This is a genomic window from Microbacterium sp. KSW4-4, from assembly GCF_023091185.1.
GTDB classification, from domain to species: Bacteria; Actinomycetota; Actinomycetes; order Actinomycetales; family Microbacteriaceae; genus Microbacterium; species Microbacterium paraoxydans.
In genome coordinates this window covers 1,230,001-1,287,671 of sequence record NZ_JAHWXJ010000002.1, presented here as the reverse complement: position 1 = coordinate 1,287,671, position 57,671 = coordinate 1,230,001, and the positions used below count along the sequence as shown (strand labels likewise).

The following is a 57,671-nucleotide window of genomic DNA, read 5'->3' as shown; positions in this document are numbered from 1 at the left end:
GCGGTCACCGGTGGCGCCGCGCTCTCCGTCGTCCCGGTCGGAGCCGGGTCGTGAGCGTCGTCCTCCTCGCCGTGACCCAGCCTCGAGCCGACGAGCTGGTCGCCGAACTCGAATGGGAGGGCGTCTCCGCCCTCAGCCTCCCATCCGCGTCCGCTTCCGCGATCATCGCCCGTCTGCAACCGGACGTGGAGGCTGTCGTCGCCCCCGCGACCAGGGCTGTGCTGACCCCCGAACTCCTTTCGGCGTGCGATCGCGCCGGCGTCCGCATCGTCACCCTCGGAGGCACGGACAGCCGGGCGGTCATGCGGAAGGGCCTGGCCCCGCCCCTGCGCACGGATGCTCCGGGATGGGAGATCGCTGCAGCGCTCTCCACCGACGTGCGGCACCCTGTCACGGGCCCGCCGAGGGCGGCGTCCCGCCTCACGGCCATCTGGGGCTCGCACGGAGCGCCAGGACGCTCCACGATCGCCGTTCAGCTCGCCGTGGAACTCGCGCGGCGCGGGCGCCGGACGGCGCTGATCGACGCCGACACAGTGGCGCCCTCTCTGGCTCTGCTCCTCGGGATGGACGACGACGCCCCAGGGCTCGCGGCAGCCTGCCGTCGCGCCGAGGCCGGTGCGCTCGATCCGGCCGAACTGACCCGCCTGTCCGCCCGGCTCGCCGCAGGCGGCGCCGAGGTCGACGTGCTGGCGGGCCTCAACCGTCCGAGCCGCTGGCCCGAGCTCTCCGACGCGCGGATGCGGGCGACGCTGTCGGTCTGCCGGAGGTGGGCGGAAGAGACCGTGGTGGACGTCTCAGCCGCCGTCGACACGGACGAGGAGGCGATGTACGACGTGGTCGGCCCGCGGCGACACGCCGCGACCGTCGCGACGTTGAGCGAGGCGGACCGGGTCGTGGCTTTGGCCCTGGCGGACCCGCTGGGGGTCAGCCGCTTCCTGCGGGACCATGCAGAGCTGCGGCGTCTGGTCGGCCAGACGCCGGTGACGGTCGTCGTGAACCAGGTCCGTCCCGGGCCGCTCGGCCTCGACGCCCGAAGTCAGATCCGACGCACGCTGGAGCGGTTCGCCGGGCTCACCGATATCGCCTTCCTCCCGCTGGACCGCCGTGCCGTCGATGCGGCTCTCCTGCATGCCCGGCCGATCTCCGATGTCGCGCCGCGGTCGGCGCTGGTCGCCGCCGTGCGCCGGCTCGCGGCCGACCTCGACCGCTCCGTCTCCGGGGAGACTACTGCCGGTAGCTCGACAGGAAGTTCCCGAGGCGCTCGACGGCTTCGCTCAGCACTCGCGGCTCTGGCAGGGTCACGAGGCGCAGGTGATCCGGCGTCGGCCAGTTGAAGCCCGTCCCCTGCACGAGCAGGATGTGTTCGGACACCAGCAGATCGTAGACGAGCTTGGCGTCGTCGCGGATCTCGTGCACGTTCGGGTCCAGTCGGGGGAACGCGTAGAGGGCGCCCTGAGGCTTCACGCAGGACACACCGGGGATGGCCTCCAGCCCCTCCCAGGCGATGTCGCGCTGCTCGTGCAGCCGCCCGGTCGGGGCGATCAGGGCGTCGATCGACTGCACGCCGGACAGCGCCGCCTGGACGGCGTGCTGCGCCGGGACGTTCGGGCAGAGCCGGGTCGAGGCCAGCAGCGTGATGCCCTCGATGAAGCCCTTGGCGTGGTCCTGCGGACCCGTGACGACCATCCAACCGGACCGGTAGCCGGCCACGCGGTAGGTCTTGGAGAGCCCGTTGAACGTGAGGCAGAGCAGGTCGGGGGCCAGGGTCGCCGTCGGGATGTGCACCGCGTCGTCGAACAGGATGCGGTCGTAGATCTCGTCGGAGAGGATGAGGAGCTGGTGCTCGCGCGCGATCTGCACGAGGCCCTCCAGCACCTGCCGGGAGTAGACCACGCCGGTGGGGTTGTTCGGGTTGATGATCACGAGCGCCTTGGTCCGCGGCGTGATCTTCGACCGGATGTCCTCGAGGTCGGGCTGCCAGCCCGCGTCCTCGTCGCAGAGGTAATGGACGGGCGTGCCACCCGCGAGGCTGGTCATGGCCGTCCACAGCGGGTAGTCGGGCGCGGGGATGAGGACCTCGTCCCCCTCGTCCAGCAGCGCCTGCATGGTCATGGTGATGAGCTCGGAGACCCCGTTGCCGAGGTACACGTCATCGGGATCGAAACGGGGGAACCCGTCGATCTCCTCGTACCTGCTCACCACGGCACGCCGGGCGGAGATGATGCCCTTGCTGTCGCTGTACCCGTGGGCCGTGGGGAGCGCGGCGAGCATGTCGTGCACGATCTGATGCGGGGCGTCGAAGCCGAAGATCGCGGGATTGCCGGTGTTGAGCTTGAGGATCCGGTGGCCCTCTGCTTCCAATCGCGCCGCCTCGACGAGGGCGTTTCCGCGGATCTCGTACAGGACGTTCTTGAGCTTCGACGACTGGTCGAAGGTGCGCGATGGTGTCATCGATCAAGCCTACAGGGACGACAGGAGGGCCAATCCGCACGGACTGGCCCTCCTCGTCACCCGAAGGCCTACTTCTTCTTCTTGCTCTGCGCGCGCCGCTGCTCGCGGTTGCCCGCCGCCGGGGCGGCCGCCTCCGTGCGCTGCCCGAAGGCGCCGCGCGGGGCCTCCTCCGGTTCGGCCTGCTGCGGAGCCTGCGCCCGAGCCGCAGCCTGGCGCATCCGCTCGGTCGCGGCCTGCTGCACCTGCCCGCGGTCGTTGCGGACCTCGACCTCGCCGGCGTCGTTCGCCGCCGAGTACTCCAGGCGCTGCTCTCCCCCGTCGGTGGCGAGCCCCTTGGCCTCGACCTCCGCCGTCTCGGCGTCGCCGGCGCGACGGACCTCGACCTCGAGGTTGTAGAGGTAGCCGACCGACTCCTCCTTGATCTGGCCCATCATCGACTGGAACATCGCGTAGCCCTCGCGCTGGTACTCGATGAGCGGATCGCGCTGCGCCATCGCCCGGAGGCCGATGCCGTCCTTGAGGTAGTCCATCTCGTACAGGTGGTCGCGCCAGCGGCGGTCGAGCACCTGCAGGACGACGCGACGCTCGAGCTCGCGGGTCGCGGCCTCGCCCAGCGACTCCTCGCGCTTCTCGTAGGCGATCTTCGCATCCGAGAGCAGCTCGCGCGTCAGGCCCTCGGCGGTGATGCCGCCCTTGCGTCCTGCAGCCTCCGACACGACCTCGTCGATCGTGACGCTCACCGGGTACAGGGTCTTCAGCTCGGTCCAGAGGGCGTCGAAGTCCCAGCTCTCGTTGTGGCCCTCGCCGGTGTGGTCCTTCACGACGCCGCTGATCGCGTCCTCGATGAAGTGCTGCACCCGATCGGCGATGTCGTCGCCCTGGAGGATGTGGCGGCGGTCGGCATAGATCGCCTCGCGCTGACGGTTGAGGACGTCGTCGTACTTGAGGACGTTCTTGCGCATCTCGGCGTTGCGGGCCTCGACCTGCGACTGCGCGCTGCGGATCGCCCGGGACACGAGACCCGACTCGATCGGCACGTCGTCAGGGAAGTTCGTGCGGGCGAGGATCGCCTCGGCGGCGCCGGACTGGAACAGCCGCATGAGGTCGTCGGTGAGGCTCAGGTAGAAGCGGCTCTCGCCGGGGTCGCCCTGGCGACCGGACCGACCGCGCAGCTGGTTGTCGATGCGGCGCGACTCGTGGCGCTCGGTGCCGAGCACGTAGAGGCCACCGGCTTCGATGACCTTCTCGGCCTCCTCCTCGACCACCTTCTTCATGGTCTCGTAGGTCTCGTCCCACGCGACCTCGTACTCCTCCGGCGTCTCCACCGGGTCGAGTCCCTTCGCCTTGAGCTCCTGCACCGCGAGGAACTCGGCGTTTCCGCCGAGCATGATGTCGGTGCCTCGTCCGGCCATGTTCGTCGCGACCGTCACGGCGCCGAGGCGGCCGGCGCGGGCGACGATCTCCGCCTCACGGGCGTGGTTCTTCGCGTTCAGGACCTCGTGCTTGACGCCCTTCTTGGCGAGCAGGCGCGACAGGTACTCGCTCTTCTCGACGCTGGTGGTGCCGACGAGCACCGGCTGCCCGCTCGCGTGGCGCTCCGCGATGTCCTCGACGACCTGCGCGAACTTCGCGGCTTCGTTCTTGTACACCAGGTCCGGCTGGTCCTTGCGGATCATCGGCTTGTTGGTCGGGATCGGGATGACGCCGAGCTTGTACGTCGACATGAACTCGGCGGCCTCGGTCTCGGCGGTACCGGTCATGCCGGCGAGCTTGTCGTAGAGGCGGAAGTAGTTCTGCAGCGTGACGGTGGCGAGGGTCTGGTTCTCGGCCTTGACCGGCACCCCCTCCTTCGCCTCGATCGCCTGGTGGATGCCCTCGTTGTAGCGGCGTCCCACGAGGATGCGCCCGGTGTGCTCGTCGACGATCATGACCTCGTCGTTCATCACGACGTAGTCGGTGTCCTTCTTGAACAGCGCGAGCGCCTTGATCGAGTTGTTCAGGAACGAGATGAGCGGCGTGTTGGCGGACTCGTAGAGGTTGTCGATGCCGAGGTAGTCCTCGACCTTCTCGATGCCCGGCTCCAGGACGCCGACGGTGCGCTTCTTCTCGTCGACCTCGTAGTCCTCGCCGGCGACGAGCGTGCGAGCGATCTTGGCGAACTCCGCGAACCAGCGGTTCGCCTCGCCGGAGGACGGCCCGGAGATGATGAGCGGCGTGCGCGCCTCGTCGATGAGGATGGAGTCCACCTCGTCGACGATCGCGAAGAAGTGCTCGCGCTGGACGAGGTCCTCCTTGCGCCAGGCCATGTTGTCGCGGAGGTAGTCGAAGCCGAACTCGTTGTTCGTGCCGTAGGTGATGTCGGCCGCGTACTGCTCGCGGCGCACGGCGGGCGTCTGACCGGACACGATGATGCCCGTCGTCATGCCGAGGGCGCGGTAGACGCGGCCCATGAGCTCTGCCTGGTAGCTCGCGAGGAAGTCGTTCACGGTGATGACGTGCACGCCCTCGCCGGCGATCGCGTTCAGGTACGCGGGGAAGGTGGCGACGAGGGTCTTGCCCTCACCGGTCTTCATCTCGGCGATGTTCCCGAGGTGCAGGGCCGCGCCACCCATGATCTGCACGTCGTACGCGCGCATGCCGAGCGTCCGCTTGGCGGCCTCGCGCACCGCGGCGAAGGCCTCTGGCATGAGCTGGTCGAGCGTCTCGCCCTTCTCGTAGCGGGCACGCAGCTCGGCGGTCTCGTTGCGCAGCTCGTCGTCCGTGAGCTGGGAGATGTCCTCCTCGAGGGCGTTCACCGCCTTCACCACCTGGTTCAGACGGCGGATGATCCGCCCCTCACCTGCGCGCAGCAGCTTCTCAAGAGGATTCGCCACGGATGTCATCTCCCTGTCATTGGGTCATTCGCCGGCCGCCGTGAGGCGAGCGCCAGGCATACTTTGCCATGTTACCGGCCTGTGACCTCCACGTCGCCTGCATGGGTCCGCCGCGCCGCGTCCGGGAAGTTGCCCGGTATGCATATACTCGGCACTGCTTTCCATCCGCCAGCTTTCAGGAGACCGGTCATGTCCGTACGCCAGAGCCTGCTCGCCATCCTCGATCAGGGCCCCTGCTACGGCTACCAGCTGCGCCACGAGTTCGACCGCCGGACCGGATCGACCTGGCCGCTCAACGTCGGCCAGATCTACAACACCCTGGAGCGGCTCGAGCGCGACGGGCTGGTCCAGCGCGGGGAGGCCGACGAGCACGGCCACGTCTACTGGCGCATCACCGCAGCGGGCTCGGCCGAAGCGGCGCGCTGGCTCGCCGCTCCGGTGCTCCGCGCTCCGGCGACGCGCGAGGAGCTCGCCGTGAAGCTCGCGGTCGCCGCGACGTTGCCCGGAGTGGACGCCGCGACCATCCTCCGCCGCCAGCGGGACGCCTCGCAGCAGCGGCTGGAGGAGCTGCGCCGCACGCCCTCCCCCGGGCTCGCGGCGGGCAGCCCCGAGGATCTCGCGTGGTCGCTCGTCCTCGACTCGCTCGTCTGCGCCGCGGAGGCCGAACTCCGGTGGCTCGACCAGGCGGAGGCCCGACTCGCGCAACACCCCCATCCCGAGATGGCCCTGGAGCTGACCACCGAACGCCCCAAGCGAGGACGCCCCGCGAAGGCGGCGCCCTCGCCCGTCGCCGGCGGCGATCCCGTCGCCCTCCCCGCCTGAAGCACCAGCCCGCGGTGCCGGCCGTTCGCCTGGAGCGGATGCTCAGCCCGCGCACGCGCCCGGGAAACTAGGATCGGCACATGGCTGGATTTTGGGGCAGACGCAAACGCGAACAGGAAGAACTCGCCGCACAGGACGCGGACCTCGCCCGGCGTGCGGAACAGGCACTCGTCGCCGCCGACGAGCGCATCCGTACCACCTCCGACGAGCTCGTCTTCGCGGAGGCCGAGCTCGGGGAGTCCCTGACCGCCGACCTCAAGGCCGCGCTGCTGTCGGTGCGCACGCACCTGCGCGAGGCCTTCCAGCTCCACCAGCTCAACCACGACGAGATCCCGGACACCGACGAGGAGCTGCGCACGCGGAACGCGCGCATCCTGCAGCTCTGCGACTGGGCCCAGGACCTCCTCGACGAGAAGACCACCGTGCTCGCGGAGTCCGTCGCGAAGGTGCGGCGCGCGCCCGAGATCATCGCCCAGGTCCGCGCGGACGCCGAGGCGCTGAGCGCCCGCATCCCGCAGACGGACGAGACGGTGTCCCGGCTGTCCGCGCGCTACTCCGACTCCGCCATGCATCAGATCACCGCCAGTGCGGCCGAGGCGGAGCAGCTGATCCGTTTCGCCACCCACAGCGCCGACATCTCGGAGCGCCGCCGCGCCGCGAAGCAGAACGAGGAGGCGAACCTCGCGCTGGAGACGGCCACCGAGGCGACGCGTCGCGCCGCTGCCCTGCTCGACGCGGTGGAGGACTTCGAGATCGAGGCCCTGCGCGCCGAGTCGACCCTGGCCGAGGTCATCGCCGACTCCCGCAACGACCTCATCGCCGCCCGGACCGCTCCCTCCACGCCCGCCGTGGCGGAGGCCGTCGCCCGACTGCAGGCGGCCCTGGCCGCGCTCACCCCCTCGGGCCAGCCCAACGACCCGTTCGCCGAGCTCTCGCGTCTGCGCGAGGCCAACGCCGGTCTCGACGAGGCGATCGCCACGGCCCGGCATCGTGCCGAGAATCCGCTGCCGAGCATCGCGCAGGTCCAGCACGCGATCGACGACGCCGACCGCCAGCTGGGCGTCGCCCGCGGGCTCATCGCCGGGCATCGCGGATGGATCGGCGCCGATGCGCGTACCCGTCTCGCCGAGGCGGAACGACTCCGCGTCGATCTCCCGGCCCTGCTTCCGGCCGAAGAGACCCGCGAGGCGGCGCTCGCCCAGGCCCGCCGGGTCGCGCACCTCGCCGCGGAGGCCCTCCAGCTCGCGCAGCGGGACATCGACTCGTCCCGCCCGCAGGACCAGGACTGGGGCGGCGGCTGGGGCGGCGGTCCGCGCCGCGGCGGCGGGATGGGTGGCGGCGATCTCGCCTCCGGCATCCTCGGCGGGCTCGTCATCGGCAGCATCCTCGACGGCATCTTCGACTGACGCCGTCCGGTCCCCGCACGAGAACGGCCCGACCCCCGCGGGGGTCGGGCCGTTCTCGGTCGTATCAGGAGGCGAGCGCCTCGGCGGGCGGAGCCTGCGTGCTCAGAGCGATGACTCCGTAGTCCCAGCCCTTGCGGCGGTAGACCACGCTCGGGTGGTCGGTGCGCGCATCGACGAAGAGGAAGAAGTCGTGCCCGACGAGCTCCATCCGGTCGACGGCCTCCTCCACCGTCATCCACTCCGCCTCGAAGCTCTTCGTGCGGATGACGACAGGCGAGTAGTCCTCCTCCTCCTCGCTCTGCACCGGGATGCTGCCGGTCGCGACCGCGTGCAGCACCTCAGCGGAGGCGGGCTGCACGTCGATGCCCTCGAGCGAACCGCTGCCCTTCTCGAAGTGCGGGCCGCGCGGATGCTGTCGTCCGTCGACGCGCTTCTCCTTCGCGCGGCGCAGCTGCTCCGTCATCTTGTCGATCGCGAGGTCGAGCGCCACGAACTTGTCGCCGTCGACGGCCTCGGCACGGACCACCGGGCCCTTGCCGACCAGCGTCAGCTCGACCGTCTCGTCCGGGATGCGCCCGTTGCGGTAGACCCGGTGCGTGACCTTCACGTCCAGTCGTTGCGCCTTGGCGGCGAGTGTCTGGATCTTGGCGATCTTCTCTTCGACGACGGTGCGGAAGCGATCGGTGATGCCCACTCCGACGCCCACGATGCTCGTTTCCATTGCTGCCTCCTTGTCCCGGTCCACCCGGCCAAGGGCGGACCGTGGTCGCCTTGTGACACCCCACCGTAGTCCGACCCGCGCCGGATGTCACGGCCTGAGACCCTGTGTCTCCGGTGAGTCTCCGATGAACCTCATCCGGATTCGGTCGGCGACGGCGTGGCGGCGAGCGCGACGGCCCCGACGACGACGAATCCGACGGCGGTGAGGGCTCGCGTGGACTCGTCGAGCGTGGCCCCCGTCGTCACCACGTCGTCCACCAGGACCGCAGGCGCACCGTGCCCCTGTCGGCGCGCGCGCATCGCCCCGCGGACGTTGTCGGACCTCGCCGCAGCAGGCAGCTCCCGCTGATCCCGCACGCGACGGGTGACGGCGAGGACGCGTTGCGGCTCCACGCCCGCGCGCCGCACCAGGAGCTCAGGCACGCGGTAGCCGCGCCGGCGGAACGCGGCCCGCGAAGTGGGGACGGGGATCACCCACGCCCCCGGCACGAGGGCGGGCAGGAGCACAGCGGCGAGTGCGGCGCCCAGCGGCCGGGCCAGCACGGTCTGCCCCGCTCCCTTCAGCCGCCGGATGCAGGAAGCGGCCGGGCCGTCCAAGACGAGGGCGGCTCGGACCCGCAGCCCGTCCGGGGTACGCACCTCCCGCGGCACGGGAGCGAGCGCGCCCAGGCAGGAGTCGCACAGCACGATACCGGGATGCTCGCACCCCGCGCAGCTCGCCGCGAGCAGCAACGCCCCGGTCTCCGCGGCGAGCGCGCCGATCCGTGTCGTGATCCCCATGCGGAGATCCTGCCGCCGGAAACGTGCTCGCGTGTCATCCCGTGGCAGCGGTGAGATCGATCGAGAGGGATCCCGTTCCGTGCAGGAAGGGTCATTCGCCGGCGCGTGTGGCGAGGACGGATACCTCTTCGGCGATCTCCCGCCACGCCGAACCGGCGTGCGCGAACAACTGCCCCGTGGTGTCCAGGATGCGCACGCCCGCAGGAGTCCTGGCACCGGCGATGGACGCGGCATCGCTGGGCGCGCTCTCCGCCGATGCCGGTCCGCCGACCGGCTGCACGATCAACCGGGGCGTCGTGGAGTCCGTGAGCACGGCAAGCCGATCGGGTCCCAGCCAGACGAGCCCGGTCGACGGCTCGGTGAGCTGGATGAGCTGTCGTACCTCACCGAGCTCTGTGGGCACCCCGGCGCCGTCCCGGACGATCGCCGCGACGACGACCCAGAGCTGGCCGCCGACGCGCACCACCGCCGCGACCCTGGCGCCGTCCGCGGCGACCCGGATGTCGGAGATGGCCGACGCGTTCGGCCACGCGCCGGCGACCTCGTGCCCGACGACGTCCGGGCCGACCGCGAGCAGTGCCTGTGGCGCTCCCGCGGGCACCGACCACACGTAGCCATAGGGATCGAGGGACGGCTGCACGAGACCCGGGCGCGCGTCCAGCTCGTTGCGGGCATCCTCGGTCGCCAGGTACACGTGGCCGTCGTTCAGCTGCAACGCGGCGGTCGCATCGTCCGCGGCCACGTCGATCGCCGAGATCGGCTGCGGAACGGCCTGGATCTGCGCACTGATCCCGGGGATCGACGCGATCTCGTCGCCGACGATGCGACCGAACCTGCCGTCCTTCAGCACGAGCGTCCCCGGCTCCGGCGTGGTGCCCACGACGTCGACGACCCCCGCATCGAGCGCTCGGCCGTCGACGCTGAAACGCACCTGGGTGACGTTCACCCCCGCGGCCTTCAGAGTGGCTTGCAGCTGTGTGCGCATCCGGGCCAGGGTGGTGTCGTCCAGGCTCGCCGCGGGGCGCGTCAACGCCACCTCCGCCGCCTGCCCCGTGATCAGCACCGCGTCCTGGGCCAGCTGGACGTCTGCGGGGAAAGCCGTCTGCACAGCCGGATCGAGCCACTCCGCCGGCGTCCCGCTGACGAGTGCCTGCGTGACGGTCGTCGCCGGACTCTGGCGCCGCGGGAACCATCGCATGTCCGGGACCAGCCGCGACCAGCGCGCATCGAACCATTGCAGCGAGTATCCCTCGAACACGTTCGGGAACCTGCTCTGGTCGATCACCACGCCGTCCGGTGCCTCGGTGATCCGCCACTCGCCGTCCTCGCCACGGGCGAGAGCGAACGGCACGCTCGAATCGCCGGGGGCGCCGCTGTACGCCCCGGAGTCGTCGACGCTCGCGACCAGCTCGAGCAGGACCTGGACCTCGGCCTCCTCGGCGTCTTCGACCTGGTCGTCGGCGAGGTCGGAGGTGAACGTGCGGGCTTCCGGCCCGGCGTCGATGGAAACCCCCGCCGAAGGCCGCCAGCTGCGCTGCAGCGGCGGGGCCAGGAACTCTCGGGCCGTCGCCCAGTTGTCTGAGGTGGTGATGCCGGCTTCGAGGAACCCCTCCACGATCTCTTCCGGCCCCGCCCCCGCCACGGGACCGGAGGCCACCGGGAGCACATCGACGTCGTCAGGCGACTCCCCCAGCTCCAGTCCGACGGCGACGTCTCCGCTCGTCGGCAGCCCGGCGCACGCGGGAAGCAGGAGCGCGACCAACGCCAGTGCGGCGCCACGGACGAATCGACTCCTCGTGCGCGTGCTCATGACTGATCCTTCCCGTCGAGCAGATCGGAGTACGCCTCGGCGATGGAGATCGGCTGCGTGGCATCGCCGAGTTCGGCGAGCGGCTCCTGCGGCTCCACCGGGATCGGGCTCGGACCGTCCAGCACTCCGTCGTGGCGCGGGATGGTGAGCACGAAGTGCGAGCCGACGCCGAGCTCCGACCAGACCGCCAGGGTCCCGCCGTGCAGCGTGGCGTCGCCGAGGGCGATCGACAGACCGAGCCCCGTGCCGCCGATGGTGCGCTGACGCGACGGATCGGCCCGCCAGAAACGATCGAACACCCGTTCCGCGTCCCCGGGGTCCATGCCGAGCCCGAAGTCGCGGACACCCGCCGCCACCGCGTGCTGGTTGCTGTCCACCGTGACGACGACCGGGCGTCCCTCTCCATGCTCGATCGCGTTGCCGATGAGATTGCGCAGCACCCGCCGCACGCGGCGCGGGTCCATGTCCACCGGCGAGTAACCCCCCGGCGCCACCAGACGGACCTCCGTGCCGTGTCCTTCCGCGAGCGGCCGCATCTGCTCGATGACGTCCTCGGCGAGCTGCGCGAGACTCGTCGCCTCCAGCTCGAGCTGCACGGACCCCGCGTCGTAGCGGCTGATCTCCAGCAGGTCGGCCAGAAGCGTGTCGAACCGCTGCACCTGCGCGTGCAGGAGCTCGGCGGTGCGTGCGGTCGTGGGGTCGAACTCGTCGCGCTGGTCGTTGAGCATGTCTGCGGCGAGGCGGATCGTCGTCAGCGGGGTCCTCAGCTCGTGCGACACGTCGGACACGAAGCGCTGCTGGACCATGGACAGCTCGCCGAGCTCCTTGATCTGCGCCTCGATGCTGTCGGCCATCGCATTGAAGGAGCGGCCGAGGGTCGCGAGCTCGTCCTCGCCGTGCACCTCCAGCCGCACCCCGAGATCGCCCGCCGCGAGCCGTGCGCTCGTCTCCGCTGCCTGGACGATCGGAGTGGACACCGTCCGCAGCACGATCCAGGAGATGGCCGCGACGATGGCCACCAGCCCGATCCCGGCGATCCACAGGGTGCGCTGCACGAAGACGAGGGTCTGGTCGGCATCGGCGAGGTCGTAGGCGAAGTAGATCTCGAAGGATCCGGCCTGCGGCACCTGGAGCTGCTGCCCCACGACGATGCCCGGCACCACGCCGCCGTCCTCCGTGGGCAGGGCGACGGACTGCCAGGCCTGCCGGTCGTCGAACTCGCGGACCCTGGCCTGCAGCTCGGGGCTCAGCAGATCCGGCGTGAGTCCGGCGGTGAACCCGTTGAGCCGGACCGCCCCCGAGCCGTCCTGGATCTTGAAGCCGGCGAGCAGGTCGGCACTCGACGTACGGGAGAGGGTGTCGGGGATGCCGTTCCACAGATCGGTCAGAGCGGCGGGATCGTCGCCCACCTCCGCCACGTCCAGGAGCGACTGTGCCTGGTCCACTGCTCGCCGTGCGTCCTCCAGCGCGACGTTCTTCCGGGACACGAAGAGGTCGTTCTGGATGACGAGCGCCATCGTGACGCACGTGATGAAGATCGCCAGCGACGTGGCGACCAGGGTGATCGCGAGCGTGCGGAACCGGAGCGAGCGTCGCCACAGCGCCGCCAGCACGTCCGGCCAACCGCGCCAGTCGCGGAGGACGGCGACGGCCGTGGTCGCTGTCGTCGCGGCCATGGGGTCCCTAGGTGACGCTGCCGGCGCGGTAGCCCACGCCGCGGACCGTCATGACGATCTTGGGGTTGTCCGGGTCGAGCTCCACCTTCGCCCGCAGGCGCTGCACGTGCACGTTCACGAGCCGGGTGTCGGCCTTGTAGTGGTAGCCCCAGACCTGCTCGAGGAGCATCTCCCGGGAGAACACCTGCTGCGGTTTGGAGGCGAGGGCCACGAGGAGCTGGAACTCCAGAGGAGTGAGGGCGATCGGGGTCGTCCCGCGGCGCACCTCGTGCGCGTCCACGTCGACGGTGAGGTCGCCGATCCGCAGCTGCTCGCTGGAGGCCTGCGGCGTCGGCCGCAGCCGGGTGCGGATGCGGGCCACGAGCTCCTTGGGATTGAACGGCTTGACCATGTAGTCGTCGGCGCCGACCTCGAGACCGCGCACCACGTCTGCCGTGTCGCTGCGTGCCGTCAGCATGATGATCGGCACCCCCGACTCGGCGCGGATCCGCGTGCAGATCTCGATGCCGTCCATACCGGGGAGCATCAGGTCGAGGAGCACCAGGTCGGGACGCTGCGCGCGCCACTCGTCGACGGCGCGCGCGCCGTCCGCGCAGAACACCGGCTCGAATCCCTCCGTGCGCAGCACGATGCCGATCATCTCGGCGAGCGCGGTGTCGTCGTCGACCACAAGGATGCGTGAGGTCATAACTGTTACCTTATGGCACCGAGTCCCGCCCTCCGCAGGTCTGCGCCTCAGCGCGAGGATATGACACGATGGGAGCGCACGACGGAGGGAGGCCCGTGAGCGGCCAGACGTGGACCCCAGCTCCCCGGAAGGGCATCATCCCCCTTCACCCGCTGACCTTCGGCATGCTGCTGGGCAAGGCCTTCGCGGCGCTGCGGCACAACCCGAAGGTCCTGTTCGGGTTCGCCGTCGTCATCCAGCTCATCGTGGTCATCGCCACGGCCGGGGTGATGGGCGTCGTCCTGTTCACGACGTTCTCCCGGTTGGAGACGGTCTCCCCCTCCTCCCCCGACTTCGAGGCCGTGTTCGCCGGCACGATCGCCATCAACCTCCTCGCCGGACTCCTCGTCGGGCTCGCGTCCATCGCGTTCACCGCGATCATGCAGGGCGTCGTGGCCGCCGAGATCGGCTACGCCACGGTCGGCGTCAAGGCCACGCTGCGCATGCTGTGGCGCCGGATGGCCCCGGCGTTCTGGCGGCTCGCGGGTTTCGCGTCCCTCTCGGTGGTCGCCCTCTTCGGCGGCCTCGCGATCGTCGCGGGCGTCATCGGCGCGCTCATCGCCGGCGGCCTCGGCGGCACCCCGGAGATGATCGGCATCGTCGTGCTCGTCGTGGTCCTCCTGGGCCTGGCCGCGATCCCGCTCACCGTGTGGCTGTCGACCAAGCTGCTGCTCGTCCCCTCGATCCTCGTGCTGGAGCGCGCCCGCTTCCGCGAGGCGTTCGTGCGTTCCTGGCGCCTGACCCGCGGCCGCTTCTGGGTCGCATTCGGCGTGACGTTCCTCATCAGCCTGATCATGGGCCTGGCGATGCAGGTGGTCAGCTTCCCGACCGCCATGCTCTCCTCGTTCCTCGGCACCGTCATCGCGCCGACCGGCGCCAGTGAGCCGAGCGCGGTGGTCGGGTACGTCTTCGCCCTCCTCGCCCCGCAGGTTCTCCTGCTGATCCTGCAGGCGATCGCCATCGTCGTGCAGAGCACCGGCGGCGTGCTCGTCTACCTCGACTGCCGGATGCGCTACGAGGGTCTGGACCAGGCCCTCCTCTCCCATGTCGAGCGCCGCGACCTCGGCGTCCCCGAGGAGCAGCTCGGCGATCCGTTCGCGGTCGATCCCTCGCGAGCAGTCACCAGTGCTCCCCCGCCGCGCCAGGTGCCGGAGCACGTCATGATGACGCAGGCGTACGGTGCCCCCGGATACGGCACCCCCGGGTACGGTCCCGCGGCTTACGGTCCCCCCGGGTACGCGCCGCCGCCCGCGCCCGGCGCGCAGACGGCGCCGGCCGCTCCCCCCGCTTTCGCTCCGCCGCCCCCGCCCGCACCGGCGCCTCCGGCCTCACCCCCCGCCGAGGCGGGAGGCGGATGGACGGCTCCGGGCAGCCCCCCGCAGCCATGATGCGGCGCTTCGACGACGTCTTCGTCCCGGACGGGGACGAGGCACGACGCTGGGCCGAGGAGGAGCTGTCCAACCCGCGGTACGCGGACGCCAAGCCGACCTGGTTCGATCTGCTCGCCCGCGATGTGATGCGATTCCTCACCGACCTCTTCAGCGGGGACAACGGGGCGAACGTCGGCCCGACCGCACTCATCGTCGTCACGGTCCTCATCGCCGCGGCCCTGGTCACCGCGCTGATCGTCTGGGGACGACCCCGACGGTCGCGAGCGGTCCGCCGCCCCCAGGGAGACCTGCTCGGCGCCGCCGACGATCGCAGCGCCGCGCAGCTCCGCGCCGATGCCGAGCGCAGCGCACGCCAGCAGGACTGGGACACCGCCGTCGTGCTCCGGTATCGCGCGATCGCCCGCAACCTGCTCGAGCGCGACCTCATCGATCCGGCGCCCGGCGCGACCGCACAATCGCTCGCCCGCTCCGCGAGCGCGGTGTTCGCCGATGAGGCGGACGCCCTCCGGCACGCCGCCGCATGCTTCGACGATGTGCGCTATCTCCGGCACCCGGCCACCGAGGACGACTACCGGCACCTCGCTGCGACCGACGAGCGCCTCCGTGCCCGCCGCCCCGAGGAGGTGCCCGCATGACGACGACCGCACCCGACCTCGCCGCCGGCGGCACCGCCGAGCGTCCGCGGCGTCGCACCGCCTCCGTCCTCGGATGGCTCCTCGTCGCGGCACTCGTGATCACGGTCGCCCTCGCGGCCTCCCAGCTCGCGGCGAGCGGACCCGGCGCGCGCGGCACCCTCGATCCGGAGAGCCGCTCGGAAACCGGCGCTCTCGCGCTGGCCGAGATCCTGCGGGATCAGGGGGTCGAGGTGGAGGTCGTCCGCTCCCGGGCCGCAGCCGTCGCCGCTCTCGACGCGGACAGCACCCTTGTCCTGACCAACCCCTACACCCTCTCGGACGACGCGCTGGCCGATCTCCTCGCCCCGGCCGACCGTGTCGTCTTCCTCTCCACCGGGACGCACCTGCTGAGCGAGCTCGCCATCGGTGAGAACGCCTCCGGCCCGGCGTCGCCGCGATCAGCCGGGTGCGCCATGCCCGCCTTCGCCGAGGTCGGCGACATCCGCCCCGATCGGCTCTTCACCCCCGCCGACGGCGTCACCGGCTGCTTCGGCGAAGACGGCGCCGCGGCCGTCCTCGTCGACGAGAGGAACGGATACCGCGCGGTCGTCGAGGGAGTGAAGCTGTTCAGCAACGCGGCTCTCGCCGAAGACGGCAACGCCGCGCTCGCCCTCGCCCTGCTCGGGCAGACCGACCGGGTCGTCTGGTACGTGCCTTCCTTCGAAGACACCGATATCGAGACCTCCTCCCCCGACACCCTCGGCACGCTCACCCCCGAATGGGTCACGCCGGCGATCCTGCTGCTGCTCACCGCCGGCCTCGCCGTCGCAGTCGCCCGAGGCCGGCGATTCGGTCCGCTCGTCGCCGAGACGCTCCCCGTCACCGTGCGTGCGTCGGAGACCATGCACGGACGCGCCCGCCTCACCGCCAGGGCCGCCGACGCCCCGCACGCCGCCGAAGCGCTCCGAGAAGGCACCCGAAGACGACTCGCGCGACGTCTCGGGCTGGCCGTGCATGCGGACGCCGACGAGATCGCCGACGCCGCCGCCGATCGCCTCCGGATCCCCCGCGGCACACTGCAGAGTCTTCTGGCGGGGCCGCCGCCCGGCGATGACGCTGCGCTCGTCGCCCTCGCCCGACGCCTGGACGAGCTGGAGACAGCCGTGGAGACGAGCACACAGTCCCCGGGAAGCCGCTCATGAGCATCCGTCCACCCCGCATCCCTTTCACGACCGAAGCCGAGGAGACCCCGTGACCGACGAGAACAGTCCCGCCGACGACGCCGCGCTGCGGCAGGCCATGCACCGCGTCCGCACCGAGGTCGACAAAGCGGTGGTGGGCCAGGCCGGCACGGTCACCGGCCTGCTGGTGTCGCTCCTGGCCCGCGGCCACGTGCTGCTGGAAGGGGTGCCGGGGGTGGCGAAGACCCTCGTCGTGCGCTCGTTCGCACGCGCATTGGGCCTCGACACCAAGCGGGTGCAGTTCACGCCCGACCTGATGCCGGGTGACGTCACGGGGTCTCTCGTCTATGACGCCCGGACCGGGGAGTTCGACTTCCGCGCGGGACCGGTCTTCACCCACATCCTGCTGGCGGACGAGATCAACCGCACTCCGCCGAAGACCCAGGCGGCGCTCCTGGAGGCGATGGAGGAACGCCAGGTCTCGGCGGACGGCGTGAGCCGCGCGCTGCCCGATCCCTTCCTCGTCGCCGCGACGCAGAACCCGATCGAGCACGAGGGGACGTATTCGCTGCCGGAGGCCCAGCTCGACCGCTTCCTGATGAAGCTCGTGGTCGGCATGCCGGAACGCGATGCCGAGGTGGCCGTGCTCCGGCGCCATGCGCAAGGCTTCTCCCCGCGCGAACTCACGGGAGTGGAGGCGGTGATCGGCGCCGACGAGATCCGCGCCGCCCAGCGCGCCGCAGCCCGGGTGGACGTGACCGACGACGTCCTCGGCTATGTGGTCGATCTGGCCCGGGCGACCCGGCAGTCGCCATCCGTGGAGCTCGGCGCCAGCCCGCGCGCCTCGACAGGCCTCCTCGCCGCGGCGAAGGCCTGGGCGTGGCTGAACGCCTCCACCGCTGTGACCCCGGACCACGTCCAGACGATGCTCGTCCCGGTGTGGCGGCATCGCCTGCAGCTCCGCCCCGACGCCCAGATGGAGGGCGTGTCCGCGGACGCCGTGCTGACGTCGGTGGTCCAGCAGACCCGGGTGCCGATCTAGGTGTTCGTCACGGGCCGTCTCGCCGTCGCCCTCGCCGTCGGCATCGTGCCGCTGGTCCTCGCCGGACTGGCGGGCTTCCCACCCTACGCCGTCCTGGGCGGGTGGATCGGTCTCTGCGTCCTCCTCGTCGCCGTCGATCTCGTCTTCGCAGGCGACCCGCGCGCGGCGACCGTCACCCGTCGTGTCCCGTCGCGCGCGCGCCTCGGCGAGTTGATCCCGGTCAGCGTGGCGGTGCAGAACCGGGGGACGCGGATGCTCGACGTCCTCCTCCGCGACGCCTGGCAGCCCACCGCGGGAGCGCCATCCGAGCGGCAGCACCTGCGCATCCCGCCCGGCGAACGACGGCGGGTGGACATCCCCCTGCGTCCGCGGCGCCGGGGCGAACTCGTCAGTGCCTTCGTCGCGCTCCGTTCCCGAGGGCCCCTGGGGCTCGCCGGCCGACAGGCGCAGCACCCCGTCCGCGGCGCGATCCGCGTGCTCCCCGCCTTCACCTCGCGCAAGCATCTGCCCTCCCGGTTGGCGCGCCTGCGCGAGCTCGACGGCAACACGAGCATCCAGGTCCGCGGCCAGGGCACCGAGTTCGACTCGCTGCGCGAGTACGTCCGCGGGGACGACGTGCGCTCCATCGACTGGCGGGCGACGGCGCGGGCGGGCTCGACGATGCTCCGCACGTGGCGTCCCGAGCGGGACCGGCATGTGGTCCTCATCGTCGACACCGGGCGCACGGCCGCCGCCAGGGTCGGTGACGGCACGCGGCTCGATGCGGCGTTGGAGGCGGCGCTCCTGCTGTCGGCGCTCGCCGCACGGGCGGGGGATCACGTCCACCTCCTCATGCACGACAGGGTCACCCGGGCACGGGTGACCGGAGTGGACGGCGCCGCGCTCCTGCCCGCGCTCACCGATGCGATGGCTCCGGTGCACGCCCGCCTCGTCGACACGGACTGGCATGCGGCCTTCGCGGCGGTGCGCACGCTGACGACGCGGCCGTCCCTCGTCGTCGTGCTCACCGCTCAGGACGCGGCCGAGTCCGCCCGGGGCTTCCTCGGGGCCTTCCCGGACGCCTCGCGCGCGACGACGGTGCTCGTCGGGTCGGTGACCGATGACGGCATCGCCGCGCTGGCCCGCGCCCGAGGATCACGCGAGGACGTCTATCTCGCCGCCGCCGCCGAGCGCACGCTCCGGGACGCCGAGAACGTCGCGGACGCGATCCGTCGGGCCGGCGGCGAGGCCATCGCCGCGGACCCCGAAGACCTCCCGCCGCGGATCGCCGACCGCTACCTCGAGCTCAAGGCGGCGGGGCGGCTCTGACCGCGGACGCCGACCCTCACCCGGCGACGAGCCGCGGCGTGCCGGACTCGTACTCCACGAGATCACCGGTCTCGCCGCGACGAGAAGCGCGTCGGCCGATCACGAGCATGTAGATGAGGAAGACCGCGAGGGCCGCGGCACCGATGCCGATCTTGACCGGCCAGGGCAGGGCCCATCCGGTGACGAAACCCTCGACGAGTCCGGAGAGGAAGAGCGCGAACACGAGACCGAGGGCGACGGTGGCCAGCGCCCTGCCCTCCTCCGCGAGCGCCTCGCCGCGCGTGCGGTGGCCCGGGGCGACCCAGGCCCAGAACATGTGCAGACCGGCGGCCGCAGCGACGAAGATGCACGTCATCTCGAGCATGCCGTGCGGAAGGATGTACAGGACCATGAGGTCGGCCTTGTCGTGGACCGCCATGACCGCACCGGACGTGCCCAGCCCCATGGCGTTCTGCACGAGCATGTAGACGGGCCAGATGCCGGTCACCCCGAACAGCACGCACTGCATCGCGATCCAGGCGTTGTTCGTCCAGACCATGCCCATGAACACTGCTGCCGGGTTCTCGGTGTAGTACCCCGTGAAGCTCTCGTCGGCGTACTGCTGAAGGGCGTCGGGCGGCCCGAGAGTGGCGACGAGGGCGGGGTCGCTCGCGATCCAGGCCGCGGTGCCGACGGCGACGGCCACGAAGGCGAGAGCGATGACGAGGGTCGTCCACCGCAGCCGGTAGAGGGCTGCGGGCAGTTGGAGACGGAAGAACCGCGACGTCTGCGTGAGGATGCTGTCGGCAGCACCCGTGAGCCGGAGCCGCGCGCGCACGAGGATCGTGGAGAGGTAGGCGCCTTGCGGCGACTCCCCGACCGACGTCTTGAGCTCCGCGAGATCGGCCGAGGCGGCGCGGTACCGCACGATGAGCTCATCGACACCGGCGCCGTCCAGACGGGCGCGACTGAGGGTGTCCAACCGTTCCCATTCGGACCGGCGCGCATCGGTGAGGGCATCGGCATCCACCTGATTTACTGTACTCATGTCCGCGCAGATCGACGTCTCCGATGAGGTGCTCTCCGGGGAGGCGGTCGCGATCGACGTCCAGCCCGTGGGGTTCCTCCTTCGGGCGGCCGGGGCCGTCATCGACATGTTGCTCGGCTATGCCGTCTTCGTCGGGTCGATCCTCCTGCGCATCTGGCTCCTCGACATCGGCGTGCTCGACCCGGCGACCGACCGCATCGCCCTCGTGGCTTCCCTCGTCATCAGCTTCGTGATCCTGCCGATCACGATGGAGGTGGCGCTGAAGGGACGGAGCCTCGGAAAACTCGCCGTCGGCGGCAGGATCGTGCGGATGGACGGCGGAGCCGCCGGATTCCGCCACGCGTTCATCCGCGCGCTGCTCGGCGTCCTCGAGATCTACCTCACCTTCGGCGGCCTCGCCGTGCTCGTCGGCGCCTTCACGGCTCGATCCCAGCGGCTGGGCGACCTCGTCGCCGGCACGTACAGCCAGCGGGTGCGCACTCCGAAGCTGGTCACGCTCGCACCGGTGCTGCCTCCGCAGCTGACGGCGTGGGCACAGGTGGCCGATGTGGCGCGCCTTCCGGACCGACTCGCCCGGCGCATCTCGCAGTTCCTCGTGAGCGCTCCCCGCATGCTCCCGGCTGCGCGGGAGCGGGTAGCCCGCGATCTGCTCACCGAGGCCGCGCCCTTCATCTCCCCCCTACCGGCTGCGCCACCCGAGCTCGTCCTGATCGGTGTCACCGTTCTCCGGCGCGAGCGCGAACGCCGCGCGCTCGCCAACGCGGACCGGCGCGCGGAGCGCCTGACCGGTCGCCGTCTCAGCGTCTGACGGCCTCGCCGGTCAGGGGCGGTCCGCGCTCATGCGCGCAGCGCCTCGTGGCGGACGACGAGCCATCCCGCGGGGACCGAGAGCCGGTCGGCGTGCGGCGCGCAGAGGTCGTGCGCCTGCGGATCGTTCGCCGCGCCGAGCGGGCCGAGTGCGGCCATCTGGTCGCCGTAGTCATACGTGAGGGTGGCCACGGCCTCGCGCGCGCAGCCGACCTTCGAGCACAGTCGTCCGTCCATCCCCGTCAGCGTACGACTCCATCCGACCGCGGCGGCGGTGCCGCGCCGGAAGCGGCCGCTGCGCCTAGACTTTTCGACATGCCCCGTCGCCGTTCCGTCCCCGCCTCCGCCGCTCGCCGCGGTGCCAGGCACGGCCGACACGGCCGCCTCGGGCGCAGCGAGGTCGTCAAGCCTCCGCTCGCCCCTTTGGATGGGCGCATCGATCGCTTCGATCTCACCGTCGGCACCGCGGTCGAGTTCCTCCGCGGGACGTGGCCGGAGCTCCAGGACGTCCGGTTCGAGATCGGTGCGCTGCCGTCGTACGACGCCGACGGCGAGGTGCCGCGCTGGCATCTCGACCGTGAGCAGCGGAGGATCGTCCTCTTCCGCATCCCCATCGAACGCCTTCTTCCGCCCGGTCACGACGACGCCGCGCATCGACGGATGGCGATCGAGAGCGCTGTCTTCCGCGCGGCGGCCGAGTACGTGGGCCGGGAGCCGTGGGATCTCGGCCACGACCACTGATCCGGCTCGTCAGGGGTAGACGGTGATGGACGTCTCGACGCCAGGGGACGGCGGGACCGGGAGCACGGCAACGGCGCCCGGCGCGGTCATCGCGACGGCGGCATGCACCTCACCCGAAGGACGGAGCAGGTAGGTCGTCTCCGCCGCGACATCGAGCCCTCGGGTCTCCCCCGCCGGGATGACGATCTCCTGCGGCGACCCCCCGTCGACGGACGAGAGCGCGACGGTGGTGTCCTCGTCGGACGTGTTGGCCAGCTGGAGTCGCGGAGACGGACCGGACGGCACCGCGAACGCGACCTCCGCATCGATCTCGGGGGCGGGGGTGACCCACGCGAAGTCGGAATCCGCTCCGAAGCCGTCCTGCTGACGGACTCCCGCGATGACCGGGGCGTCGGCCTCGATCTCCACGGTGTACGTCCCGGGCTCGAGGCCGCTGAGCGAGACCTGGGCCGGCTCGTCCGCGGTCAGCGGCACCGTGAACTCGTCCAGACCGGCACCGCCGCCCTCGGCGGTCACGCGGACCTGGGCGACCGCGTCCGCGCCGGGAGCAAGCAGTCGCAGCACCGTCATGTCTCCCTGGTCCCCCGTCGCGGCGAACGCCTGCACGCCCGGGAGCACGACGCGCTGCTGGGGCCCGGGCACCGCTTCCTGCTGGTCGGCCCCCACCGGGTCGAGCACCTGCATCAGCGCGGACTGCAGGACGGCGCGGACCGGGGCCCCGACCGCGCTCACCTTGACGACGGGGATGTCGTTGCCTGCGGCGATGGAGGTCAGCGGCAGCGCCGTCTGCGTACGCGGAGGGACGATGACCGTACGACCGCCACGCGCCGATCCGTAGACCGCGAGGGTCACGGTCGCGGGGACGTCGGACGCGTTGGCGAGGAGAACTACATCCTCTGCTCCGGTGCCCACCGACCCTCCGACGAGCCACGACTCCAGCCGCGGGATCCCGCAGGGCGATGCTGCGAAGCCGGCGAGGTCGTCCGCGGCGAGGGTGGACGACTCGGCTCCCGCGATGAGCGGCGCCGTGCGTCCCTCCACGGCGCCGGTGAGCACGGGCACCTCCTGTCCGTCCACCAGATCCGGGACGGCGAGCCCCGCCTGCGACGGGACACCGCTCGTGCCCCCTGCCGTGAGTTCAGGAGTCGCCGCCCGGCGCATCTCCGACGGGGCGGCCGTGTTGCGACCGAGAGCGCGGAAATCGCCCGCGCACACCAGGACGCTGTCCCCCGGGAGCGGAGTCACCTGCTGCTGTGCCGGCTCGTGCGTCACTGTCGGCCAGGGGGCGTGCACGGCGGTCGCTACGCCCAGCACACAGGCCGCGGCGACCACGACTCCGGTGACGACGCGCGCACTGGTCGCGGCGACGCGGAACGCACGGTTGCCGGTCATCGGTGGTCCTCCTCGGTGCCGGTGCTTCCTCGGCTCTCGGCGGACGCACGGTCCTCGGTCGGAGCGCCGTCCGGCACGTCGTCATGGTCTTCGTCGGTCGGGTGCGCGTCGGCGATCGGGGCGAGCGCCTCGTCCGCCAGCGCGGGCTCGTCCTGCGGATCCTCGACGGTGCCGACCGGCGGCACGTCAGCCGCGTCTGGCACGGTGTCCTCCGCATGCCGCGGGAGCACCAGCGGCTCCTCCGGCGCCCTGCCGACGATCCGCGACTGCGCCCTCGCCGCCCGACGCGACGCGCGCGTCGGGATGGACAGGAGCAGCGCGGCGAGCAGGACCAGGAGCTGCACCGTCACGACGAGCCGGGCGGTGCCCTCCTGGGTCGCGCTCAGCGATGCCGACGCCGCCGGCTCGCCCTCGAGGCGCCAGAGGACTCCTCGATCCGTCGACCCGGCCTGCACAAGGCCGGCCCGTTGGTCGATCGCGGCTACGGACGCCGTGCGCAGTGTGCGTGCGCGATCCCCCTCGCCCGGCGCCTCCGCGAGGAGGACGTAGCTGATCCCCTGCGCGAGCAGTTCCGCCGGCGCGTCGAAGTCGCGGGCGGAGATGAGGTCGACGGCGAGAGTCGCGATGTCGGTCCCCTGCGGTTCGACCGCCGTCGAGAGCATCGTGGTCTGCGAGCCGAGGGTCTCGCTGGGACCGCGCACCACGACGACAGCGAGACCGCCGTCGTTCTGGGGCGTGAGGATGAGAGTGGAGATCGGCCGGTCCCCTGCCGCCTGGGCTCGCACATAGGCGGGAAGGGTGGACTCGGGGCCATTCGTCAGTGCGGAGCGGTCGGTGTGGAAGGCGGTGAGAGCAGGGACAGCGCACGCCACGAGGGCGAGGGCGGCCACCCCTGTGGCGGCGACGCGCAGGCGCGGCAGCGTGATCGCCGTGTCGAGCGTGATCGTCGCGGCACCCACGACGCCGATCCAGGCGAGGCTCAGACCGGTGCCGGGCCAGATCGGCACCGGGGTGCCCCCCGCGGCGGCGACGCTGATCCCGACGGCGAGAAAGGCGGTTGCCAGTCCGCTGAGCGCGACGACCAGCAGGGTGATGCCCGCCCGCCATCGAGGGGAGACGGCGGATCCCAGCGCGAGCAGCGCGAGCGGTGCGCAGAGCAGCGCCGCCCAGGTTCCGGGGACGACGCTCGCCCAGCCCGCCAGATCGTTCGTCGGGAAGCCCCCGGCGATCGCCAGGCGTCCGGCGGCGTCGGCCGACGCCTGCGGCCCCAGCCACGTCAGGCCGGGATCGGCGAGCAGACCGAGCGCGCTGCCGTGGGCGAGCTGCCAGAAGATCAGGGGAGCGAACAGCACCGCGGTGGGCAGGGGAAGCCAGAGCAGGCGGCCCGCACCTCGGAACTGCGCCGTGCCGAGCACGATCCCCAGAGCCACGACCCACAGCAGCGCGAGGGCCGGAGCCAGGACCGGTGCACAGGCGACGACCGCCGCCAGGAGCAGGGACGCACTGCCGGCCGCGCCCCAGGATCGGTGGGCGACCACCGCCGAGTGGAACAGCCACGGGAGCAGCAGGTGGACGAGCACGGCAGAAGGCCGCCCGTCCACGAGCGCGGTGAGGAAAGTCGGCGCGAGCGCCCACGCGATGCCGGCGAAGATACGCAGTCCGGCCCGATCGGTGACCCGGGTCGCGGCGAACCATCCGCCGAGGACGGCGAGCGGCAGCGCGAGGATCCACAGCAGCACCATCGCGAAGGACGGCGCGCCCGGCCACAGCGACCCCAGGACGGCGATGATCGCAGCGAACGGGTCCGCCGGTCCGACGAGATCGACGCCGATCCCGCGCAGACCCCATGCCGCGTCCTGCCACAACGCGCCGACGGTCTCACGCAAGGGAAGGAGGCCACCGCCTCCCAGCGCCGGCCAGGCCAGGAGACTCGTGAAGGAGGCGATGCTCACCACCAGCGCGGCCAGCACCGCCCAGGCTCCGCCCCCGGAGAAGAAGCGGAGTTCGCTGACGGCACCATGCTCGCTGCCGTGCCCGTCGTCGAGCCGGCGACGCAGTTGTGCGGGGGTGACGCGCAGCGGGGCGATGCTCGCCCAGGTGGAGGATCGGAACGAACGGATCCGGGCGCGCGATCGGGCGACGGCGCCGAAACGGACCATCGCGAGGAGAGCAGCCCCCCACTCCGGGAACACGGCCTCCGGCCGCTTGCCGATGAGATGGGTGAGGGAACGCCACAGCGCGAGCGGCAGGAACGTCAGCCAGTGCAGCGGCACGGCGGCGGCAGGCGCATAGGCGAGGCGGCGATGCAGCTGGGCGAGGCGGGTGACGAAGGCACGGCGCGCCCGTCCCGCCGGGAGCGCCGCAGGGCCGTCCGGAGCGGCGGAGACCCTCGCAGCCGGAGCGAGGACGACACGGCCGCCTCCGAGTCGCGCCCGCACGCCGAGGTCGAGGCCTTCGTCCGCACCCCCGAGGGCAGGATCGGGGCGAAGCGCCTCGCGCACCTCTCCGCGGATGAGCAGGCCCCGGATGTCGGCGCCGAGGGCGTCGTCCATCCGGTCGTGCTGGCCCTGGTCCAACTCCCCCGCCGCCAGCTCGACCGAGCGGCCGAACGTGGTCATGCTCACGCCCAAGGAGACGATCTCGCGCTCATTGTCGGTGGCGACGAGTTTCGGCGCGATGATCGCGGCGGACGGCGACCGCTCCAGCATGCCGGTGAGACGCTCCAGCGCACGCGGGTGCGGGGCGGTGTCCTGCGCGAGGATCCAGATCGCCGATCCGTCGAGGACGCGCGGGCGCGCCAGATCGAGGGCCTCGGCGAACGAGGTCGACGCGCGCGCCTCGATGATGCCCTCGACGGTGGCGGCGACGGCTTCGCTCTCCCGAGCGGTGGTGGCGTCGCCGCAGATGATCAGTGTGACGGCCGCGGGCGGGAGCGTCTGCGAGCGCACGGCGTCGAGCGTGCGGAGGAGCTGGGCGCGGGCGGAGGGGCCGGGGCGCGCGACGATGAGGGCATGAACTCGGGCTGGCATGACGTGGTCAGCCTATGCGGGGCGTCACGCCGGGATGCGCACCGCTCCCGGCGCGCCCGGGAAGCCGCGCCGCGAAGTCGGGTCAGCTGGCGCGACGCTTGAGCTTGCGCCGCTCGCGCTCGGAGAGACCGCCCCAGATGCCGAAGCGCTCGTCGTTGGCCAGCGCGTACTCGAGGCACTCGCCACGGACGTCGCACGCCGTGCAGATGCGCTTGGCGTCCCGCGTCGAGCCGCCCTTCTCCGGGAAGAACGCCTCGGGGTCGGTCTGCGAGCAGAGCGCATCGCTCTGCCAGGCGAGGGCGTTGTCGTCGTCCTGGTCGGACCGGCGGACCCCGGGGACACCGAGGTTGACTGGATCGACGAACCAGTTCTCCGGCACATCGGAACGGTAACCCGTCATCTCGACCTCCAACCCTTCAGAAACCGCCCCCCTGGCGGGCCGTGCTCACCTAATTACACCCGTGTCATTCGCTCGGGTCAAGTCGCGGATCGTAAACCCTCAAGCGATTCTTGAAGGTTCTTGGACGTTCCTCGGCGTGTCGCGGCCCCGGGGACGACGTCTCAGCGGCCGGGGGTCGCGACGAAGGCCTCACCCGCACCGGAGAGCGTGAGGGAGCGCTCGTCGGCGTCGGCGAACGCCGCCGTGCCGACCGGGACGGCGGTCTCCGCGCCGGACTCCGCGGTCACGTGGACGGAGCCGGCCGTGGCCAGCACCATGGTCGGGCCGGAGACGTCCAGGGTGACCGCCGCGCCATCGATCCGGACCCGTCGGAGGGCGAAGTCGGGCACGGGAACCGGGTACGTCGTCACGGCTTCGTCGCCCGTCTGCCGCAGCACCGGGACCTCGCCGGGGGTGGTGTCCAGCACGGCGAGCAGCTCGGGGACATCGATGCGCTTGGGGGTCAGACCACCGCGGAGCACGTTGTCGCTCGCCGCCATGATCTCCACGCCGAGGCCGGAGAGGTATGCGTGCAGCAGTCCGGCCCGCAGGAAGACGCCTTCGCCGCGGCGCAGTACCACGTGGTTCATGAGCAGGGCGACGACGACCCCCGGGTCGCCCGGCGAGGTCTCGGCGATCGCGGCCACGGCCCGCAGAGCCGGCTCCTCCTCCCCCGCCTCCCCGGCGGCGGTGCCGACGACGGCGGAGATGATCTCGTCGACGTGGCCCTGCGCCTGCCCTCCGAGCAGCCAGCCGATCGCGTCCCCGAGCGGGTCGCCCTCGCCCGAGAGCCGCTCCCTCAGGGCCCGCACGCCGGGGACGTCGTCGAGGGAGTCGAGAATTCGCAGGGTGTCCGCGACCGGACGCAGGCCGCTGAGCGACTCGAAGCGGTCGCTCAGGGCGACGATGAGCTCCGGCTTGTGGTTGGCGTCGCGGTAGTTCCGCCGCGGGTCGTCCAACGGCAGCGCGCTCTCCCGCACCCAGCCCTCCTCCGCCTGCTCCCTGGTCGGGTGCACCTGGATCGACAAGGGCCGCGCGGCGGCGAGGAGCTTCAGCAGGTACGGCAGCGAGCCCCCGGTCACCTCGTCCAGCGTCCCGCCGTCCGCGAGGTCGGCGGGATCGCCGGGGTGATCGCCGAACCACACCTCGGCCTCCGGCGCGCCCGTCGGGGTGCGGCCTTCGAGCTCGGCGAGGAGGGAGGACGATCCCCAGGCGTAGTCGCGGGGCACGTTGGTGAGGCTGCGCAGCATGCCCCCAGCGTAGAGCCCGGCGCCACGGACAGGTCGGATCCGGGCCCGTCGAGGTAGCCTGAGTCGCGATGGCCCAGTACACCAAGCACCCGGTGGCAGCCCCGCCCACCGCGCCAGAGCGCGAGTCCACGGGGCATCTCCTGCTGCGCGGATACGTCATCGCCGTCCTGTTCGTGGCCTTCGCGCATTCGGCGGTGTACAACCTCGTCGGCGAGATCGGGGCGGCGATCGTGCTCGCCCTCTTCAGCGCAGCCACCCTCGCGATCGGCGTCCCGATGCTCGCCAGGAAGCGCCCGCAGTCGTTCCGCTGGCGTCGGCTGCCGTGGGCGGCCATCGGCTACACGGCACTCGCCCTCCTCTCGGTCGCCTGGTCGCAGTGGCGCGTCCCCACCGTCGCCACGGGTGTGCTCCTGGCGGCCGTCACGGTGAACGGTCTGTTCATCGCACACGTGCTGACCTGGCACGAGATCGTGCGCGCCCTGTCGTCCGCCTTCAAATGGATCCTCGGCCTCTCCCTCGCCCTCGAGCTGTGGGTATCGCTGGTCCTCCATGGTCCCCTGCTGCCGAACTTCGCGGACATCCCCGACGGGAAGATCGACCCCCAGTGGTACTGGGTCCGCGACAACCTCTTCGACGGCGGACGCATCCAGGGCATCCTGGGCAACGCGAACCTGCTCGGCATCGTGTCACTGTTCGCGCTGATCACCTTCGGCGTGCTCTTCGCCGCTCGAGCCCGCTGGCGGACCACGCTCGCGCTGTGGATGCTCCTCGCGGCATACTTCCTCGTCCGCACCGCGTCGGCGACCGCGCTCGTGTGCGCCGCCGCGGCCGCCGTGGTCCTCGTCGTCGCCCTGCTGATGCGTCGAGCGGGCTCGCCGACCGCACGCACCCGGATCTACGTCGTCGCGATCGGCTCCACGGTCCTCGGCGGTCTCGCCGTGTGGCTGCTGCGCGAGCCCCTGCTCGGCCTCCTCGGCCGCAGCGCCGACCTCACCGGCCGCTCCGACAAGATCTGGGCGGCGGTGCTCGAACGGGTCGGCGAGCACCCCGTCATCGGCAACGGCTTCTCCAGCCCGTGGGTGCCCACGGACCCGGCTTTCGACGGCTGGATCGTCGACCATGGGATCACCGTGTTCCACGCCCACAACATGTGGCTGGACGTGCTGCTGCAGCTCGGCATCGTCGGCCTCGTGCTGATGGCCGTGGCCTACGCCAGCCTCCTGTGGCGCTCCTGGTTCTTCGCCGTCGACCGCCCCCGGTGGGACCTCGACGCGCGGCGCCCCTACTCCCCGCTCACGCTGCTGCCCAGCCTGTTCACCATCGTGCTGCTGGTGCAGGGGCTCACCGAGTCGACCCCCATCATGCTGTGGGGGTGGCTGCTCCTGGTGATGCTGTCGTTCAAGCTCAAATCGGTGCCGCTGGTGGGCGTCGGCGAGCGGGATCTCGTCTTCGAACGCGGCGCGACGCCGCGGCGGGTGCCGTGACGGCGGCGCACCCGTTCGCCCGGCTCCTCGGCTCGGCAGAGATGGCGCGGGCGTTCACGCTGGCGGCACTGACCGCCGTGTTCGGCTCGTTCGCGATCGGACGGATGACGTCGGCCGTCACCCTCGCCACCATCATCACGGCCCTGTGCCTGCTCGGCGCCGCGATCCTCTGGGTGCGGAGAGAGGAGCTGTCCCCGCTGCGCATCGCGCCGTCCTCGCTGCTGGCCTTCCTCGCCTGGGCGCTCGTGAGCCTGGTGTGGACGACCGACCGCTCCGACACGATCCTGGGCTGGCTCTCGCTCTTCGGCTACGCATTCCTCGCGATCACCATCGGACACATCCGCGACACGCTGCAGACCGTCCGCGCGCTGGGCGACACCCTCCGCGTCCTGCTCGGCATCTCCCTCGGCGTGGAGATCCTCTCGGGCGTGCTCCTCGACCTCCCGTTCGCCTTCCTGGACATCCAGGGCAATCTCGCCTCCGGCGGCCCGGTCCAGGGGCTGTTCGGCAGCCGGAACATGCTCGGCTTCATCGCCGTGCTCGCCCTGATCACCTTCGTGATCGAGTGGCGCACCCAATCCGTGGATCCGCCTCTCGCGGTGGTCTCCGTCGCCCTCGCCGGCGGGCTGGCCTTCCTGTCGTCCTCGCCGACGGTGCTCGTGCTGGCCGTCGCCGTCGGAATCGTCACGGTCGCGCTCACCATCGTCCGCCATACCGCCCCGGCCCGTCGGAACCTCGTGCAATGGACGTTGGGCGTCCTGGTCGCCCTCGCACTCACCGTCGCGTTCGCCCTGCGTCACCAGATCATCGCGCTGCTGGACGCCGGATCCGACTTCTCCATGCGGGCCGAGCTGTGGAACATGATCCTCGACTTCGTGGCCGTCAAGCCCATCACCGGATGGGGTTGGTTCGGCGACTGGGCCCGAGGAGAGTATCCGTTCACGTTCATCAACTTCCAGCTCGACGACCGGCATCAGAGCGCACTGAACGCCTTCTTCGACGTGCTGCTGCAGCTCGGCGCGGCAGGGTTGGTGCTGTTCCTCCTGCTCGGCGGCATCGCGCTGATCCGCTCCTGGCTGGTCGCGAGCGTCCGCCGCTCCGTCGTCTACGCCTGGACGCCGATCACGCTCGTGACGCTCGCGGTGGACTCGATGTTCGAGAGCTTCACCCTCGTCGGCGCCGGGTGGTTCATGCTCGCCCTGTGCGCCCTGCGCGCCGGGCAGTCCCGCTCGTGGCGCGAGAACATCGACGCCGCGCATACCGGCGCCATCCCCACACTGCGCCCGCAGGAGTGACGGCGTGCCGTCAGCGGACGGTGGGGAGCTTCTGCGCCCAGGCGAGGGCGTCGCGGACGCCGTCGTCGACGGAGCGCTCCGCACGCCACCCCAGCACCTCGCGCGCCCGCTCCACGATCGCGAAGGCGCCGGCCTGGTCCCCGGGCCGGCGATCGGTCTCGACGACGGGCAGCGGGTCCCCGGTCACCCTCTCGAAGGCCCGTACCAGCTCGCGGACCGTGACACCGTCGCCGGTGCCCAGGTTGATCACCTGATACGGCTGCTCCGGCGTCGCGACATCGTCGAACCGGGTCACCGCCGCGACGTGCGCGAGCGCGAGGTCCCAGACGTGGATGTAGTCCCGCAGGCCCGATCCGTCGCGGGTCGCCCAGTCGGTGCCGGTGATCGTGAACGGCTCCCCCGCCGCCCGCGCCTGCATGATCTTGCCGAGCGCGTGCGACGGAGTCGGGTTCTGCAGTCCGGTCCGCAGCTGCGGGTCGGCGCCGATCGGGTTGAAGTAGCGGAGCGCGATGGCGCGGAAGTCGCCGGCCGCTGCGGCGTCGGCGAGGATCTGCTCGACCATCGCCTTGGTGGTCGCATAGGGGCTCGAGGGGGCGAGCCGCCCGCTCTCGTCGACCCCGTCCCCCGTCTCCCCCGCGTAGATCGAGGCGGAGGAGCTGAACACGATGCGCCCGATCCCGGCGTCCCGGAGGCGGCGGAGGAGCGTGATCGTCTTGCCGACGTTGCTGTCGTAGTAGCCGAGCGGATCGGCGACGGACTCGGGCACGACGATCCGGGCGGCGCAGTGCACGACGGCATCGATGTCGGGGTGGTCCGTCAGCAGCCGGTCGAGGACGGCGGCGTCGGCGATGTCGCCGACGTAGAGGTTGCGTCCCTCGCCGAAAGCCGCCAGCCCGGTGGACAGATCGTCGAGCACCACGACCTGGATCCCGGCCTCGATGCACGCCGTCGCCACGGTCGATCCGATGTAGCCGGCCCCGCCGGTGATCAGTACCTTCATCGCGGTCAGTCTAGCCAGCCACGCCGAGCGCAGGGGATCGGCTCTCCGCAGATCCGAAGGCGACCACCGGTAGGCTACTCACTGCTCGTCGAGTCCCGCGCTGCCCTCCGGCAGCGGCCGCGGCATCAACAACGGAGAACCTCCCTGTGGCCCACGTCCTTCAGAACGTCGTCTTCCCGCTCGATCGCGACCCCGATCTGCTCCCGCTGTACGCGGATCCGGAAACGTGGTCGGTGATCGAGGAGGAACCGGTCCGGGTCTCCAGCCGCGCGCATCTCGGCAACATCCTGGGACGGCACCGCGCCCGGATCGTGGCCGGTCGGCGCGTCTCCCTCGGCACCTACTTCAACGCGTTCCCCGCGTCGTACTGGCAGCACTGGACGAGCGTCCGCGAGGTGCAGCTCACCGTACGGACCACGGGGCCGGCGACCATCCTCGTCTACCGCTCCAACGGCGGCGGTGTGCGCCAGCGCGTGGCCACCCGTGAGGTGACCGGCGAGGCCACGACGTCGTTCGACCTCGACCTCACCCAGTACAGCGACGGCGGGTGGATCTGGTTCGACATCGTGGCCGACGAGAAGCCCGCCGTGCTCGAGGGCGCGGAGTGGACCACCGAGCAGGCTCCCACCCGCACCGGGAAGGCCTCTCTCGGCATCACGACATACAACAAGCCCGACTACTGCGTCGAGACCCTGAGGGCACTCGCCTCCTCTCCTGATGCGCTGGAGTTCGTCGACCGCATCTTCCTCGTCGACCAGGGCACGCAGCTCGTCGCTGACCAGGACGGTTACGCCGAGGTCGCCGAGCGTCTGGGCGAGACCCTGCAGGTCATCCGCCAGGGCAACCTCGGCGGATCGGGCGGCTTCGCCCGTGCGATGCACGAGTCCCTGCAGCGCCCCGAGAGCGACTTCGTGCAGCTGCTGGACGACGACGTCCGCATCGAGCCGGAGTCGCTGCGGCGCTCCATCGTCTTCGGTCAGTTCGCCACCACGCCCGTGCTCGTCGGCGGACACATGTTCGACCTCCTCGACCGCCCCAAGCTGCACGGCTGGGCGGAGGTCGTCGACGAGGGCCCCTTCATGTGGCGCAACCTCTACCAGGAGAAGATGCCGCACGACTTCGGTGTCGCCAACCTGCGCCAGTCGCCGCTGCTGCACATGCGGATGGACGCCGACTACAACGGGTGGTGGATGTGCCTCATCCCCCTCGACGCGGTCCGCAAGGTGGGACTCTCCCTCCCTGCGTTCATCAAGTGGGACGACGCGGAGTTCTGCCTCCGCGCCGGCGAGGCGGGCTTCCCGACCGTATCGATGCCCGGTGTGGCGCTCTGGCACGTCTCCTGGGTGAACAAGGACGACTCGATCGACTGGCAGGCCTACTTCCACGCCCGCAACCGGATCGTCGCCGGGCTCCTGCATTCCGGAGCACCGCGAGGCGGCCGCCTCATCGTGCACAGCCGCCGCGTGGACCTGAAGCACCTCATGATGATGCAGTACTACCCGGTGGCGCTGCGCAACCGGGCTCTGCGCGACGTGCTCTCCGGACCCGACCACATGCGCCGCAACCTGGCCACGGCGATGCCGGCCGCGCGCGCCCTTGCCGCCGAGTACCCGGAGACGGTGATCCATCGCGACCCTGCCCGGGTGCTGCATTCCCGCCACGGCCGCCAGGTCTACAAGCGGCTGCCGAAGAACGAGTTCGACAGCCCGACCGGCTTGCGACTGCGGATCTTCACGCTGAAGACACTGCTCTCGCACTGGGTGCACCGGCCCGACCCGGCGAACGTCGCTCAGCCGGAGGTGGAGTTCGGGAAGGGCGACGCGCACTGGTGGCGCCTCCCGCTGTATGACAGCGCTCTCGTGAGCGCCGCCGACGGCTCAGGGAAGAACATCTACACGCGCGACCGCGCCAAGTACCGCCGCATGCTGCGCGAGTCCGTGCGTCTGCACGCCGAGCTGCGACGACGGTGGCCGGAGCTCCAGCGCCAGTACCGCGCCGCTCTGCCGGACCTGGTCTCCGCCGAATCCTGGCAGCAGGTCTTCGAGGAGAAGGCATGACCACCGACGCCCCTGCCTTCGATCCCTCCTCCGCCGCGATCGTCATCGTCACGTACAACCGCTCGCATCTGCTGACCGGCCTGCTCACCAGCATCACCGCGATGGACCCGAAGCCGGGCCACGTGATCGTGATCGACAACGCCTCCTCGGACGATACGACCGACGTCGTCGAGTCCTTCCGCGACGACATCGGCACCGACCTCGTCTATCGCCGTCTCGACGTCAACACCGGCGGTTCCGGCGGTTTCAGCGAGGGCATGCGCACGGCGTACGATCTCGGCGCCCAGTGGATCTGGATGATGGACGACGACGTCGAGGTGCTCCCGGACGGTCTCGCCCGGATGGGCGCCTGGGCGCCGCGATTCAAGAGCATCCAGGGACGGCGCTACGACTACGACGGCAGCGAGTTCTACTGGCAGTACCGCATTGCGGAGCGCATGGGCATCCCGATCCCGTTCGCCCCGGCAGGCTTCGACTCCTCCGGCTACAAGGAGATGAACAGCGGCTGCTTCGAGGGGATGTTCATCCACCGCTCGATCGTGCAGCAGATCGGCCTCCCCGACCCGCGCTTCTTCATCTACTGGGACGACCAGATGTACGGGTGGCTGGCCTCTCGCCTGACCACGGCGGTCATCGTCGATGAGTTCGTGCTCCGCCGCACGCGCGAGATCCGGCAGTGGGACATGGGCATCCGCCACATGAACGCCTCGAGCAATGCCTACCGCTACTACATCATGCGCAACCGTGCCTTCATCAAGCAGTACTACCGCGTGCACGGCGTCTACAACCCCGTGCTGTTCGGCCTCGGGACGACCGCGACCTTCTTCAAGGAGCTGATCCGGCTGGTCTTCGTCGAGCGCACCGTCCGCGGCACGAGCAACCTGTTCCGCGGGCTCAGGGACGGTGGCCGCATCGGTCGCGATCGCACCTGGGAGCCGATGAGCCCTCTGGAGGCCTGACATGGACGAGCCCCAGCCCGAGGTGCGGTGGGCCCCGCTTCCCCCGGCGCCCCAGCGCACCGGTCGGGTGTGGCTGATCGTCGGGCTGAGCGTCGCCGCACTGGCCGTCGTCGCGCTGGTCCTGTTCTTCGCCGTCTTCCGCGGTGGGATGCCGGGCCCAGAGGGGTCCGGGACACCGCCTGTCGGCTCATCGGAGACTCCCCCGGACGGGGCGACGCCGATGACGTCCGCACCGCCGGTCGATGATCCGACGCTCGAGGTCTTCCGGGACAAGGTGTCCGGTTGGTTGAGCGCCGTCGAGCCCGGCCTCGACATCGTCACGGGTGCGAGCACCGAGGACGCCATCCCGGTCGTCGACTCGCTGATCGACGACGCACAGCGCCTGGGCGACGCCCTGCCGCCGTCGTCCATCCAGGACTCCTGGCGCTCCGGCGTGGAGACCTACGCGCAGCAGCTCACGGCGCTGCGCTCGGCGGTCGAGGACGGCTCCGGTGTGTCAGCGGCCATCGACAGCGCGCGCGCTGCCGCGGCAGACCTGCGCGATCTCGTCGGCCTCTGACACCCCGCCGGGTCGGCGCGTCGTCTCAGACGGAGTAGTCCGCGTTGTAGCGGTCCAGGACATCCGTGATCGGGGCGTCCAGAGCGAGCGTGCCCCGGTCCAGATAAAGCCCTCTGGTGCAGAACCGGCGCAGGTCGCGCTCGTTGTGACTGACGAAGAACAGCGTGCGGCCGTCCGAGAGCAGTTCGTCGATGCGCTTGTAGCACTTCTCCCTGAAGGCCTTGTCGCCGACCGCGAGGACCTCGTCGACGAGCAGGATGGGCTCGTCGAGCTGGGAGACGACGGAGAACGCCAGACGCACCTTCATTCCGTTGGAGAGGTGCTTGTACGGCGTCTCCTCGAACCCGGCGAGCTCGGCGAACGCGATGATGTCGTCGTATCGGCGGGCGACCTCGTCCTTCGACATGCCGTGCAGTCCTGCCGTCAGCCGGACGTTCTCCCTGACCGTCAGATCGCCGACGAAACCACCGGTGATCTCGATGAGCGGGGCGACCCCGCCGTTGACGCTGACAGAGCCCTCATCGGGCAGCAGCACGCCAGCCACGAGGCGGAGCAGCGTCGACTTGCCCTGACCGTTCCGCCCGACCACGCCGATCGATTCGCCCGGCTGCACGGTGAACGAGACGTCGCGGAGCGCCCAGAACTCTCCGGGACGCGAGCGCCGGGACGCTCCGGCGAACAGGTCCTTGAAGCTGCGCTGCCCGCGACGGTTGCGGCGGAAGCGCACACCGAGGCCCTGCACGTCGATCGCGGCGTCCATCACAGCTCCTTCAACACGGGGCGCTCGAGACGCCGGAACGCCCAGACGCCGAGCGCGAGGATGAGCAGGCACATCACGGCGCTGACCGTGAGCGTGAACGGGTTCCACTGGTCCGGGAAGAACGGCATGCGATACAGCATGAAGATCCCGGCGAGCGGATTGAAGGCGCCGAGCGTCTGGAAGACACCGGGCAGGTCCGTGACGTTGTAGATGATCGGGGTGGCGTAGAACATCGCCCGGAGGATGAGCGCCGTGGTGCGCTCGAGGTCCGTGTAGAGCACGCACAGCGGCGCGACCAGCAGGCCGAGGCCGACGAGCAGCACCGTCTGCATGAGGATCGCCACCGGCACCCAGAGCACGCCCCAGCCGATCTGCACCACCTGGTCGGGATGGCTCTCGAACAGGAGGTTGACCACGATGAACAGCACCAGCACCGGCAGTGAGAACAGGAACTCCATGCCCTTGCTGAGCACGATTCGGTTCACCCAGATGGAGCGCGGGATGGATGTCGAGCGGACGAGACGGGCGTCCTTCTTGAACGCCCGCGTGAAGTCCGACACGGAGCTGTTGAACCACACCCACGGCAGCAGCGCGCTGATGAGGAAGATGATGTACGGCTGCTCCCCCACGTCGCGACGGAACACCTGGGTGAACACGAACCAGTAGATCGCGCTCATCACCAGCGGGTCGAGAACAGACCACACGTAGCCGAGGAAGCTCGTCGCGTACCGGACCTTGAGGTCACGGGCCGACAGCAGCCACAGCGAATGCAGATAGCGCCGGGGCGTCCCGGGCGCCCCGACAGCAGCGTGACTCACGATTCCGAGTCTAGGAGAGAGTGTTGTTCCAGAGCGACAGCGCCGACCCGATGGCCATGTGCATGTCGAGGTACTGGTACGTGCCCAGGCGTCCGCCGAAGTGGACGTCCTTCTCCCCCTTCGCGAGCTCGCGGTACGCCAGCAGGCCCTCGCGGTCGGTCGGGGTGTTCACCGGGTAGTACGGCTCGTCGGCGCGCTCGGCGAACCGGGAGAACTCCCGCATGATCACCGTCTTCTCGGACTCGTAGATGTCCTTGCGCTCCGGGTGGAAGTGCTTGAACTCGTGGATGCGCGTGTACGGCACGTCCATGTCCGGATAGTTCATGACGCTCGTGCCCTGGAAGTCGCGGACGTCGAGCACCTCCTGCTCGAAGTCGAGCGTACGCCAGCTCAGCGCGCCCTCGGCATAGTCGAAGTAACGGTCGACGGGGCCGGTGTAGACCACCGGGACCTGCCCGACGGTGGCCCTCTTGTTCAGCGCCTGGGACTCGTCGAAGTAGTCGACGTCCAGCTTCACCTCGATGTTGGGGTGGTCGGCCATGCGCTCGAGCCACGCGGTGTAGCCGTCGGTGGGCAGCCCCTCCCACGTGTCATTGAAGTAGCGGTTGTCGTACGTGTAGCGCACCGGGAGCCGGCTGATGATGTCGCCGGAGAGCTTCTGCGGGTCGGTCTGCCACTGCTTCGCGGTGTAGTCGCGGAAGAACGCCTCGAACAGCGGGCGCCCGACGAGCGCGATGCCCTTCTCCTCGAAGTTCGTCGCGGACTTCGCATCGAACTCGCCCGCCTGCTCCTTGACGAGCGCACGGGCCTGATCCGGCGTGTACGCGGCCTGGAAGAACTGGTTGATCGTCCCGAGGTTCACCGGCATCGGGAACACGACGCCCTTGTGGGTCGTGTACACACGGTGCACGTAGTTCGTGAACGAGGTGAAGCGGTTGACGTACTCCCACACCGTCGCGTTCGAGGTGTGGAACAGGTGCGCGCCGTAGCGATGCACCTCGATCCCGGTCTCGGGTTCCGCCTCGCTGTAGGCGTTGCCGCCGATGTGCGAGCGGCGGTCGATGACGGTCACCTTGCGGCCCGCTTCCGCGGCGCGCTCGGCGATGGTGAGGCCGAAGAAACCCGACCCGACGACGAGGAGATCCATCAGGCTGCCGTCCCCACCACGAGGCGCGGCGTCCCGGACCACAGCGCGGCGTCCGTGGCCGCGCGACCGTCCACGAGGAGCTTCACTCCCGGCAGCTGGGCCGGGCTGAGCTCACGATAGTCGGCGTGATCCGTCTGGAGGATGGCGAGATCGACCGGTCCGCCGAGGTCGTACGGCTCGAACCCGAGTCGACGCAGTTCCTCGTCGGTGTACAGCGGGTCGTGCACGACGACCTCGGCTCCGCGGGCGCGCAGCGCCTCGACGGTCGGGAACACACCGGAGAAGGCCGTCTCCTTGACGCCGCCGCGATAGGCGGCCCCGAGCACGACCGCCCGCAGACCGCTCAGGTCGCCGAGGATGCCTTCCGCCTGCGCCACCAGGCGCTCCGGCATGGAGGCGTTGAGCTGGCGCGCCACCCGCACGATGTCGGCGTCGGGGTCGGTGGAGAGATACAGACGGGGGTAGACCGGGATGCAGTGTCCGCCGACGGCGATGCCCGGGCGGTGGATGTGGCTGTACGGCTGCGAGTTGCAGGCATCGATGACCTTGTAGACATCGATCCCGTGTGCAGCGGCGAACAGGCCGAACTGGTTGGCCAGGCCGATGTTCACGTCGCGATACGTGGTCTCGGCGAGCTTCGCCATCTCGGAGGCCTCGGTCGTGCCGAGGTCCCACACACCGTTCGGGCGAGGGAGATCGGGACGCTCGTCGAACTGCAGGACGGACTCATAGAACTCGCGGGCGCGACGGTTCCCCTCGTCGGACAAGGCGCCGATGAGCTTCGGGTACTTGCGCAGGTCGGCGAAGACCCGCCCGGTGAGCACGCGCTCCGGCGAGTACGCGAGGAAGAAGTCCGTGCCCTCCGTCAGCCCGGAGCCCTCCTCGAGCATGGGCTTCCACCGGTTCCGGGTCGTCCCCACGGGCAGCGTCGTCTCGTACGACACCAGGGTGCCGGGCGTGAGGTGCTCGGCGAGCGATCGCGTCGCCGAGTCCATGTACTGGAAGTCCGGCTCCCACGTCTCGTCGTTCACGAACACGGGCGCGACGAGGACGACGGCGTCGGCTCCCGGGATCGCCTCGGCGTAATCGGTCGTGGCGCGCAGACGGCCGGAGGGGACGAGCTCCTGCAGCTTCTCCGCCAGGTGGGCCTCACCGGGGAACGGCTCCTGCCCGGCGTTGATGATGTCGACCGCCTTCTGGTTGACATCGACGCCGATCACATCGTGACCGGAGGAGGCGAACTGGACGGCGAGGGGAAGCCCGATCTTTCCGAGGGCCACGACGGCGATACGCATGACGCCTAGTCTACGGGGGCACCGGCTGGACGGGCGCCAGGAGCGGCGCACCGCCCCGCCTTCAGCCCCGGGCGCCGAGTGCGGCGAGGAACGGCTCCTCGAGGGCAGGGGCGAGGTACGACACGAAGGCCGTGGTCAGATGGTTCACATCGCGGTAGACGAGCAGGTCGTCGATGATCACGGGGCACACGCTGTCATCGCACACATAGTCGGTGAGGTCGACGTACACGCCGCCCGCCGCCGTGACGGAACGCTTCTCCGCGGCGGTGAACGCAGCGTCGAGGACCTCGTCGCGCGCGCCGTCGCACCGGGTGGTGTCCAGGACGTCCGCGGAGATGCACGTGGCGGGCGGCGACTCGAATCGCGGGGTGTCTGCGATGACGAGCACTTCGGAACCGGCGGCGCGGAGGCGTTCGACGGTCGTGCGCATGCCTGCCTCCCACTCCTGCGTGCGTGCCTGGGCGTCGGAGGCGTCGGCGAGATCGTAGTGCGCGTAGCTGGAGATCACGACCAGCGCCGGAGGGGCCTCCTCCAAGTGCTCCAGGACTGCCTCACGCCAGCGGTCGCAGGAGGTGTACGGCACGTCCTTGTCCAGCACCGTGGTGGAGACGGCGGGACACGAGGACTTCGTGTACGACGAGAGCGCGATGCCCCCGTGCTCCTCGGCGATCTCGGAGACCGCGGGGAACCACTGGGCTGCGTGGGAGTCGCCGAAGACCGCGACGGACGTCTCGCCGTCCCCGTAGGTGCAGTCCTGCACCTCCTCCTGGGACACGCTGTGATGGCAACCGTCGGCATAGAGGACGGGCAGATCCGCCGCCACGTCGGCGAGCGACGGCGTCATGTTCCGGGGCACGAAACCGGTGCCCCGGGGCGGATCCGTCGGGAAATCCGGAGCCGCGGCCACGGCCTCACCGGTGCCGACGTCGCGTGCGGCGGCCCAGTGCGCCGCTCCCGTCAGGCCTGCGGCGAGCACGAGGGTGAGGGCGAGCGTACCGAGCAGCGTGAACCGCGGGCGTCGGCGGGTGAGCCAGCCCGGTGCCCGGAGCGGCGTCTCGACGAAGCGGAAGAGCAGCCACGCGAGAGGCACTGCCAGCACGATGCCGAGGCCGATCTTCACCAGCAGGCGCAAGGGGTGTTCCTCCCCCACCGCGGACTGCGTGACGATCAGCAGCGGCCAGTGCACGAGGTACAGCGAGTACGAGATGAGACCGATGAACTGCATCGGCCTCAGAGAGAGCACCCACGTGGGGCCCCACGCCGGAGAACGGGCGCCGAAGAGGATGACGAGGGCCGTGCCGACGGTCGGCACGATCGCCGCCGTGCCGGGAAAGACCGTGGCGTCGTCGTACAGCACGGCGCTGGCCAGGACCAGGGCGATGCCGGCCCATCCGCCGACGGCGCCGAGCCAGGCCGGCACGCGGAACGCGCCGTGCAGGAGGATGGCACCGACCAGTGCGCCGATCAGCAGCTCCCACGCTCGCGTGGGGAGCAGGAAGAAGGCGGCCGGTTGGTTGACGGGGGTGAGCACGATACCGGCGACGAGACTCGCGACGCCGAGCGCGGCGATCGCGGCGACGACCATCCCCGTACGCCGGCGCAACAAGACGAACAGCGCGAGCAGGATCAGCGGCCAGAAGAGGTAGAACTGCTCCTCCACTCCCAGCGACCAGTAGTGCTGATACGGCGAGGGCGAGTGGTCGGCGAGGTAGTCGGTGTTCTGGATCGCGAACCACACGTTCGGCACGTAGAGGATCGTGGCGAGGGCGTCGCGGAGCACGCGCTCCAGTGCGAGCGGCGGCACGAAGGCGATCGCGGCGATCGCGGTCAGCAGCGCCACGGTGAGCGAGGCCGGCAGGATCCGCCGGATACGACGGGCATAGAAGTCCGCGAAGCGGATGCGCCCGTGTCGTTCCAGCGATTCCAGCAGGTGACTGGAGATGAGGAAGCCGGAGATGACGAAGAACACGTCGACGCCGACATACCCCCCGGTGACGACCGGGATGCCCGCATGGTAGACGAGCACCAGCCCGACCGCGATCGCCCGCAGCCCCTGCACATCGGTGCGGAAGCCGCGGCGCTCGCGCAGCACGGGAGCGGGGGCGGTCACGCGCCGTCGGTGGTCCCCGCGGCGCGGAGCAGCTCGGACACCACCCGCTCCGCCGCATGTCCGTCGCCGTACGGGGCCTCGTCGGTGTCGGCGGGACGAGGACGGGTGACCCCGGCGGCGATCTCCTCGGCGGTGTTGGCGAGGACGTTCCAGCCGAGCTGCACCGTCTCCACCCACTCCGTCTCGGTACGCACCGTCGTGCACGGGACGCCCAGCAGGAACGCCTCCTTCTGCAGCCCCCCGGAGTCGGTGACGACGCCCGCGCTGGACAGCGCGGCGGCGATGAGGTCGGGATAGGCGAGCGGCGCGTGCGCGATGAGCGTTCCCTGGGTGAGCTCGATGCCGTGCGCGGCGGCCTTGGCGACCACGCGCGGGTGCGCGAGGAGCACGACCGGCTTGTCGAGGCCCGCCAGGGAGGTGGCGACCTCGGCGAGACGGGACGGGTCGTCGGTGTTCTCGGCACGGTGGATCGTGGCGACGTAGTACCCGCCGGCGGTGAGGCCCAGCTCTTCGAGCAGCACGGACGGGCGCCCGGAGACCTCGTCTCGCACCTCGAAGAGGACATCGGTCATCACGTCACCGACGAGAACGGTGCGCTCGGCCAGCCCCTCGTCGGCGAGGTGGTCGACGGCCACCTGGGTCGGCGCGAGGAGGATGTCGGCGGCGTGGTCGGTCATCACACGGTTGTGCTCTTCAGGCATGCGGCGGTTGAAGCTGCGCAGACCCGCCTCGAGATGCGCGACCGGGATGTGCATCTTCACGGCACTGAGGGCGGCGGCCACGGTGGAGTTGGTGTCGCCGTAGACCAGCACCCAGTCGGGGCGGTGCTCATCGAAGACGGCGTCGAGCGCCGCGAGCATCGCGCCGGTCTGCACGCCATGGGACCCGCTGCCGACGCCCAGGTGGACGTCCGGGGCGCCGATCCCGAGGTCTTCGAAGAACACATCGGACAGCATCGGGTCGTAGTGCTGACCGGTGTGCACGATGACGTGCTCGACACCGGCCGCCTTCGCGGCCTTGTGGATGGGGGCGAGCTTGACGAACTGCGGGCGGGCCCCGACGACGCTGACGATCTTCACGGGACACAAGTCTAAACGCCCCCGCTCCCCCGCCCGCACCGGGGCCCCGGGCATGACCTAGAGTGCGCCGAGGAAGCTGCGTCCTTCGGCCGCGGCGTTCAGCCGCTCTGCGGCGGCATGCGAACCGCGCTTCATCTGCTCGACGTCCGCCGCGGTGAGACCCTGCAGCGCGGAGGCGAGGTCGTCGCCCTCGTACCCGCTGGTCACCACCACCCCGTTCTGCCACTCGCGGACGATGGGCGCCATCGTCCGCCCGTCCGCGACGACGATCGCGAGGCGGCCCTGGATGGACTCGAAGAACTTGTTCGGCAGCGCGAACTCGAGGTTCTTCTCCCGAGGCCGATAGAAGATGATCTCCATATCGTATTCGTTGACTCGCTCGGCGATCTCCCGCATCGGGGCCGGCGGCACGATGTGGAGGCGGTCCCTGGCCGGGTGCGCGGCGATCTGATCGCGCAACCAGCCGTGCATGAAGGCGTTGGGCATGATCATGAACGTCATCGAGAAGCGTGGCGGGAGCGTGCGCATCGCGTCGAGGATCTCGGTGAACCCTCGGTGCATGCTGGGCATGCCGTGGAAGAGCATGCGGATCTCGCCCTCGTCCACCGGAGACGGCTCCTGCGCGACGAAAGGCGGCGCGTTCTGCACCACCGCCGGTGCGGGGAAGCCGAACTCCTCGGCGTAGAGCTCTCCGATGGGCGCGCACACGACGGTCCGGCTGGTGAACGCCGCATCTCCGATGTGCCGGCGCACCCAGCGGTAGTGCCCGGCCGTGAGCCGCCCGCCGATCGTGTCGCGGCGACGGTCGGTCCGCCGGTACTCGTGCAGATCCAGATGCAGTCTTCCGGCGAGAGCCTCGGGGGTGAAATCGCGGCGGTCGTCAACCCAAGGGGTGAACTCGTACTCGTTGAAGACGATGAGTCCGTAGCGCCCGCTCCGCACACGCGCGCGGAGCTCCTCGGGGATGCGGCTGGTCACCGTCGCACGGAATCGCGCCGGCGCGGTCAACAGGAACTGCGCGACAAGGGTTCCCCATCGCGTGGTGGTCCAGCGCGGAGCGGGTCCGAGCACGTGGTGTTCGACGACCTGGGGCGACGGATGCCCGCCGAGGCCGAGCGTCTCGACCTCCCATCCGTCCGAGATCAGCCAATCGACCTGACGGCGCACTCGCGGATCGGTCTCGATGTCGGAGTAGGACAACAGCAGCGCGCGGCCCTGACGCGGATCGGCCGTCACCGGGTCGCTCCCGCGGCACCTTCGGCGCGCACGCGGCTCACAGTCGAAACGAAAGGCATACGGCTATTCTGACAGAGGCCTGGAAGAGGCCGTGAACCCCGGAGCAGGAGATGCGCCGGGACGGAGGCGCCGCCATTCGGGTGCGGCGCCGTTCGCCGCCGGCCACACGATCACCCGGCGGGATCAGCATTGGAGGACGCCGGGTGAAGAGCCTGTGGCACACACTGGTCGCGCTTTTCGAAGTGCTGCCGCGAGGGGCGAAGCCCTTCTACACCTGGTACTCGATCTTCACCGCGGCATTGGCGATCCTCGACACCCTCGCGCTCGGGCTGATCGTCCTGTCCGTGACGCCGCTGGCCAGCGGCAAACCCATCGTCCTGCCACTGATCGGCGAGATCCCGGAAGCCGCGACCGTGTGGGTGGTCGTCGTCGTCTGCGCCCTCTTCATCCTCAAGGGCGTGCTCGCCGTAATCCTGCACTGGTTCGCCACCCGGCGCTTCGCACGGTACGAACTGGAGGTCGGTAACCGTCTGTTCCGCGCCTTCACGCGGCGCAGCTGGCAGGACCGGTCCTCCCTCAGCACCGCGGAGATCACGCGGATCGTCGACGGCTCGATGGCCAACACCAACCTCGGATTCATCCTCCCCCTCTCCCAGGTCCCCGGCAACGCGCTGACGTTCGTCTCCGTCCTCGGCGTTCTGGTCCTGTCGCAGCCGCTCACCGCGTTGATCGCCGTGGTTTACCTGTCGCTGATCTCCCTGGTGATGCTCAAGGTCGTCACCGCCCGCACCCGCCTCGCCGGCCAGCACAACCGGAAGTACGGCTATCGGGTGGCGACGGTCATGACCGAGATGATGGAGGCGCTCAAGGAGGTCACCCTCCGCGGAAAGCTCGATGAGGTGGGCGCCGAGGTCACTCGCCTCCGTCGCCGCGCGACGACCGCGCGCGCCAACATCTCCTTCCTCGGGATCGTGCCGAAGTACTCGTTCGAGGCGGCGCTGATCGGCGGCTTCCTGCTGATCGGCGGCACCAGCTTCCTGCTCGGAGGCATCGACGCGGCAGTGGTCTCCATCTCCCTCTTCGCTGCGACGGGATTCCGCATGATCCCCGCCATGAACGGCATCCAGACGAGTTTCAACGCGGCATCCGCCAATGAGGTCTACGCCAAGGACGTGATCCGCGAGCTGTCGCGCGTCGCCGACGAAGAGGCGCAGCCCACGCCGGCGGCGCGGTCCGTCGCGCGCGTCGAGGTCCCGCTGCCGGACGACCCGCGCGAGCTCCGGCTGCGCGACGTGACCTTCCGGTACCCCGGCTCCGAGCGCGCCGTCCTGCAGGACGTCTCGCTGACCGTGCCGTTCGGATCCCGCTTCGCGGTCGTCGGGCCGTCCGGAGCCGGGAAGTCGACACTCATCGACATAACGCTCGGATTGAGTCGGCCCACCGGCGGGCTGATCTCGATCGACGACGTGCCGCTCGATGACGTCCTGACGCAGTGGCGCTCTCGCGTCGGCTACGTCCCTCAGAAGGTCGCCCTCTTCGACGCCTCCATCGCCCAGAACGTCGCCCTCACGTGGACGGACGATTTCGACGAGGATCAGGTGCGGAAGGTGCTCGAACAGGCGCAGCTCGACGAGCTGCTCTCCCGCCCAGGCGGCATCCACGCCCGTATCGGCGAGCGTGGGCTCGCGATCTCGGGCGGACAGCAGCAGCGCCTGGGAATCGCACGGGCGCTCTACGCCGATCCGCTCGTCCTGGTTCTGGACGAGGCCACGAGCGCGCTCGACACGGCAACGGAGGGGAGGGTCATGGAAGCCATGCGTGCCCTCCAGGGAGAGGTGACCTTCATGACGATCGCCCACCGCCTGGCCACGATCCGTGATTACGACCAGGTGCTGTACCTCGAGAACGGCGTCGTCGGCGGCGTCGGGACCTTCGACGAGGTGGTCGCGTCGGTGGCCGACTTCGAGGTGCAGGCTCGGCTCGCCGGGCTCGCGGGCGGAGGGAACGCATGACCGCCGGCCGCCCCCGCGTCCTCGTCCTGTCGCTGTCGAAGGTGGCGTCGGATGCACGTGTACTGAAGCAGATCGCGCGTCTGTCCGAGACCGCCGACGTCGTGTCCTGCGGCTACGGCCCCGCCCCCGCCTCCAGCGTCGCCCACGTCGAGCTGGCCGAGGCCGAACCGCGGTGGGCGGTGCTGCTGCGTGCTCTGCTCATCCGTGCCCACCTCTACCGCAGCGCCTACTGGACCACGCCGGCGGTCCACCGCGCGCGACGGCTCCTCCGTCGGCAGTCGTTCGACGCCGTGCTCGCCAACGACCTCGACACCGTCGGCCTCGCACTCGCCCTGACCGCCCCGGAGCGGATCCACCTGGATCTCCACGAGTACTGGCTCGGGCTTCACGACAACAGCGCCGCCTGGCGGAAGCTGCGTCAGCCCTACTACCGGTGGCAGCTGCAGCGGTGGGCGGCTCAAATCCCGTCCGCCACCACCGTGAGCCGCACGATCGCCGATCGCTATCGCGACGAGTTCGGCATCGACGGCGGCGTGGTCCTCAACGCCACCAGGCTGCACGACCTCGCGCCGACGCCGGTGTCCCGTCCGCTGCGCCTCGTCCATTCCGGCGGGAGCCAGCCGAGTCGCCGGATCGAGAACATGATGAGGGCGGTGGCCCAGTCGACCTCCGGTGCGACGCTGGATCTCTACCTGGTCGGGCAGGGTACCGATTATTACCGGAGCCTCACGGCCCTCGCCGACGAGCTGGGCGACAGGATCCGGATCCTCCCTCCCGTGCCGTCCGCGGAGCTCATCGAGACGCTCAACGACTACGACGTCGGCATCCATGTGCTGCCACCGACGAACACCAACAACGAGCTCGCACTGCCGAACAAGTTCTTCGACTACGTGCAGGCACGGCTCGCGCTGGTCATCGGCCCGACGCCGTCGATGGTCGAGATCCTCCGACACCACGACCTGGGGATCGTGACCGCAGACTTCGAACCGGCGTCCTTGACCGCCGCGCTCGATGCACTCACCCCCGAGCAGGTCGAGGGTTTCAAGGCTCGGTCGCACGCGTCCGCAGCCGAGCTCTCCGCCGAGCCGCAGAACGACATCTGGCACCGGGCGATCCAGGCGATCGTCCCGCAGGACTGAAGGATCGAGACAGTGACCGCACGCCCCGCGATGATCTTCCATGTGCCGTTCCGGCTGAACCCGGACGCGGTGAGCGCCAGTGGCATCCGTCCGGTGCGCTTGCGCCGCGCGTTCGAGGAGATCGGGTACGACGTCCATGAGGTCTCGGGCACACACGCCGAGCGCCGCGACCGGATGCGGGAACTGCGCACCGCGATCCGCGACGGCCGACGTTTCGATTTCGTCTACTCCGAGGCCGCGACCACGCCCACCGGCCTCGGCGAACCGGTGACCCCCGCGACCAGCCTGACGCGCGACATCGCCTTCCTCCGTGCGTGCCGCCGCGCGGGCATCCCGGTCGGACTGTTCTACCGGGACATCTACTGGCAGTTCGAGGAGTACGCGAAGCGCGTCGGTCAGCCGTATGCGTCCGTCCTGCGCTGGCGGTACCGGGCTGACCTGCGCGGTTACCGCTCGGCGGTCGATCGCATCTACCTGCCCTCGATGCGCATGGCCGAGTACCTGCCGATCGCCAACCGCCCCCAGGCGGCCTCCCTCCCGCCGGCTTCGGAGGCCATCGACAGCGTCGCCCCCGCCGCCGGGCTCGGACTGTTCTACGTCGGCGGGACGAACGACTATTACCGGATGGAGCAGACCGTCCGCGGCGTCGAGGCGAGCGCAGAGGCCACCTTGACGATCTGCACGCGGGAGACGGAGTGGGGGGCCAACAAGCATCGGTACTCGGACGTCCTGGGACCGCGAACCCGCGTGGTGCACCGCTCGGGCGCCGAGCTGGAGCCGCTGTACGCGGACGCGCACATCGGCTCGCTGCTGATGGAGCCGATCGAGTACCGCGAGTTCGCCGCCCCGCTGAAGCTGTACGAGTACCTCGGACACGGGAAGCCCATCGTCGCGACCGCCGGAACCCTGGCAGGTGACTTCGTCGAGGAGAACGGCATCGGGTGGGCGATCCCGTACACCGCCGACGCGCTCACCGCTCTCCTCGACGAGTTGTCCGCGTCGCCCGACGCACTCCGCGCCGCCACAGCGCGCGCGCAGGAGGTGCGACACCAGCACACCTGGGCGGCGCGTGCACGCACCGTCGCTGCCGACCTCGCCGGCGTCGAGGCCCCCGTCTCGTGAGCGGCACGGACCTCGGTCGCCGCCGGCGCGTCCTCGTCGTCACCCCCTGGTTCCCCACTCCCGGCGCCGAGGGCGTGGGAATCTTCAACCTTCGCGACGTGGAACTGCTGCGCCGGGAGCAGGATGTCACGGTGCTGCACCTGTGCCCGCCGGCCCAGGCCGGATCGCCGGTCGATGAGGCCGAGAGCATGCGCATCGTGCGCGTGCCCTTCTCGTTCGCGCAGCCGGCGACGTTCCCCGGGGCGGTGCGCGCGCTGAAGGCCTTGCTGCACACCCACGACGTGCTGCACACGATGGCGTTGCCCGCCTTGATCCCCGCTCGCTTCGTCCGCGTCAGGCAGCCGTGGGTCCATACCGAGCACTATTCCGCGCTCGTCACACCACCCGCCTCCGTGCGCAGCGCGGTATCTCTCCGCCTGCTGAAGACGCTCTTCGCTCGACCCACCGAGACCGTCGCCGTCAGCGCCGCGCTCGGGCGGGTGATCGACCAGCACCGTCGTCGCCCGTCGACCGTCATCGGGAACGAGGTCATGACCCCGGTCGATGCCGTGACCGACCGGGCGATCCCCGCCCGGATGCGACTGATCGCCGTGGGCGGACTCGTCGCCCGGAAGGGACCGGACATCGCCGTCAGAGCCCTGGCGCTGCTGAGGGCACGCGGGATCGACGCCGACCTGGTGTGGGTGGGAAGCGGCCCTCTCGAGGCAGACGTGCCCGCGATAGCCGCGGAGGAGGGGGTCGGAGGCCATGTTCGCCTCGCGGGTCAGCTTTCGCCCGCCGAGCTGTCCTCGGAACTGCTCGCCGCAGACATCTTCGTCCTGCCGGTCGAGACCGAGACGTTCGGCGTGGCCATCGCGGAGGGCCTGGCCCACGGGTTGCCGGTCGTGGCCACGGGAACCGGCGGGCACGAGGAGTTCCTCCCGCGCGAAGCCTCTCGCCTGGTGCGCCCCCGCACTCCCCAAGCCGTCGCCGACGCGATCCTCGACCTCCGTGATGATCCCGAGCGGTGGAGCCGGACGCGGATCGCTGCGGACGCGGCGCGGCGATTCTCCCCCGAGGCACGGCGGGATGCCTACCGCGAGGTCTACGCGCGCGCGCTCGCCGAGAGGCCGGCAGCGCAGCGGTGAGAGGTCCGTCCGGGGCCGGCCTGCCACCCGCGCTTGCCGACCCCGCCGGACGTCAGAGGGTCCGGGACTCGGCGGTCCGCGATGACTCGAGGGCCGCCTCGACCACGGCCAGCGTCCGTAGTCCCTGCTCCATGGTGACGACGTCGGTCTGCTGCCCGAGCACGGCATCGCGGAAGGCCTCATGCTCGACGCGCAGCGGTTCGCGCTTGGCGAACGCGTAGCGCGTGACGTCTCCTTCGGAGACCCCGCGGAAGGAGGACACGGACTCCCACTCGAGGGGGATCGTGCCGTTGGCGTAGAAGGTGAGGTCGCCGGTGGAGGTGTCGGCGACGAACGCGCCCTTCTCCCCCGTGACGACCGTGACGCGCTCCTTCATCGGGCTCAGCCAGTTGACGATGTTGTTCACGATCACGCCGTTCGCCGTGCGGCCGGTGATGGTGATCATGTCCTCGTGCTCGCGACCGCTCTTGAAGGCGGTCTGGGCGAACACACGCTCGTAGTCGCTCTGCACGACCCAGGCGGTGAGGTCGACGTCGTGGGAGGCGAGGTCCTTCGCCACCCCGACGTCCGCGATCCGGGAGGGGAAGGGGCCCTGTCGGCGCGTGACCACCTGGTACACGGCGCCGAGCTCGCCCGCCTCGATCCGGCGGCGCAGCTCCTGCACCGCCGGGTTGAAGCGCTCGATGTGGCCGACCGCTCCGACCAGGCCGGCGGCGGCGAAGGCATCGACCATGCGCTGGCCGGCGTCCACCGTGTGCGCGATCGGCTTCTCGACGAGCGTGTGCACGCCAGCGGCCGCGAGCTTGAGCGCCGCGTCCTCGTGGAATCGCGTGGGAACGGCGACCACGGCGATGTCGATGCCGGCGTCGATGAGCGCGTCGATGTCCGGCAGGATCTCCAGGTCACCGGCCACACCGTGCGGGTCGCCGCCCGGGTCGGCGATGGCGGCGAGCTCGACACCGTCCAGCTCGCGCAGCACGCGGGCGTGGTGACGGCCCATCATCCCCACGCCGAGGAGACCTGCGCGCAGGTCTGCCATCAGGCACCGGCCTTCGCGACGGCGTTCACGGCGGCGACGATGCGCTCGAGGTCGTCCTGGCTGAGCGACGGGTGCACCGGCAGCGAAGCGACCTCACGCGCGGCGCGCTCCGTCTCGGGCAGGTCGAGGCCGGGCGCGAAGTGCGTCAGGGACGGGAGGCGGTGGTTCGGGATCGGGTAGTAAACGCCGGCGCCGACGTTGTGCTCGTTCTTCAGCGCCGCGACGAAGCCGTCACGATCCTCGGGGACGCGGATCGTGTACTGGTGGTACACGTGCACGGCGCCCTCGGCGACCGGCGGGACGACGACGCCCTGCAGGTTCGCGTCGAGGAAGGCAGCATTCTGCTGCCGGGTCTTCGTCCAGCCGTCCACCTTGGTCAGCTGCACACGACCGATCGCGGCGTGGATGTCGGTCATCCGGGCGTTGAAGCCCACGATCTCGTTCTCGTACTGCCGCTCCATGCCCTGGTTGCGCAGCAGCTTGACCTGACGGGCGATCTCGTCGGTCGCCGTGGTCACCATGCCGCCCTCGCCACTGGTCATGTTCTTCGTCGGGTAGAGGCTGAACATGGCGAACTCGCCGAACGAGCCGACCGGACGACCGTCGAGCGACGCGCCGTGCGCCTGCGCCGCGTCCTCGTACAGGGCGACGCCGCGCTCGGCGGCCAGGGCCTCGAGCTCGCGCATGCGAGCCGGGTGCCCGTAGAGGTGTACGGGGAGGATGCCCTTGGTCTTCGGCGTGATCGCGGCGGCGACCGCCTCGGGGTCAAGGGAGAAGGTGTCCGGCTCGATGTCGACGAAGACCGGGGTCCCCCCGGTGAGTGCGACCGAGTTGCCGGTCGCGGCGAACGTGAAGGACGGCACGATGACCTCGTCGCCCGGGCCGACGCCGGCGGCGAGCAGACCGAGGTGCAGGCCCGCAGTGCCCGAGTTGACCGCCACGGACGGGCGGCCGGGCACGAAGTGCGCCGAGAACTCCTGCTCGAAGGCGGCGACCTCCGGGCCCTGCGCGACCATGCCGCTGCGGAGGACGCGATCGACGGCCTCGCGCTCTTCGTCGCCGATGAGGGGCTTGGCGGGGGGAATGAACTCGCTCACACGGTCTCCTTGGTCAGTGTTCCGTCGGTCTCGATGAAGCGCGCCCCGGTCGCGGGGCACACCCAGGTGTTCTCGTCCTCGCCGCGGGTGAGCGGGACGCCCGCCTCGCCGACCCAGCCGATGCGCCGGGCAGGGACGCCGGCGACGAGGGCGTGCGCCGGGACGTCCTTGACGACCACGGCGCCGGCCGCGACCGTCGCCCAGGCGCCGATCGTCACCGGAGCGACGCAGGTCGCGCGGGCGCCGATCGACGCGCCGCGCTCGATGGTGACCCCGACCGGCTCCCAGTCGTGAGCGCTCTTCAGGCTGCCGTCGGCGTTGATCGCGCGGGGGTAGGTGTCGTTGGTGAGCACGACGGCGGGGCCGATGAAGACACCGTCGCCGAGCTTGGCGGGTTCGTAGACGAGGGCGTAGTTCTGCACCTTGCAGTTGTCCCCCATCTCCACGCCGGTACCGATGTACGCGCCGCGGCCGACGATGCAGTTCTCGCCGAGGCGGGCCTGTTCGCGGACCTGGGCGAGGTGCCAGATGGAGGATCCGTCGCCGATGACGGCGTCGGCGGACACATCGGCGGAATCGACGATCCGCACGCGGGAGGTTTCAGTCACGGGGCTCCTTGCACGCTGCGCGATGAGGCAGCACTGACGAGATTCTACTTGGCGTTGCTCCGCGAACCTCGACGCGCGCCGCGAACGACCTCCGCGGCGCGGGCGCCGACGGTGGCGAGCGAGGCGTTGTCAGCCGCCCATGCGGCCCGATCCGCCCTGGTGCGCTCGGTCCCGCCCGATGCCCACTCGGAGAGCAGCCGCCGCATGGCCGCGGCCACCTCCTCCGGGTCGAAAGCGACGGCTTCGCCGAGACCCCCCGCACGCACGACCTCGCCGCCGGTCTCCGCACCCGTGAAGAGCACGGGGGTCCCGACCGCGGCCGCGGCATACGTCTTGGTCGGTCGGGCGAAGTCATAGCCGATGCCGGGGACGATGCTCACCAGCGCCCCGACGGCTCCGCGGATCCACGAGGCCGAGGTCGCGGGGCCGACGAGTCCCCCGAAGTGCACCCGGCCCGGCGCGAGCCGTGCAGCGAGTTCCTTCAGCTCTGCCTCCACGGCGCCCTGTCCGAAGAACCGGAGCTCGACGTCCTCGTCCGGGAGCAGAGCGAGCGCACGGATGAAGACGTCGGGCTGCTGCCACTCCGACATCGTGCCGGTGTAGACGAAGTAGGGCCGCTCCGCTTCGTGCGGGACGACGTCGGGACGGAAGACCGCGGTGTCGATCCCGTTGCCCACCGTCACGACACGCTCCGGTCGCCCACCGATCGCGGCGAGCCGATCGGCGACCTCCGTGGAGACCGCCAGCGATCGTGCCGCGCGGCGCAGGACGAAGCGCTCGACGAACCGCATGACCGCCACCACCGGGCCGGGGGCGTCCATCGAGGCGACCGCATCGGTCCACACGTCGCCCGGGTAGTAGACCAGCGGGCGTCGGGTGAGGAAGGCGGCGATCGCGGCCGCGAACCCGGTGGTCGGCGGCGCCTCCGCGACGATCACGTCGGTGCGTCGGACCAGCAGCCGGAAGAAGAGGGGGACGTCGAAGGACAGGTACGGGACATACCCGCGGATGGCTCCGCTGCGGTCTCTGAGCACCGGCGCGCGACGCACGACCACGCCAGGGGCATCGGCGATCACCGTGTCCCGCGGCGGCTTCGTGCTCAGCACGGTGACATCCGTGTCGGCGGCCAGTGCATGGGCGAGCGCCTCCATCCGGAAGCTGGCGGCGGTCACCTCCGGCGTGTAGAGCCGTGTCGCGATGACGGCGCGTCGTCTCCTCGACATCCTGCCCCTGCTGTTCGGTGGACCGGCGCCCGAATCGACACCTGACACAATAGAACCATGTCCTCGAGCGTCCCCGCGCCTTCCCCCGCCGATCCTCGCGCCTGGGTCGTGATCCCCCTCTACAACGAAGCCAGCGTCATCGGCGGCGTGATCGAGGGCCTCAAGCCCCACTTCACCCACATCGTCTGCGTCGACGACGGATCCAGCGACGGCTCGGCGGCGGAGGCCGCCGCGGCGGGGGCGCACCTCGTGCAGCATCCGGTCAATCTCGGTCAGGGGGCAGCCCTGCAGACGGGGATCGACTTCGCTCTGGCACACCCCGAGTGCGATTACATCGTGACCTTCGACGCGGACGGCCAGCACCGAGTGGAGGACGCACTCGGCATGCTCCAGCTCGCCAGGGACGAGGATGTCGCCATCGTGTTCGGCTCCCGCTTCCTCGACGACCGGACCAACCCGGGATGGATGAAGAAGGTCATCCTGAAGACCGCCGTGTGGGTCACGAACCTCACCACGAGCCTGAAGCTCACGGACGCCCACAACGGCCTCCGCGTCATCCGCCGTGACGCTGCGGAGCACATCGATCTGCGGCAGGACCGGATGGCCCACGCGACGGAGATCGTCCTCGAACTCGGCCGTACCGATCTGCCGTGGAAGGAATACCCCGTGGAACTGCTCTACACCGACTACTCGAAGGCGAAGGGCCAGAGCGTGCTCAACTCCGTGAACATCCTCGTCGACCTGGTGGTGCGCTGACCATGTGGATCCAGTTCCTGCTCATCGCGGCGATCATCGTCCTCGCCGTCTTCATGATGCGTCGTACCGGCGCCGACAGCCACCTGGCGATCCGGCGGCTTCTCATGGGCCTGTTCGTCGTCGTCGCCGTCCTGTCCGTGCTCTTCCCCCAGTGGCTGAGCTGGCTGGCCGGCCTCGTGGGCGTGGGCCGAGGCACCGACCTCGTCCTCTACGGCTTGATCGTCATGTTCCTCGCGTTCGTGTACTCGCAGTACCGGCGCAACATCGCCCTGCAGCGTCAGCTCACGCTCCTCGCGCGGAAGATCGCACTCCTGGAAGCCGCCGAGATCGAGAAGGACGCTAGTCGCAACCCGTGATCTCGTAGAGGACTGCGTCCCCCACCCGATCCACCTCGGTGAGGATCGGCGAATCGTCGAGGTCGTGGAGACCGTCGTACGTCGTGTAGTGGTTCTGATACAGGACGGTGTCGCCGAAGTCCATCGCGTGGGTGACGCCCAGCCGCTCGGCGGCATCGCACACCTCAGGACCGCCGTCCACGAAGTACCGCGCCAGCACCGAGGCGTCCCGGCCGTACCGGCCCGTCACGTGCGGGAAGACCACGTCGTCACCGGTGTATGCGAACAGCAGTCCGGCTCCCGTCAGCGGGTCGCCGATCACCAGGCTGCCCTCCGGGAGTTCTTCCGCGGCGCGCTCGAACAGCTGCGCCTCGTCGGGTGAGAGCCCCTGCGACTGCGCATCGAAACGGAAGCTCACATCGCGCATGTATCCCAGGTCGTTGCGTATCGCCAGCAGGTGCGTGGCGGCGGCCAGGGCGACGACCGCCAGGATCGCGAGCGCCAGAGCCCGTCGGCGCGCACGCCAGAGGCCGGCGAGCCAGTCCCCCACGACGGTCGCGCCGATCGCCGCGAAAGGGATCCCCCACATCGCGAGCAGCGCGGCCACGCGCGTGGTGTCGTCGTACCAGAGGCCGACGACGGCGCTGCGCAGCCACAGGACGGGGAGCCAGGATGCGACGAGGTACAGTCCGACGCTGACGGCATAGGACCACAGGACCCACCACATCCGCTCTTTCGCGAGCCGCCAGATGCCGAGCGCGGCGAGAGGCCCGAGCAGCAGTCCGGTGCTGCGGTTCACCGGGTTGAGGAAAGCGACCTCGCCGAGCGCCTGCGAGATCGTGAGCCGGGGCAGCCACTCGTGGGTCGTCACGTTCGCCTCGAGCCAGACCACGGTCAATGCGATCAGGCCGATCACCACAGCGACGCCGAGCAGCACGCGCGTCCGCCGCCCACCGGAGACCGCGAGCCGCCATGCTCTCCAGAGCAGGTACGGCACCAGAAGAGCCACGGCCCCCAGCAGAGCGGACGGGTGCGCGAATCCGGTGCTGCCCACGATCGCCAGGACGATGAGGATGCGGAGGGTGCGGCGCGTCCAGCCGGCAGCGGGTGCGAAGGCGAGCAGCACGGCGGCGAGGAGAACCGGGATCAGGGCCGTGCCGAGCAGGTTGGGATACAGCACTCCCCAGTTGAGGAATCCCAGGGGGAAGACGCTGATCCCGAATCCCAGAAGCGGCGCCCACACCGCTGCGCGGGCGTGCTGGGGAAAGGCGACAGCCGTGAGGGTGGCGAGAGCGACCGGCCACACGAGCGCGACGACGGCGAGCGTCGTGACGTTCGTGGCCGCGACCACGCTGCCGGCGGCCGGGAGGACGAGGCTCACCAGCGCATGCCAGAGGGTCGGGTAGAACGAGGTCTCCAGGCTCGGCGTCGCCATCGTCATGTGCAGCGGGGACGCGTCACCCGTGGCTGCGATGAACTCGACGGCGTTCAGATGGAAGAGGCCGTCGTAGAGCTGGGACGGGTGGTCCGGTCGACCGATCCCGGCCAGCAGGATGACCATCCACCCCAGGAACGCGACGCCGATCGCGATCCACGTTCCCCGGCTGCGGGTCCGGACGTCGCCCGGTTCCGCCCGGTCGAAGAACCGCAGAACCGCCGCGACGATCCACACCGGCGCGGTGACGAGACCGACCGGAAGCAGACCCCACGACAACCCCAGCACCGGAGCGACCAGCGAGGCGGCCGCGACGATGCCGAGCGAGACACCGATGGCGAGGCCGAGCCTCACGACGCTGCTCACCCCGCGGACGCAGAGGGCCACCGGAAGGCCAGGGGCGACGAGCAGGGCGAGGGCGACGAGCAGGGCCGGCGCCTGCTCGATCCAGGCGGTCACGCCCCCACCAGCGCGATCGCGCCCTCGATGTCGCCGTCGTACGCGACCTCACCCTTGTTGATGACGATTCCGCGCGTGCACAGTTCGCGCACCATCTCCATGTCATGGCTGACGACGACGAGGGTCTTCCCCGCAGCGATGAGTTCTTCGAACTTCAGCCGGCACTTCTCCCGGAACGGGGCGTCCCCCACCGACAGGATCTCGTCCACCAGCAGGACGTCGAGTTCGACGTGGATGGCGACGGAGAAGGCGAGGCGCATGAACATCCCGGAGGAGTAGTGCTTGACCTCCTGGTCGATGAACTGCTCGATCTCACTGAAGGCGACGATCTCGTCGTAGCGTTCCTCGATCTCCCGCCGGCGCATGCCGAGGATCGCGGCGTTGAGGAAGACGTTCTCCCGACCGGAGAGTTCCGGATGGAATCCGGCCCCGACCTCGATGAGACCGGCGACGCGACCGCGGGTGAGCACCTGACCGGAGTCGGGCTCCATGACGCCGGAGATGAGCTTGAGCAGGGTGGACTTGCCGGACCCGTTGAAGCCGAGGATCGCGACCGATTCCCCTTCGCCGATGACGAGATCAAGGCCCTTGAGCGCCTCGAACTCGCTCGAGAGCTTGCGCCGCTTGATCCAGGACACGACGGTGTCCTTGAGGGAGAACGCGTGGTTGAGCGTGAAGCGCTTGCGCACGCCGTCGATGATGATGCTGGGCTTGGTGACCGTCTGTGCGCTCATAGATCCTGCGCGAACCTTCCCTCGAGACGCCGGAAGACGAGTTGTCCGACGAGCAGTGTGCCGATCGCGATGAGGAACGTCCACAGCGTGTTCCAGGCCAGCCCCGGCGGGAGTTCGAAGGCCGTCGACGTGACCGGACGCCAGAAGGCGTAGTGGAAGAGCTCCACGCCCTGGGTGATGGGATTCAGCATGTAGACCTCGACCAGCCACTGCGGCCATCCCAGCTTGTCGACCACGGCATCCTGCACCTGTGTCCAGGCATACAGCACGGGCGAGGCCCACGTCGCCAGGAGCAGCAGGAGCTCGACGATGTTCTCGGCGTCGCGGAAGCGGACGTTGATCGCGCCGAAGAACAGCCCGAGGCCGAGCGCGAACACCATCACGATGACCATGCCGGCGAAGATCGCGAGGACGGAGAGGAGGGAGATGTGCGTGATCCATCCGAGGAGGAGACACACGATCAGCAGAAGGCCGACCTGCGGGAGGAAGTGCACGAAGGCGACGATGACGGCGGACACCGCGAAGAGCTGCCGCGGGAGGAACACCTTGCGGACCAGCGGTGCGTTGCCCACGATCGACGTGGTGGCGTTCTTGAACGCTTCGGAGAAGAGGTTGATGATGACGATCCCCGAGAAGAGGTAGATCGCGTAGTTCGGGATGCCGCGGTCCAGGTTCATGAACAGCCCCAGGACCACCCAGAACACCAGGAACTGGGCGGCGGGACGCACGTAGGACCACGTCCACCCCAGCACCGAGTTGCGGTAGCGCGTGGTGACGCCGGTGCGCACGAGCAGGTTCAGCAGGTAGCGCCAGCGCACGACGTCGATCAGACCCCGGCTGGTGCCGGGGACGTCGAATTCGGAACGCGGGACGGCGGCGAAAAGATCTCGGGTTTCAGTCACGGGCCCACTCATTCGGTCGCGGTGACGGAGCGCACCGCAGGCTTGAGTATCTTATGACACGGACGCTGAGAGGAACGGCGGCGCGCTACTTCACCGTGACCTTGCCGGTCCGGGTGTCGTAGGAGATCTCGCCCTTCTGGAAGAGCTGCGTGGTGATGGTGCCGGACACCGTCGCCGACGCCTTGGGGTATCCCAGAGCGCTCTCTGCGCCGCCCAGCCGGGTCCATTCGGTCAGGATCGGCCCGACCGGGACGAGCACCGAGCCCGTGGCCGAGGACCACCCCACGACGCCCTTCTGGAACGACATCGCGCACCCGCCACCGGCGAGCGTGCAGTCCACGGTCGACGTCGGCCACCCCCACGCCGCCCCCTGCGGACCGCCGGCAGCCTCGTAGTTG

Annotated in this window: 51 protein-coding genes (1 of these 51 running past the window's edge); 22 read left to right on the top strand and 29 right to left on the bottom strand. The window is 70.3% G+C overall.

Annotated elements, in window-relative coordinates; genetic code table 11:
• Both KZC57_RS15690 and KZC57_RS15685 read left to right on the top strand, forming a co-directional pair.
• On the top strand, positions 1–54 hold the final stretch of the coding sequence (locus tag KZC57_RS15690; RefSeq protein ID WP_247642157.1) for an SAF domain-containing protein. Its footprint begins 567 nt before the window's first position; only the last 54 of its 621 coding nucleotides appear in the window; its start codon lies beyond the left edge, outside the window; the stop codon is at positions 52–54.
• Entirely contained in the window at positions 51–1,334 is a 1,284-nt protein-coding gene (locus KZC57_RS15685) for a P-loop NTPase (RefSeq protein WP_247642156.1), read from the top strand. Before KZC57_RS15690 ends, KZC57_RS15685 begins: the two co-directional genes overlap by 4 nt.
• Here KZC57_RS15685 and KZC57_RS15680 read toward each other — a convergent pair.
• Together KZC57_RS15680 and secA are read right to left on the bottom strand one after the other, a co-directional pair.
• Positions 1,225–2,451 carry a pyridoxal phosphate-dependent aminotransferase gene (locus KZC57_RS15680; protein ID WP_060923649.1) on the bottom strand — a complete coding sequence of 409 codons (1,227 nt, stop codon included), beginning with the start codon at positions 2,449–2,451 and terminating at the stop codon, positions 1,225–1,227. The genes KZC57_RS15685 and KZC57_RS15680 overlap by 110 nt on opposite strands.
• Before the next feature lie 68 nt (positions 2,452–2,519).
• The gene (gene secA, locus KZC57_RS15675) at positions 2,520–5,324 is read right to left on the bottom strand and encodes a preprotein translocase subunit SecA (protein ID WP_083371093.1); all 2,805 of its coding nucleotides are present in this window, start codon (positions 5,322–5,324) and stop codon (positions 2,520–2,522) included.
• A gap of 189 nt (positions 5,325–5,513) precedes the next feature.
• Between secA and KZC57_RS15670 the strand changes: the two genes are divergently transcribed.
• Positions 5,514–6,146, top strand: a complete 633-nt coding sequence (locus tag KZC57_RS15670) for a PadR family transcriptional regulator (protein WP_083371053.1) — start codon at positions 5,514–5,516, stop codon at positions 6,144–6,146.
• Between the two features lie 80 nt (positions 6,147–6,226).
• Positions 6,227–7,552 (top strand): hypothetical protein, encoded by a 1,326-nt coding sequence (locus KZC57_RS15665; RefSeq protein WP_060923275.1) that lies wholly within the window; start codon positions 6,227–6,229, stop codon positions 7,550–7,552.
• A gap of 64 nt (positions 7,553–7,616) precedes the next feature.
• Here the strand turns inward: KZC57_RS15665 and hpf are convergent, their stop codons facing one another.
• From hpf to mtrA, 5 genes are all read right to left on the bottom strand, one after another.
• Positions 7,617–8,273 (bottom strand): ribosome hibernation-promoting factor, HPF/YfiA family, encoded by a 657-nt coding sequence (hpf, locus tag KZC57_RS15660; protein ID WP_025103048.1) that lies wholly within the window; start codon positions 8,271–8,273, stop codon positions 7,617–7,619.
• A 131-nt stretch (positions 8,274–8,404) separates the two neighbouring features.
• On the bottom strand, positions 8,405–9,052 hold the full coding sequence (locus tag KZC57_RS15655) for a ComF family protein (protein ID WP_247642155.1): 648 nt from the start codon (positions 9,050–9,052) through the stop codon (positions 8,405–8,407).
• A 91-nt stretch (positions 9,053–9,143) separates the two neighbouring features.
• On the bottom strand, positions 9,144–10,862 hold the full coding sequence (locus tag KZC57_RS15650; RefSeq protein WP_247642154.1) for an LpqB family beta-propeller domain-containing protein: 1,719 nt from the start codon (positions 10,860–10,862) through the stop codon (positions 9,144–9,146).
• Positions 10,859–12,538 carry an MtrAB system histidine kinase MtrB gene (mtrB, locus tag KZC57_RS15645; protein ID WP_071328285.1) on the bottom strand — a complete coding sequence of 560 codons (1,680 nt, stop codon included), beginning with the start codon at positions 12,536–12,538 and terminating at the stop codon, positions 10,859–10,861. The genes KZC57_RS15650 and mtrB overlap by 4 nt, the downstream gene beginning before the upstream one ends.
• 7 nt (positions 12,539–12,545) lie before the next feature.
• Positions 12,546–13,226, bottom strand: coding sequence for an MtrAB system response regulator MtrA (mtrA, locus tag KZC57_RS15640; protein WP_025103044.1), 681 nt, complete (start codon positions 13,224–13,226; stop codon positions 12,546–12,548).
• 95 nt (positions 13,227–13,321) lie between these two features.
• Between mtrA and KZC57_RS15635 the strand changes: the two genes are divergently transcribed.
• From KZC57_RS15635 to KZC57_RS15615, 5 genes are all read left to right on the top strand, one after another.
• On the top strand, positions 13,322–14,653 hold the full coding sequence (locus tag KZC57_RS15635) for a glycerophosphoryl diester phosphodiesterase membrane domain-containing protein (protein ID WP_247642153.1): 1,332 nt from the start codon (positions 13,322–13,324) through the stop codon (positions 14,651–14,653).
• Positions 14,620–15,291 carry a DUF4129 domain-containing protein gene (locus tag KZC57_RS15630; protein WP_247642152.1) on the top strand — a complete coding sequence of 224 codons (672 nt, stop codon included), beginning with the start codon at positions 14,620–14,622 and terminating at the stop codon, positions 15,289–15,291. The genes KZC57_RS15635 and KZC57_RS15630 overlap by 34 nt, the downstream gene beginning before the upstream one ends.
• Positions 15,288–16,472, top strand: coding sequence for a DUF4350 domain-containing protein (locus KZC57_RS15625; RefSeq protein ID WP_247642151.1), 1,185 nt, complete (start codon positions 15,288–15,290; stop codon positions 16,470–16,472). The genes KZC57_RS15630 and KZC57_RS15625 overlap by 4 nt, the downstream gene beginning before the upstream one ends.
• Positions 16,473–16,569: 97 nt before the next feature.
• The gene (locus KZC57_RS15620) at positions 16,570–17,493 is read left to right on the top strand and encodes a MoxR family ATPase (protein ID WP_231919692.1); all 924 of its coding nucleotides are present in this window, start codon (positions 16,570–16,572) and stop codon (positions 17,491–17,493) included.
• Complete coding sequence (locus KZC57_RS15615; RefSeq protein WP_247642150.1) at positions 17,494–18,801, top strand: DUF58 domain-containing protein; 1,308 nt, start codon at positions 17,494–17,496, stop codon at positions 18,799–18,801.
• Positions 18,802–18,817: 16 nt separating this feature from the next.
• Here KZC57_RS15615 and KZC57_RS15610 read toward each other — a convergent pair whose 3' ends face one another.
• Positions 18,818–19,810, bottom strand: coding sequence for a stage II sporulation protein M (locus tag KZC57_RS15610; RefSeq protein ID WP_105949559.1), 993 nt, complete (start codon positions 19,808–19,810; stop codon positions 18,818–18,820).
• 16 nt (positions 19,811–19,826) lie between these two features.
• Here KZC57_RS15610 and KZC57_RS15605 point away from each other — a divergent pair, with 16 nt between their 5' ends.
• Positions 19,827–20,636: an RDD family protein gene (locus tag KZC57_RS15605; protein WP_247642149.1), complete on the top strand. Its 810-nt coding sequence runs from the start codon at positions 19,827–19,829 to the stop codon at positions 20,634–20,636.
• Between the two features lie 29 nt (positions 20,637–20,665).
• Here the strand turns inward: KZC57_RS15605 and KZC57_RS15600 are convergent, their stop codons facing one another.
• Complete coding sequence (locus KZC57_RS15600) at positions 20,666–20,872, bottom strand: DUF3499 family protein (protein WP_025103036.1); 207 nt, start codon at positions 20,870–20,872, stop codon at positions 20,666–20,668.
• A gap of 78 nt (positions 20,873–20,950) precedes the next feature.
• Here KZC57_RS15600 and KZC57_RS15595 point away from each other — a divergent pair, with 78 nt between their 5' ends.
• Positions 20,951–21,376, top strand: coding sequence for a hypothetical protein (locus KZC57_RS15595; protein ID WP_234024223.1), 426 nt, complete (start codon positions 20,951–20,953; stop codon positions 21,374–21,376).
• Positions 21,377–21,385: 9 nt separating this feature from the next.
• On the opposite strand, the gene KZC57_RS15590 is transcribed toward KZC57_RS15595, so the two are convergent.
• The 4 genes from KZC57_RS15590 to manA all read right to left on the bottom strand — a co-directional run bounded on the left by KZC57_RS15590 (position 21,386) and on the right by manA (position 27,486).
• Positions 21,386–22,768 (bottom strand): DUF5719 family protein, encoded by a 1,383-nt coding sequence (locus KZC57_RS15590; protein ID WP_060921729.1) that lies wholly within the window; start codon positions 22,766–22,768, stop codon positions 21,386–21,388.
• Complete coding sequence (locus KZC57_RS15585; RefSeq protein WP_082750000.1) at positions 22,765–25,797, bottom strand: glycosyltransferase; 3,033 nt, start codon at positions 25,795–25,797, stop codon at positions 22,765–22,767. Before KZC57_RS15585 ends, KZC57_RS15590 begins: the two co-directional genes overlap by 4 nt.
• Before the next feature lie 82 nt (positions 25,798–25,879).
• On the bottom strand, positions 25,880–26,197 hold the full coding sequence (locus KZC57_RS15580) for a WhiB family transcriptional regulator (RefSeq protein ID WP_060921730.1): 318 nt from the start codon (positions 26,195–26,197) through the stop codon (positions 25,880–25,882).
• A 161-nt stretch (positions 26,198–26,358) separates the two neighbouring features.
• On the bottom strand, positions 26,359–27,486 hold the full coding sequence (gene manA / locus KZC57_RS15575) for a mannose-6-phosphate isomerase, class I (protein WP_247642148.1): 1,128 nt from the start codon (positions 27,484–27,486) through the stop codon (positions 26,359–26,361).
• Positions 27,487–27,554: 68 nt separating this feature from the next.
• Between manA and KZC57_RS15570 the strand changes: the two genes are divergently transcribed.
• Both KZC57_RS15570 and KZC57_RS15565 read left to right on the top strand, forming a co-directional pair.
• Positions 27,555–28,970 (top strand): O-antigen ligase, encoded by a 1,416-nt coding sequence (locus KZC57_RS15570; protein WP_217584415.1) that lies wholly within the window; start codon positions 27,555–27,557, stop codon positions 28,968–28,970.
• Positions 28,967–30,265 carry an O-antigen ligase gene (locus KZC57_RS15565; RefSeq protein ID WP_231919599.1) on the top strand — a complete coding sequence of 433 codons (1,299 nt, stop codon included), beginning with the start codon at positions 28,967–28,969 and terminating at the stop codon, positions 30,263–30,265. Before KZC57_RS15570 ends, KZC57_RS15565 begins: the two co-directional genes overlap by 4 nt.
• A gap of 10 nt (positions 30,266–30,275) precedes the next feature.
• On the opposite strand, the gene galE is transcribed toward KZC57_RS15565, so the two are convergent.
• Entirely contained in the window at positions 30,276–31,265 is a 990-nt protein-coding gene (galE, locus tag KZC57_RS15560; RefSeq protein WP_060921733.1) for a UDP-glucose 4-epimerase GalE, read from the bottom strand.
• Between the two features lie 146 nt (positions 31,266–31,411).
• Between galE and KZC57_RS15555 the strand changes: the two genes are divergently transcribed.
• From KZC57_RS15555 to KZC57_RS15545, 3 genes are read left to right on the top strand one after another with little or no spacing between them, the layout of a single operon-like run.
• Positions 31,412–33,322, top strand: a complete 1,911-nt coding sequence (locus tag KZC57_RS15555) for a glycosyltransferase (protein ID WP_247642147.1) — start codon at positions 31,412–31,414, stop codon at positions 33,320–33,322.
• The gene (locus KZC57_RS15550; protein ID WP_060921735.1) at positions 33,319–34,281 is read left to right on the top strand and encodes a glycosyltransferase; all 963 of its coding nucleotides are present in this window, start codon (positions 33,319–33,321) and stop codon (positions 34,279–34,281) included. Before KZC57_RS15555 ends, KZC57_RS15550 begins: the two co-directional genes overlap by 4 nt.
• Position 34,282: 1 nt before the next feature.
• Entirely contained in the window at positions 34,283–34,840 is a 558-nt protein-coding gene (locus KZC57_RS15545) for a hypothetical protein (protein ID WP_060921736.1), read from the top strand.
• Between the two features lie 25 nt (positions 34,841–34,865).
• Here the strand turns inward: KZC57_RS15545 and KZC57_RS15540 are convergent, their stop codons facing one another.
• The 7 genes from KZC57_RS15540 to KZC57_RS15510 all read right to left on the bottom strand — a co-directional run bounded on the left by KZC57_RS15540 (position 34,866) and on the right by KZC57_RS15510 (position 43,285).
• Positions 34,866–35,600, bottom strand: a complete 735-nt coding sequence (locus tag KZC57_RS15540) for an ABC transporter ATP-binding protein (protein ID WP_060921737.1) — start codon at positions 35,598–35,600, stop codon at positions 34,866–34,868.
• Positions 35,600–36,418, bottom strand: coding sequence for an ABC transporter permease (locus KZC57_RS15535; protein WP_060921738.1), 819 nt, complete (start codon positions 36,416–36,418; stop codon positions 35,600–35,602). Before KZC57_RS15535 ends, KZC57_RS15540 begins: the two co-directional genes overlap by 1 nt.
• A gap of 10 nt (positions 36,419–36,428) precedes the next feature.
• Positions 36,429–37,565, bottom strand: coding sequence for a UDP-galactopyranose mutase (glf, locus tag KZC57_RS15530; RefSeq protein ID WP_247642146.1), 1,137 nt, complete (start codon positions 37,563–37,565; stop codon positions 36,429–36,431).
• Positions 37,565–38,860, bottom strand: coding sequence for a nucleotide sugar dehydrogenase (locus KZC57_RS15525; protein ID WP_060921739.1), 1,296 nt, complete (start codon positions 38,858–38,860; stop codon positions 37,565–37,567). Before KZC57_RS15525 ends, glf begins: the two co-directional genes overlap by 1 nt.
• Positions 38,861–38,921: 61 nt before the next feature.
• A complete protein-coding gene (locus KZC57_RS15520) occupies positions 38,922–40,970 on the bottom strand; it encodes an acyltransferase family protein (protein ID WP_247642145.1) in 2,049 nt (682 codons plus the stop codon).
• The gene (wecB, locus tag KZC57_RS15515; RefSeq protein WP_247642144.1) at positions 40,967–42,049 is read right to left on the bottom strand and encodes a non-hydrolyzing UDP-N-acetylglucosamine 2-epimerase; all 1,083 of its coding nucleotides are present in this window, start codon (positions 42,047–42,049) and stop codon (positions 40,967–40,969) included. The genes KZC57_RS15520 and wecB overlap by 4 nt, the downstream gene beginning before the upstream one ends.
• A 57-nt stretch (positions 42,050–42,106) precedes the next feature.
• Entirely contained in the window at positions 42,107–43,285 is a 1,179-nt protein-coding gene (locus tag KZC57_RS15510) for a hypothetical protein (RefSeq protein WP_247642143.1), read from the bottom strand.
• Positions 43,286–43,488: 203 nt separating this feature from the next.
• Here KZC57_RS15510 and KZC57_RS15505 point away from each other — a divergent pair, with 203 nt between their 5' ends.
• Genes KZC57_RS15505 through KZC57_RS15490 form a run of 4 tightly spaced genes read left to right on the top strand, consistent with a single transcriptional unit; the run spans position 43,489 to position 48,685 of the window.
• Positions 43,489–45,297 (top strand): ABC transporter ATP-binding protein, encoded by a 1,809-nt coding sequence (locus tag KZC57_RS15505; RefSeq protein WP_060921743.1) that lies wholly within the window; start codon positions 43,489–43,491, stop codon positions 45,295–45,297.
• The gene (locus tag KZC57_RS15500) at positions 45,294–46,436 is read left to right on the top strand and encodes a glycosyltransferase (RefSeq protein ID WP_060921744.1); all 1,143 of its coding nucleotides are present in this window, start codon (positions 45,294–45,296) and stop codon (positions 46,434–46,436) included. The genes KZC57_RS15505 and KZC57_RS15500 overlap by 4 nt, the downstream gene beginning before the upstream one ends.
• Positions 46,437–46,448: 12 nt before the next feature.
• A complete protein-coding gene (locus KZC57_RS16550; protein ID WP_247642142.1) occupies positions 46,449–47,558 on the top strand; it encodes a glycosyltransferase in 1,110 nt (369 codons plus the stop codon).
• Positions 47,555–48,685: a glycosyltransferase family 4 protein gene (locus KZC57_RS15490; RefSeq protein ID WP_247642141.1), complete on the top strand. Its 1,131-nt coding sequence runs from the start codon at positions 47,555–47,557 to the stop codon at positions 48,683–48,685. Before KZC57_RS16550 ends, KZC57_RS15490 begins: the two co-directional genes overlap by 4 nt.
• 52 nt (positions 48,686–48,737) lie before the next feature.
• On the opposite strand, the gene KZC57_RS15485 is transcribed toward KZC57_RS15490, so the two are convergent.
• The 4 genes from KZC57_RS15485 to KZC57_RS15470 are packed head-to-tail and all read right to left on the bottom strand — an operon-like array spanning position 48,738 to position 52,652.
• The gene (locus KZC57_RS15485; protein ID WP_060921747.1) at positions 48,738–49,724 is read right to left on the bottom strand and encodes a Gfo/Idh/MocA family protein; all 987 of its coding nucleotides are present in this window, start codon (positions 49,722–49,724) and stop codon (positions 48,738–48,740) included.
• Positions 49,724–50,821, bottom strand: a complete 1,098-nt coding sequence (locus KZC57_RS15480; RefSeq protein WP_060921748.1) for a DegT/DnrJ/EryC1/StrS aminotransferase family protein — start codon at positions 50,819–50,821, stop codon at positions 49,724–49,726. Before KZC57_RS15480 ends, KZC57_RS15485 begins: the two co-directional genes overlap by 1 nt.
• The gene (locus tag KZC57_RS15475) at positions 50,818–51,429 is read right to left on the bottom strand and encodes an acyltransferase (RefSeq protein ID WP_231919598.1); all 612 of its coding nucleotides are present in this window, start codon (positions 51,427–51,429) and stop codon (positions 50,818–50,820) included. The genes KZC57_RS15480 and KZC57_RS15475 overlap by 4 nt, the downstream gene beginning before the upstream one ends.
• A gap of 44 nt (positions 51,430–51,473) precedes the next feature.
• On the bottom strand, positions 51,474–52,652 hold the full coding sequence (locus tag KZC57_RS15470; protein WP_060923402.1) for a glycosyltransferase family 4 protein: 1,179 nt from the start codon (positions 52,650–52,652) through the stop codon (positions 51,474–51,476).
• Positions 52,653–52,709: 57 nt separating this feature from the next.
• Between KZC57_RS15470 and KZC57_RS15465 the strand changes: the two genes are divergently transcribed.
• Together KZC57_RS15465 and KZC57_RS15460 are read left to right on the top strand one after the other, a co-directional pair.
• Positions 52,710–53,408 (top strand): glycosyltransferase family 2 protein, encoded by a 699-nt coding sequence (locus tag KZC57_RS15465; RefSeq protein ID WP_060923403.1) that lies wholly within the window; start codon positions 52,710–52,712, stop codon positions 53,406–53,408.
• A gap of 2 nt (positions 53,409–53,410) precedes the next feature.
• Positions 53,411–53,764 carry a DUF2304 domain-containing protein gene (locus KZC57_RS15460; RefSeq protein WP_060923404.1) on the top strand — a complete coding sequence of 118 codons (354 nt, stop codon included), beginning with the start codon at positions 53,411–53,413 and terminating at the stop codon, positions 53,762–53,764.
• On the opposite strand, the gene KZC57_RS15455 is transcribed toward KZC57_RS15460, so the two are convergent.
• The 4 genes from KZC57_RS15455 to KZC57_RS15440 all read right to left on the bottom strand — a co-directional run.
• A complete protein-coding gene (locus KZC57_RS15455; protein ID WP_247642140.1) occupies positions 53,748–55,637 on the bottom strand; it encodes a DUF6541 family protein in 1,890 nt (629 codons plus the stop codon). The genes KZC57_RS15460 and KZC57_RS15455 overlap by 17 nt on opposite strands.
• Positions 55,634–56,371 carry an ABC transporter ATP-binding protein gene (locus KZC57_RS15450; RefSeq protein WP_060923406.1) on the bottom strand — a complete coding sequence of 246 codons (738 nt, stop codon included), beginning with the start codon at positions 56,369–56,371 and terminating at the stop codon, positions 55,634–55,636. The genes KZC57_RS15455 and KZC57_RS15450 overlap by 4 nt, the downstream gene beginning before the upstream one ends.
• Positions 56,368–57,273 (bottom strand): ABC transporter permease, encoded by a 906-nt coding sequence (locus KZC57_RS15445; RefSeq protein ID WP_231919597.1) that lies wholly within the window; start codon positions 57,271–57,273, stop codon positions 56,368–56,370. The genes KZC57_RS15450 and KZC57_RS15445 overlap by 4 nt, the downstream gene beginning before the upstream one ends.
• 85 nt (positions 57,274–57,358) lie before the next feature.
• The coding region (locus KZC57_RS15440) for an LGFP repeat-containing protein (RefSeq protein ID WP_374206616.1) at positions 57,359–57,671 on the bottom strand (313 nt) is incomplete at its 5' end.

Coding starts and splice junctions, on each gene's coding strand:
- KZC57_RS15680 (WP_060923649.1), bottom strand. CDS start 2,451: ATGACACCATCGCGCACCTTCGACCAGTCGTCGAAGCTCAAGAACGTC.
- KZC57_RS15670 (WP_083371053.1), top strand. CDS start 5,514: ATGTCCGTACGCCAGAGCCTGCTCGCCATCCTCGATCAGGGCCCCTGC.
- KZC57_RS15665 (WP_060923275.1), top strand. CDS start 6,227: ATGGCTGGATTTTGGGGCAGACGCAAACGCGAACAGGAAGAACTCGCC.
- hpf (WP_025103048.1), bottom strand. CDS start 8,273: ATGGAAACGAGCATCGTGGGCGTCGGAGTGGGCATCACCGATCGCTTC.
- KZC57_RS15655 (WP_247642155.1), bottom strand. CDS start 9,052: ATGGGGATCACGACACGGATCGGCGCGCTCGCCGCGGAGACCGGGGCG.
- KZC57_RS15650 (WP_247642154.1), bottom strand. CDS start 10,862: ATGAGCACGCGCACGAGGAGTCGATTCGTCCGTGGCGCCGCACTGGCG.
- mtrB (WP_071328285.1), bottom strand. CDS start 12,538: ATGGCCGCGACGACAGCGACCACGGCCGTCGCCGTCCTCCGCGACTGG.
- mtrA (WP_025103044.1), bottom strand. CDS start 13,226: ATGACCTCACGCATCCTTGTGGTCGACGACGACACCGCGCTCGCCGAG.
- KZC57_RS15630 (WP_247642152.1), top strand. CDS start 14,620: ATGGACGGCTCCGGGCAGCCCCCCGCAGCCATGATGCGGCGCTTCGAC.
- KZC57_RS15625 (WP_247642151.1), top strand. CDS start 15,288: ATGACGACGACCGCACCCGACCTCGCCGCCGGCGGCACCGCCGAGCGT.
- KZC57_RS15620 (WP_231919692.1), top strand. CDS start 16,570: ATGCACCGCGTCCGCACCGAGGTCGACAAAGCGGTGGTGGGCCAGGCC.
- KZC57_RS15605 (WP_247642149.1), top strand. CDS start 19,827: ATGTCCGCGCAGATCGACGTCTCCGATGAGGTGCTCTCCGGGGAGGCG.
- KZC57_RS15600 (WP_025103036.1), bottom strand. CDS start 20,872: ATGGACGGACGACTGTGCTCGAAGGTCGGCTGCGCGCGCGAGGCCGTG.
- KZC57_RS15595 (WP_234024223.1), top strand. CDS start 20,951: ATGCCCCGTCGCCGTTCCGTCCCCGCCTCCGCCGCTCGCCGCGGTGCC.
- KZC57_RS15590 (WP_060921729.1), bottom strand. CDS start 22,768: ATGACCGGCAACCGTGCGTTCCGCGTCGCCGCGACCAGTGCGCGCGTC.
- KZC57_RS15585 (WP_082750000.1), bottom strand. CDS start 25,797: ATGCCAGCCCGAGTTCATGCCCTCATCGTCGCGCGCCCCGGCCCCTCC.
- KZC57_RS15580 (WP_060921730.1), bottom strand. CDS start 26,197: ATGACGGGTTACCGTTCCGATGTGCCGGAGAACTGGTTCGTCGATCCA.
- manA (WP_247642148.1), bottom strand. CDS start 27,486: ATGCTGCGCAGCCTCACCAACGTGCCCCGCGACTACGCCTGGGGATCG.
- KZC57_RS15570 (WP_217584415.1), top strand. CDS start 27,555: ATGGCCCAGTACACCAAGCACCCGGTGGCAGCCCCGCCCACCGCGCCA.
- galE (WP_060921733.1), bottom strand. CDS start 31,265: ATGAAGGTACTGATCACCGGCGGGGCCGGCTACATCGGATCGACCGTG.
- KZC57_RS15550 (WP_060921735.1), top strand. CDS start 33,319: ATGACCACCGACGCCCCTGCCTTCGATCCCTCCTCCGCCGCGATCGTC.
- KZC57_RS15545 (WP_060921736.1), top strand. CDS start 34,283: ATGGACGAGCCCCAGCCCGAGGTGCGGTGGGCCCCGCTTCCCCCGGCG.
- KZC57_RS15540 (WP_060921737.1), bottom strand. CDS start 35,600: ATGGACGCCGCGATCGACGTGCAGGGCCTCGGTGTGCGCTTCCGCCGC.
- glf (WP_247642146.1), bottom strand. CDS start 37,565: ATGGATCTCCTCGTCGTCGGGTCGGGTTTCTTCGGCCTCACCATCGCC.
- KZC57_RS15525 (WP_060921739.1), bottom strand. CDS start 38,860: ATGCGTATCGCCGTCGTGGCCCTCGGAAAGATCGGGCTTCCCCTCGCC.
- KZC57_RS15500 (WP_060921744.1), top strand. CDS start 45,294: ATGACCGCCGGCCGCCCCCGCGTCCTCGTCCTGTCGCTGTCGAAGGTG.
- KZC57_RS15485 (WP_060921747.1), bottom strand. CDS start 49,724: ATGGCAGACCTGCGCGCAGGTCTCCTCGGCGTGGGGATGATGGGCCGT.
- KZC57_RS15470 (WP_060923402.1), bottom strand. CDS start 52,652: ATGTCGAGGAGACGACGCGCCGTCATCGCGACACGGCTCTACACGCCG.
- KZC57_RS15465 (WP_060923403.1), top strand. CDS start 52,710: ATGTCCTCGAGCGTCCCCGCGCCTTCCCCCGCCGATCCTCGCGCCTGG.
- KZC57_RS15460 (WP_060923404.1), top strand. CDS start 53,411: ATGTGGATCCAGTTCCTGCTCATCGCGGCGATCATCGTCCTCGCCGTC.
- KZC57_RS15450 (WP_060923406.1), bottom strand. CDS start 56,371: ATGAGCGCACAGACGGTCACCAAGCCCAGCATCATCATCGACGGCGTG.